The organism is Streptomyces sp. NPDC102360 (assembly GCF_044766085.1).
Taxonomy (GTDB): domain Bacteria; phylum Actinomycetota; class Actinomycetes; order Streptomycetales; family Streptomycetaceae; genus Streptomyces.
On sequence record NZ_JBIWLG010000001.1, the window covers coordinates 1422531 to 1475721 of the forward strand.

Consider the following 53191-nt stretch of genomic DNA (forward strand, 5'->3'; position numbering starts at 1 on the left):
GCGATCCTCGTTCCGTCGGCGGAGACGACGTGGGCCTGGCGGGGAGTTGCGGCAGTCATGATCTTCTTCCTCAGGTCCTGGGGTCATGCTGGAACTCGCGATACTCGGCTTCCTCGCCGAAGGCCCCCTGCCCGGTCACGAGCTGCGACGCCGCATCACGGACCTGACCGGCTACAGCCGTCCGGTCAGCGACGGCACCCTCTACCCGGCGCTCAACCGGCTGACCAAGGCCGGGCTGATCGAACGGCGCCCGGCACCCGAGGCGGGCGGCGGCCGGTACGTGCTGAACCTGACCGCGGCAGGACGCGAGGACATGCTGCGACGGCTGCGGGAACCGGCCGAGCACGAGATCACCGACTTCTCCCGCTGGTTCGTGATCCTGGCGTTCCTCTCGCTGCTGCCCGACCCCGCCGAGCAGCACGCCGTGCTGCGCCGCCGCCTGGACTTCCTTCAGGTTCCCGCCGGCTTCTTCTACGACGGCGACACACCGTTGCGCGCCGAGCAGGTCGCCGACCCTTACCGGCGCGGCATGATGCTCACCGCCCGCGCCACCAGCCGCGCCGAACGCGCCTGGCTCCACGAGGTCCTGGCCGGCGACGCCATCCCAGGGGCGGACGAGCAGCCCCGCCCCCAGACCCACACTCGTGATGGGAAGGACTGAACATGCTTGCGTCCTGGTACGACCAGCAGGGCCCTGCCGCCGAGGTGCTCCAATACGGAGAGGCACCCGACCCCACCCCCGGCCCCGGTGAGGTACGTGTCCGCGTCACCGTCTCCGGCGCCAACCCCGGCGACACCAAGAAGCGGCGCGGCTGGACCGGCTCGGCCATGCCCTATCAGCGGGTGATCCCGCACAGCGACGCCGCCGGCATCATCGACACCGTCGGCGACGGCATCGACGCGCGCCGCGTCGGGCAGCGCGTGTGGGTGTACGGCGCCCAGTCCTACCGTCCCTTCGGCACCGCCGCCCAGTACACCGTCGTCCCCGACGACCTCGCCGTCCCGCTGCCCGACCACCTGTCCGACGACCTCGGGGCGAGCCTGGGCATCCCCGGCATCACCGCGCACCGCACCGTCTTCGCCGACGGCCCCGTCGACGGCCAACTCGTGCTCGTCAACGGCGTTCTGGGCGGGGTCGGCTCCCTGGCCGCCCAGCTCGCCCGCTGGGGCGGGGCCACGGTCATCGGCACCGTGCGACGCGGCACCGACCTGGACCGGATCGATCCCGCGGTCGTCGCCCACGCCGTCGCCCTCGACTCGGGCGATCCGGCCGCCGCGATCCGCGCCCACGCACCCGGCGGCGTGGACCGGATCATCGAGGTCGCCCTGTCCGACAACGCCGACCTGGACGACGCCGTCGCCGCGAACGGCGCCACCATCGCCGCGTACGCCACCCGCGAGGGCCGCACCGAGATCCCGTTCTGGACCCTGCTGTTCAACAACGTCACCCTGCGCCTGCTCGGCAGCGACGACTTCCCCGACCAGGCCAGACGCCAGGCCGCCCGGGATCTCACCGCCGCGGCCGCCGTCGGCGCCCTCACCGTCGATGTCGGCGACCGCTTCCCGCTCGCCGACATCGCCAAGGCCCACGACCGTATCGACGCCGGTGGCCGGGGCCGCGTCCTGATCGACGTCGCCCAGTAGAGAAACCCGACGGCACCTCCCCGCTCCTCCCCACGGTCGTTGCCCCGTCATCGGCCCGGGGCTCCACGCTGCCGTTACGGCAACAACCAGGTCGTTTACCCAGGCCAGGGTGGCGAGAGCACCCCTTTCCCCGCCGGGGAGGGTGGAGCGCATGTGCACTGCGGTCCTCTCGCCTCCGTCGGCCCACTAAGAGGTGCTGACAAAGGCGTCGGACGTGACGGTAGGTGATCGGGCAGGTGGCGAGGCTGAGGAACGCTTCGTGGATGTCGTCGCGTCGTTCCCGGCGGATGCGTAGGCGGCGGAAGCCGTGCAGCCAGGCGATGGTGCGCTCGACCACGTAGCGGAAGGTTCCCAAGCCGGTGCCGTGCGGCTGTCCGCGTTCGGCGATCACGGGACGGATGCCACGTTGTCGCACCAGGCGGCGGTACTTGTCGTGGTCGTCACCGCGGTCGGCGAACAGCAAGGTGGGCTTCTCGCGGGGGCGCCCGACCACACCCGCCACGGCCGGCACCGGGCGCGATCGACCGGGCTCGGCCCGCTTTATGGGCCCCTGCGGGCCGCCCGCACATACGAAGCGTCGATCACCGCCCGCGACCAGTCCTGCTCGCCCGCCGGACGCAGCCGGGTCAGCAGCACCAGGTGCAGCTTCTCCCACACGCCGGCCTCGTTCCACGCGGCCAGGCGACGCCAGCACGCCATCCACGAGCCGAAACCCAACTCCTGCGGCAGGTACTCCCATTGAATGCCGGTATGCAGCACGAACAGGATCCCGCACAACGCCTGCCGGTCCGGCACCCGCGGCCTACCCTCGGCCTTCTTCGGACCCGGCACCGGCAGCAACGGCTCGATCAGCGACCACAGCTCATCCGACACGATCCATGGCCGCGACTGACGGTTTCCCGTAACCAGACCTACGAGTAGACCGGCCGACACACTCATGATCAGCAGCTTTGTTACGACCTCTTAGGCTGCTCGTTGAGGACGATCGCGCGGGCGTCCAGGTTTGTACCTAACGGCGGTTGCTGGAGACGTACCGCGGTTGAGGACAAACGGCGTGGACCGCATCACGTAGACCACATCACCGGGCAACGAAGCTCCTGGTTCAGGTGCTGGGAGACGCTCTTGCGTAATCCCAGGTCAACTCGGGCTTACCGCAGCCGACTACACGGCCTCCCGCTCCCCGGCCCCGCTTCGTGTCTCGCCGCGTCTCCTGGTTAGCCTGGCATCTCCGACCAGCAATTACGGCGTGGGCTCGCCAATCGGTGCTGCCGTGCGCCCGTCGAGAGGAGACCCGTCGGTGAAGTTCGGGATCAATGTGCTCAATTACGGGCCGGGCACCACCCCCGCGTCCATGGAGGACTGGGTTCTCCGCGCCGAGGGGCTGGGGTTCCACCTGGCGATGATCTCGGACCACGTGACGCTTCCTCAGGAGGCTCTGCCGGTCTTCCCGCCACCGTTCTACGACCCGTTCACCACCCTCGCCTACCTCGCCGGCCGCACCACGACCATCGAGCTGGGCACCACGGTCATCGTCCTCCCGTACCGACACCCGCTGCAGACGGCCCGGGTCGCGGCCAACATCGACCAGATGTGCAACGGGCGGTTCGTGTTCGGCGTGGGCGTCGGCTGGTCGGAGCAGGAATTCCAGGCGCTGGGTATCGACTTCGCGGCCCGCGGCAGGATCACCGACGAGTACCTGACGTCCATCAAGGACCACTGGACCAAGCCGCTGATCTCTTTCCACGGCGAGCACCTGGACTACACCGACATCACCACCGGCCCCGCCCCGGCCCGTGACCCGCACCCGCCCGTGTGGGTCGGCGGCCTCAGCGGCCCCGCGATGCGGCGGGCGGCGCGCTTCGGCGACGCCTGGCACCCGTTCGGTCTCGGCCCGGCCGAAATCCGGGAGCGGCTGCCCAAGCTCAAGGCCGCCGCCGAGGAGGCCGGGCGTCCCACGCCCGCCCTCGCGCCCCGCATCCCGTTGCACATCACCGAGCAGCCGGTTCCCGAGGAGGGGCGGCTCACCGGGCACGGCACGGTCGCTCAGATCCGGCGCGACCTCGAGGAACTGGCCGAGCTCGAGCCCGACTGGATCGTCCTCGACACCTTCCTCACCTTCTACCTCGGTGCCGTCTCGGCGGAGGAGGTACCTCGCCACGACCCGGCCCAGCTGGAGATCGCCGCGGCGGAGCTGCTCGACCTGAAGGGCGAGACCCTGCGCTGACGTCACGTCAAGTCGTGTTACGTCAGGCCCGGACCGGCAGCGGCGACCTCACAACGCTCGGACAGAGGTCCGCTCAGGGGCTCGCCGAAGAACTGCTCGAGCGAGGTGAAGTCCTCCACCCACTCGTCGCCACCCGCCACCTTCAGGCCGGCGTCAGCGGAGGTCGCCGAGGAGCGCGGGGCGGCACTCGGCGGCGATGCCTTTGCCGGGGCGAAGGCATCGGCGGAGGGGCACGCCTCGGTGGCTGGTGTCGGCGTCGGTGGCATGGCTGAGAGCTGGGCCGGCGCCGGCGTCTCGGCACATGTCGACGCGGGGATGGAGGACGGCAAGCTGGTGATCGGCGGGGACGTGGGTGCCGGGCTCGGCTTGGGCGGCAAGCTGGGCGGGCAGGTCGAGGTGGACCCGGGCAAGGTCGTGGACGCTGTGGGTGACGGAGTGGATGCGGTCAAGGACTGGGGTGGGGGCGTGACCGATACGGTCGACTCGTGGTTCTAGCGCACCGGCATCAGATCGGCGCACCCCGCCACTCGCCGCGACGAGGGCCCTCGCTTCACGTACCTGTATATCCATAGGAGTTGATCCACCATGCCGGGAACGCTTCCGGTACCGCTGACCTGTGAGGTCCCCGAGGGTTGGCAGGCGGCGCCGCCCGATGAGGTCGGTGCGCCGCAAGCCGCCTTTGTGGCGCTGCATGTCGCGTCGCGTGGCTCGGGGTTCACGCCGAACATCACCGTGACCGGGACGGTTCGTGAAGACGGCGCAAGTCTGCACCGCGTCGCTGACGAGTCGGTGCAGCGGCTACAGGAGACGGTCGGTCCGGTCACCCTCGTCAAGCGCACCGATGTGGGGACTCACTTCAAGCCGAGCCTGTTCGAGGCACCGGGTGTCGTGCAGAACCTCCGGATCGATGCCAACGTCAACGGTCGGTCAGAGAATCTCGCCCAGAGCCAGCTGATTCTGCTCCTTGAGGACCCGAAGCAGCCGCGCCGGCTGGCGGAGATCGAGATTGCGCTCACTGCGCGTTTCGATCAGCTGCCGAGTGTGCTTGATGACTTCCAGGACTTTCTGCGTACCGTCGGCCCTGCCGGGCGGAGCGGCGCTGCGCACGGGGAGGGATGACGCAGTGTCCGAAGGCGTGCAGGAGTTCATGGTCACGGCGGTCCTCGTCGTGCTGCTCGGTGTCGTCTCCTCGCTCTGGCGGCGCCGGAAGCGGCGCGGGGAGCTGGGCAAGTATGGCCAGTTCACGAAGCGGCTCGGCTGGCAGCTCAACGAGCGCCCCCGGAACGGGGACGTCGCCAGGCTGATGCGTGACGAGCCGTTCCCGCCCGGCGGGACCCCGGAACGACTTGCCTCCGACTACTGCTACGGCACCTACCGCGGCCGCCCTGCCTGCTCCTTCGAGGCCTCCGTGCCGCGTTTGTCGTTCCCTGGAGCGGGCGACGATGACAATGGGAAACCGATCGTCGTCGCCGCGTGGGCCACACAACTTCCCTACTCTGTCGGCGACTTCTCCGTACGCCGGACAAGCCGTGTCTCGCGTGCCTTCGGTGGCCCTGACGACCTACGCATCGGACACCCCGAGTTCGACGAGCAGTTCACGGTCCGCGGACTACAGGAAGGCGCCGCTGTCGCCGCCTTGCAGGGTCCGCTCGCCGCATTCCTGCTCGCCGACCCGCGCAGCAAGGACTTCGGGCTGCGGTTCATCGGCGACGAGGTGATGGCGTGGGAGAAGGGCGAGCAGTCTCCCGACAAGATCGAAGCCGCGCTGCAGTTCCTGTGCGAGATCGCGGACCGTCTTCCCGTACCCGCCGTGGTCCCGCCTCAGGCAGGCGGTACCGCGGGCGACGCGCTGATCTGGCATGCACGCGCGGAACTGGCCGCCGCCAGAGCCCCCTACCGGATCGAGGTCACCCAGTCGCGTCTGGACGTCGTACCCGATCTGGCAGACCCGCGCTGGCAGCAGGTGCTGGGCGACGGCGGGCAGGACAGGGTCTACCTGTGGAAAGTCACCTGCAACCCGCAAACGAAGAGCACCGTCAGCAGCTTGCGGCACCACCGAGTGATCGTGACGGACAGTGGACATGCGGCCCAGGGCCCCACCCTGAGCCTGGGCGGCGAGTTCGCACAAGGCGGCTTCCGCAGCAGCACGCCCCACACGGACCCGATGTCGGACCCGAACTTCGGGTCCGCCCTCATCGGCCGGGCCGCCGCGAAGGCGGGGTGGCGGTCGTAGAGCGAGGGCGGCCGGTGAGGACGGTCGGCCGCCGCGGTCCCGGTCGTCCCAGGTCTTCCGCACGCGCGTAGACCCTGGCACGATCTGTGCCGATCCACCTGCGTCACAGCTGTCACACCCCGTTCAGGCACTGGCAGGAAGGGCCGCGATTCCCATGCGTATCCGCTCCGCGCTCACCGCGCTCGCCCTCACCACGGGCGCTCTCGTCGCCCCCGGGTTCGGCGTGCTGGCGACCTCGACCGACGCGTTCGCCGCCACGAAGATCTCGCATGCGACGGCGACGTCGATGTTCAGGTCGGTCGGGATCACCTGGTCGTCGTCCGGCGGCTGTTCCGACCGGAACGTGTCCACGTGCACGTCGTTCGACCAGCTCAATCTCGCCACCGCCCAAGGTGCCCAGACGCTGAAGTCGGCCAGCGGGTGCGCGCTCAACATCACGGGTGGCACCGAGACCGGCCACGCGAGCGGCACGTACTCGCACTGGAACGGCTACAAGCTGGACTTCGGCAAGAACACCTGCGTCACGAGCTACGTCAAGAACCACTTCACCTACATCGGTCTGCGCGGCGACGGCGCCCCGCAGTACAAGGCCGCGTCCGGCAACGTGTACGCGGACGAGGGAAACCACTGGGACGTGACGTTCTACAACTGCGGGGGCTGCTGACCACGGGACCGCGAGCCCCAACTTCGTTTGTTCGCCGCACCGTTGAAGAAGGTGGAGTCATGAGCCGCGAGTCGGCAAGCTCTTCGTTCCCGCCCGCCAGACGTGCCGTCCTCGGTGGGACGCTCGCTCTCGCCGCCGCGGCCCTGACGCCCGGCGCTGCCCTCGCCTCGGAGTGGGGGCGGCCCGGCCGCGGCGCACACACGCCCACCGCCACCGATGCCACGTACGCCAACGACGCGACGACGTCCGGCGGCGACCCCTACGTACTCTTCGACGAGCCCAGCGGCTACTACTACGCGTACTGCACGGGCGGTTCGGACGACGGCTACTACTTCGGCGTGCACCGCTCGCCCGACCTGTCGACGTGGGCGCGGCTACCCGGCGGCGCGTTGCGCGCCGACGACCCGAAGCAGTGGGGCAAGGACTGGTTCTGGGCGCCGGAGGTCTGCCGCAACGCCGACACCGGCCTCTACTACCTGTTCTACGCGGCCCGCATGGGCAGCGCGCTGGGCGAACAGTACTTCGGCTACGCGGACTTCGAGGAGCCTTGCTCGATCGGGGTCGCCGTCTCCCGCACGCCCGAGGGCCCGTTCCGCAACATCGACGACCGGCCGCTGGACTATCACCCGTACAAACCGGACTACCACGACGTCAACCTGATCATGGGCGCCGACCAGCTCACCCCGCCGGCCACCGAGGAGGAGGGGCGCACCGCGCCGCTGGGCTCCTACATCCCGATGATCGACCCGAACCTGCTCTTCGACGAAGGGCGGATCTACCTCTACTTCTCCAGCAACGCCTACCGCAACTGGGTGTGGGACACCCGGCTCGGCAAGTACGTCGAGGAGTCCAATATCGCTGCCGTCGAGCTGACGACGGACTGGTGGCGGGACCCCGAGGGCGCCACCATGCCCACCATCCACCCCCGTTACGTCGACGCCAACGCGGGGGCCGGAGCCGAGGCGCGGCGCCGGGACGGGTTCGTACCCGTCCTCACCTACGCGGCCGAACCCCAGTCATGGGAGGACGCACACGTCAACGACCATGCGACGTCCGGCGGTTCGAAGAAGGACCGCCGCTGGGAAGAGGGCTCCACGGCCTGGCGGCACACCTACGTCCACGCCGGCGAGCGGCGCACCGTGTACTACCTGACCTACTCGGCCAACAACTTCGAGAACCAGTACTACGGGGTGGGCTACGCCGTCGCGGAGCATCCGCTGGGCCCGTGGCGCAAATACGCGAACAATCCTGTGCTCTCGCAGGATCCCGGCGTCGGGATGTACTCCACCGGCCACGGCAGCCTGACCTCGTCACCGGACGGCCGCGAGCTGTACTACGTGCATCACGGCCGGACCTCGCCCACGTCGCCGGACCGCGTCGTCTACACCGAGCGGCTGCGCATCGACGATCACCACATGGACGCCGCGGGGCACCCGCTGCTCACCATCGATCAGTCCACCGGCGACGAACCCGTACCCGCCGGAACCGCGCCGTTCACGGTCACCGCCCGGCCGGCCGCGGTGAGCGTGGGTGGGGCGGCCGAGGTCGCCTGCACGGTGCGCAGTGCCGCGGGCGCCGCGTTCGACCTGTCGGCACCGGAGAACCGGGTGCGGGCCGAACTGCGCCCGGCCGGCCTGGCGTCGGTACGCGTCGAGGACGGCACGGTGACGCTCCGCGGGCTCCGCAGGGGCGCGGCACGGCTGACGCTCGTGTACCAGCGACGCCGGGCGGACGGCTCGTACCGCGACGTGCACCAGGCGCGTCCCGGAGCGCGACCGGAGACGGTGATGGTGACCGTGCCCGTCGTGGTGCGGTGAGATCGGGCCCCTTCTGAGGGTGAGTACTCCAATCTGAGGGTGAGTACTCCAACGAGTACTCCAGCCGTGGATCGCTGGTGCGACGTCCGGCCGATCGCGCCTACGGGTGCGTGTCCGAGATCGCGATGACCTCGTCGAGGCGGTCCAGGGCGGCCTGCAGGACGTCGGCCTTGGCCTGGATGCGGTCGCGCTCGGCGCGCAGCATGGCCCGCTGCTCGGCATCGGTGTGCCCGGAGTCCCAGCACGGGAGGAGTTCCGTGATCCTTCGGCTGGTCAGGCCGGCGGCGTACATCTGCTGGAAGAAGCGGACCAGGGGGATGGCGTCCTGCCGGTAGAGGCGCTGGCCGGAGGGGCTGCGCTCCGCGACGAGCAGTCCCTGCTGCTCGTAGTAGCGCACGGCGCGTACCGAGACGCCGGCACCTCGTGCCACCTCGCCGATGCGGATCAGCCGCTCGGTCGCTCGCTCGGTCGCGGCCTCTGTGACGGTCATAGTGATTCCTCTCACCCCGGCCCCGACGGTCGGCGCTTGCCTCTGACGTCAGCGTCAGGTTTTAGCGTACCGGGCATGGACATCAACAACTCAGTCGCCCTTGTCACCGGAGCCAACCGCGGCCTGGGCCGCGCCTTCGCCCAGCGCCTGCTCGAACGCGGCGCCCGTAAGGTCTACGCGACCGCTCGCCGGCCCGAGACCGTGGACCTGCCCGGGGTCGAGGTGCTGCCCCTCGACATCACCGATCCCGCGTCCGTGAGGGCCGCGGCCGAGGCCGCCACGGACGTCTCGCTGCTCGTCAACAACGCGGGGATCCAGACGGGCACCGACCTGGTGACCGGTTCGCTGGACGCGGTGCGGTACGAGCTGGAGACCAACGTGTTCGGCCACCTGGGAATGATCCGGGAGCTCGCGCCCGCGCTCGCCGGGAACGGCGGGGGCGCGATCGTCAACGTCCTCTCCGCCATGTCGTGGTTCGGCGGCGCGGGCGCCAATGCCTACCACCTGACCAAGGCCGCCGCCTGGGCCATGACCAACGGCGTCCGCCTGGAGCTCGCCGAGCAGGGCACGCTCGTGACGGCGGTGCACCTCGGCCTGGCCGACACCGACATGGCCGCGGGTTGGCCCGTGGCCAAGATCGCGCCGTCGGACCTGGCCGACGCGGCGCTCGACGGTGTGGAGGCGGGCTCCGCCGAGGTCCTCGCCGACCAGTGGAGCCGGGACGTCAAGTCCCGGCTGTCGCTGACGCCGGAAGAGTTCAACGCCGCGATGGACCGCGCCCTGGCGTCGCTGACGGCGGCCTGAGGAACCCTCCGGCCGACAGTGCATGGGTGAACCATGCGACAGGGGTACGTTCCTGGGGCGGCACCCCACATCCGCCGGCGGCAGCGCGCAACGACAGAGAAGGACCCAGGATGAGCGCACGTTTCGAGGAGATCGACTGGCGTCCTACGCCCATGGGCGAGATCAGCCTGCGACGGCGGCGGGACCCGGTGTCGGGCCAGGACGTCTACGAGGTGAAGCTCGGTGACGAGTATCTGATGTCAAGCCTCTTCACCATGGGGGAAGTCGAACTCACCCGCCTCGGCCTGGCCGAGGCGGGTGACGGGCCGCTCGATGTCGTCGTGGGCGGACTCGGCCTCGGGTACACGGCCCGTACGGCGCTGGACGATCCGCGGGTGCGCTCGCTGATCGTCGTCGACGCTCTCGCGGAGGTGATCGACTGGCACCGGCGAGGGCTCGTACCCCTGGGCGAGGCCATCGCATCGGACGCCCGGTGCCGGCTGGTGCGCGGGGACTTCTTCGCGATGGCGGCGGGGAGCACGGACGACGGCGCCGGTGCGGCGCCGCGCGGGCTGGACCCCGAGACCCCCGGTCGGCGCTTTCACGCGATCCTGCTGGATGTCGACCACTCGCCGCGGCACGTGCTGCACCCCAGCCATGCCGCGCTCTACCGCCGGGACGGTCTGACCGCACTGGCCGAACTGCTGCTGCCCGGTGGGGTGTTCGCGCTGTGGTCGAACGATCCGCCGGACGACGAGTTCGGCTCGGTGCTCGCGGAGGCGTTCGCGGAGACCTCCGCACACGTCGTCGAGTTCGACAATCCGCTCCAGGGCGGGGCCTCGACCAACACCGTCTACGTTGCTCGCAAAACGGTGGCGTGACGTGGCAGGAGGCAGCGGAGTCGGTCAGTGTGTCGAGGACTGTTCCTTGGCGTACCGGTACAGGTCCTGGGATGTGTCGATGAGTTCCTTCTGTTCCGCTGCCGAGCCGACCATCGGCTGGGAGCCGTTGAGGGGCAGCTGAGCGCTCTCCGGCAGGAACTTGACCGTGATCAGGCCGATGACACCGGCAGCCATCAGGTAGTAGGCGGGCATCAGCTTGTTGCCGGTCGCGTTGACCAGTGCCTCCGTCACCAGAGGGGTGGTGCCTCCGAACGCCGCCACGGCGAAGTTGAAGCCGATGCCCATCGCCCCGTACCGCACCGCGGTCGGGAACAGCGCGGGCAGCGTGGCGGCGCTCGGCGCGGCGAAACACGCGAGGAGCGTGGACAGGATCAGCACGCCGAAGATGGGTGGCCACGTGCCCTCCGCCTTGATGAGGAGGAAGGCCGGGATGGCGAGGAAGATCATGGCGATCGCCGCGCCCGCGTACAGGGGACGCCTGCCGATGTGGTCGCTGAGGCGCCCGAGGAAGGTGATGAGGATGACGATCCACACCATGCCGATGAGCACCAGGATGTCCGCCGAGCCGCTGGAGCGGTCGAGCGTTTCCGTCTGGTAGGTCGGTAGGTAGCCCGTGACCATGTAGTTCGTGACGTTGTAGAGCAGGACCAGGCCCATGCACACCAACAGGGGGCGCCAGTGTGCGCGGACGATGGTCTTGAACTCACTGCCGACCGAGTCCTGGGCGAGGTTCTTCTCGTGTTCGTCGAGCTGCTGCTGGAAGGCGGGGGACTCCTCCAGCTTCATCCGCATGTACAGGCCGATGATGCCCAGCGGCCCCGCGATCAGGAACGGCAGGCGCCAGCCCCAGGACAGCATCTGGTCGTCCGTGAGAGCCGCGTTCAACACGGTGACCAGCGCGGAACCCAGGGCGTACCCGACGAAGGTGCCGAAGTCGAGCCAACTGGAGAGGAAACCGCGCCGGCGGTCGGGCGAGTACTCGGCGACGAAGGTGGTGGCGCCGCCGTATTCGCCACCGGTCGAGAAGCCCTGCACCATTCGGGCGACCAGCAGAAGAATCGGAGCGGCCATGCCGATCGACGCGTAGCTCGGGATGAGGCCGATCGAGAACGTTCCGGCCGCCATCATGATCATGGTGGTGGCGAGCACCTTCTGCCGCCCGATGCGGTCACCGAGCGGGCCGAACACCAGGCCGCCGAGCGGTCGCACCACGAATGCGGCAGCAAATGTCGCGAAGGACGAGATCAGCTGGGCGCCGGGGGAGGCGCCGGGGAAGAACACCTTGCCGATGGTCGCGGCGAGATAGCTGTAGACGCCGAAGTCGAACCACTCCATGCAGTTGCCGAGCGCCGAGGCGCCGACAGCCCGCTTGAGCAGTGGTTTCTCGACGACCTGGACATCCTGCTTGCGGTAGGCCCGCTTGGTGCGCCGCAGCCGGCGGGCCAGTTCCTCCCGCACATGCTGGGGCATGCCCGCGACTGTCTCCGGCATACGCTTGCGGCCTCTGGCCGCCGGGCCGCCGGTCGGGCCGTCAGAAGGTGTGTGGGCCACGTGCCGATGCCGCCTCTCCCTGTCGTCCTCATCTCTTCTCGTCAGGGCCGAGTCTCCGCACATTGATCACTCGGCGCACTTCGGGACGGCTTCCCGGCAAGCGCTTCGGCACACCATTCCGTCGCGCGGTCCACGACGCGGCGAGGCAAGCGCGCCCGCGGCGGTGGTTCCGCCACGGGCACGCGACGCCGTCCCACCGACGGCGGTGTCTCCGGTTCGGCAGCTCAGATTCAGCAGCTCCGGTTCAGCAGCTCAGGTTCGCGCCCGGATCGACACCGAGTACCTGGCTGAACTTCTTGTAGTTGTCGATACGGCTCTGGACCTGTCCGGGGTTCGCCCCGTTGCATTCCAGGGTGCCGTTGATGCTGCGGATGGTCTCGCCGAATCCGGCTCCGCCGACCATGGCGTTGTGCGGGGTCATGGTGCCGGGGCCGGTCTGCGTGTTCCAGTACCAGAGGCCGGTCTTCCAGGCGACGGCCGCGTCGTTCTGTACGAGGTCGGGGTTGTGGAGCAGGTCGATGCCGAGCGCGTCGCCCGCGGACTTGTAGTTGAAGTTCCAGCTGAGCTGGATCGGGCCGCGTCCGTAGTACTTGTCGGTGCCCGCCGGGCAGCCGTACGGCTGTGAACTGTCGCAGTAGTGAGGGTAGTTGGCGGTGTTCTGCTCGACGACGTGGACCAGGCCGCCGGTTTCGTGGCTCACGTTGGCGAGGAAGGCCGCGGCCTCCTGCTTGCGCACGGTGTCGCTGCCCGTCCCGGTGAATCCCGGGTAGGCGCTGAGGGCGGCGGTCAGGCCCTCGTACGTGTAGAAGGAGTTCCGGCCAGGGAACATCTGGTCGAACTGGCTCTGGCTGACCACGAAGTCGGCCTGTGCGTCGACCTTTTCGGCGGACGCGGGGCCGGCCAGGGTCAGTGCTCCGAGGGTGGCGGCGGATGCGGTCGCGGTCAGCAGAGTGAGCATGCGGAAGCGCATGGCGAAGCACTCCGATCGAGGGAGAAGTGGTGGGGGGTGGAGGTGGTGGTGGGTGCGGCGCCGCGGACTGTGACGGTCCCGCGAGGGTCCGCCGTGGGGGAAGACCCGCGGCGCCGCCGTACCGAGGTGCTCGTTCAGCCGCCCACGTTCACGTCGATGCAGGCGTAGAAGGCGTTCGCCGTGTCGGCGATGTTCCAGACGGCCAGGACTTTTTGATGCCCTGTCAGGGAACCGAAGTCCACCTCGTGGGTGACCGTGGCGCCGGGCTTCGCGCCGTTGTCGTTGAACTCGGCGATCTCCTGGCCACCGGCGAAGTACTGCCAGGTGCTGGTGGCGTGCTGCGCCGTCAGCTTCCATTCGAAGGTGGCGTTGCGGGAGACCGGAGTGGCCTTCCAGCCCTTGGAGTCGTCGTCGAGCTCGGCGAACCGGCTGTTGCCGCCGCTGCAGCTCGTCAGCCCCTTGGGGCCCTCCACGCTCTGCGGTTCGTGGGTGATCTCACCGCAGGACACGGTGCCTGCCGCGCACTGCGCCTGCCGGCTGGGCGGGGTGGAGATGTAGCCGTGGGCGCTCGCCGAACCGGCGGGGAGGCTGACGGCGATGACCGGGGCCAGGGCCGCGCCGATGAGCGCGGCGGTCTTCCTTCTGGCGTTCATGTTCCTGGCGTTCATGCGTACTCCTTCACTTCAGGTCTTCCCAGGGCGTGCGTGAAGTGGGGGCGCACGCTCGGGTCGGCCTCTCGAGGGTGGGGCCAAGAGGCGCGAAGGGTGGGGGCAGGAGGGAGTTCACCCGGCGGGTGGCGCGGGTGAACTCCGAACTCCCTTGAGCTGAACGGCCGTTGCTTGGACTAGACCATACAAGTGGTCGTGAGCGTGTCAAGGCTGTGCGAGGTCTTCGCCGGGAACCAGGGCCCGCGTGTGCGGCGCCAACTTCGTGGTAACCGGCGGTACATGGAATTCGAATCCCGTACGCGGCGGTACTCGTGGGGCCGGCAACTGGTCCGCGCCTTGGCCATGGCGGTCGGCTTCGTCTGCATGGTCGCCTTCGCCGTCGCCCTGGCGAAGGCCACGCTCGTACCTTCACCCGGATCGGAAGCGCTGACGCACACCAACCTGCATCCGGGCAGTTCGATCCGCCTGTACTTCGACCAGCCCGTCTGGCGCGACACGATCAAGCAGGTCGGCGGGAACGTGCTCCTCGGGCTGCCGTTCGGAGTGCTGCTGCCGGTGCTCTTCCCGCGCACCCGGGGCTTCGTCCGGGTGGTGCTCATGACGGCGTTCGTGATGCTGGCCGTCGAGACCGCTCAGGGGCTGCTGGTCGCCGGCCGGGCGTTCGACATCGACGACGTGATCCTCAACGCGGCGGGCGCTTTCCTCGGGTACCTCGTCATCGGCCGCCGGCTCGGCAGGGCGCTGCACCCGCGCCGCAACCACTGGTGGCGCCCGCGTGCCCAGGCGGCCGGCGCCGGGCGAGCGGGGCCAGGAGCCCGCTGAGCCGCTTACGCGGCCGGCCGCGACACACCAGCCGTACACACCCGTGCCCCCGGGCCGGCTGGTCCGGGGGCACAAGTGGTGGCGCGGGTCAGGGGTCAGAGACCCATGGAGGCGCGGAACTCCTCGAAGGAGACCTGACGGTCACCGTCGGTGTCGATGGTGTCGATGAGGGCCTGCGCGGCCTCCGTGGTGACACCCGTGTCGCCGAGCTCCGCGACGACCTGCCGGTACTCTTCGGCAGTCAACTGTCCGTCCCCGTCGACGTCGTACCGGTCGAAGACCTTCTGCGCCGCGGCTGCCATGTCGACCACGTGTGCCCCATTTCCTTGCTGTTTCAAGACCGCCCCCACTCTAGGACCTCTGCGGATCGACTCTTGACCGCCCCACGGGATGCGGGAAATCCCCGACCCCGCACCGGGATTCCCGGGATGGCCGGGCAAGTTGGGCGTGGTTAGCCTCTGAACCTCTTGATCCGGTTCAACTCGTCGCACCTAGACCCGATGAGGCGCCGTCCCATGACCGAGCAGTCGCAGCTGTCCGAAATCGACTTCGAACCCGCACCTCGCATGTCCGAGCGGTACAAGAATTACATCGTCGGCATCTGTACGGCCGCCTACGTCCTGTCCTTCGTGGACCGTCAGGCCCTGTCGCTGATGATCGAGCCCATCAAGCGCGATCTCAGCCTCACGGACACCCAGTTCAGCCTCCTGAGCGGGCTCGCCTTCTCCGTCCTGTACTCGGTGATGGGGCTGCCCATCGCGGCGCTCGCCGACCGCCGTTCGCGCCCCGTGATCATCTCCATCGGCATTGCGCTGTGGAGCCTGGCCACCGCGCTCTCCGGGCTGAGCAAGGGGTTCGCCCACATGTTCCTGGCCCGGGTCGGGGTGGGCGTGGGCGAGGCGTCGCTGACCCCGTCCGCGTACTCGATGTTCGCCGACATGTTTCCAAAGAGCCGGCTGGGCCGGGCGGCCGGAATCTACTCGCTCGGCTCGTTCATCGGAGGCAGCGCCGCGTTCGTCATCGGCGGGTACGTCATCGGGCTGCTCAAGGACGTCGACCAGGTGACCCTGCCGCTCGTCGGCGACGTACGCGCCTGGCAGTTGACGTTCTTCATCATCGGGATGCCCGGACTGCTCGTCGCGCTCGTGTTCCTGCTGACGGTCCGCGACCCGGTGCGGAGCGGCCTCGCACGGGACTCCGCGGGGGCCGTGCGGAAGGTGGCCATGCGCGATGTGTTCACCTTCCTGCGCAGCCATGCCCGGACGTTCATCTGTCACTACGCCGGTTTCTCCTGCTACGCGATGGTGCTGCTCGGCCTGATGGCATGGGTACCGGCCTTCTACATGCGCGCGTTCGGACTGAGCGCGACCGAGGTCGGCTACGTGCTGGGCGGTGTCGTCCTGCTGGCCAACGGTTCAGGAGTGCTCTTCGGCGGATGGCTGGTCGACCGGCTCACCAAGCTCGGTCACCCGGACGGTGCGATGCGCGCCGGTGTCATCGGCGCGATCGGCATGCTCGTCCCGGTCATCGTCTTCCCGCACGTCAGACCCCTGTGGCTGTCGCTGGCACTGCTCGCGGTCACGATGTTCTTCGCCTCGTTCCCGATGCCCGCGTCCACCGCCGCGATGCAGGTGCTCAGCCCGAACCAGATGCGCGCCCAGGTGTCCGCGGTCTTCCTGCTCATCTCGAACCTGTCCGCCGTGGGCCTCGGCACGACGCTCGTCGCGCTGGTCACCGACGAACTGCTCGGATCGAGTCGGCGCATCGGCACATCCTTGTCTCTCGTGTACGGCGTCGCGTCGGTCGGCAGCATCGTGCTGCTGTGGCGCGGCTGCGCACACTTCCGCCGCAGCCTCGCCCGTGAGGAGCGGCTCGCCGCCCGGACACCGGATTCCACGCTTCGTACGCTCAACTGAAGGGAACGGAAGCACACATGGACATCACCATCCTCGGCGGCGGGCACGGATGCTTCGCCGCGGCGGCGGAACTCGCGGAGAACGGGCACACCGTGTGCTGGTGGCGGCGGGACACCAAGGCACTGGACGCCTTGCGCGAACTCGGCGCCCTCGGCGTCCGCGACCACCGCGGCAGCAGGAACGTACCGGTGAGCGACACGGCCGGCGCCGGGGCCATCCGTCCGGTCGCGGACCTCGCGGAGGCCGTACGCGGCGCGCGACTCGTCGTCGTACCGCTGCCGGCCACCGTGCACGAGGACCTGGCGGCCCGGGTGGCACCGCTGCTCCGGGACGGGCAGGTGGTGTTCCTGCCGCCGGGCACGTTCGGAACGGTGGTCTTCGCGAAGGCAATGGCCGAGGCGGGCAACACGGCGGACGTCGCGTTCGCCGAGACCGGCACGCTGCCCTATCTGGCGCGTACGCACGGACCGTCCGATGTGGTCGTGAGCGGGTACGCGACGCGGCTGCCCACCGGCGTCCTCCCCGCTCGCTCGTCCGACGCCGCGTTCCGCGTGCTGCGGGAGGCCTATCCGTCCGTCGAGCCGGTCGAGGACAGCCTCAGCGGCGCGCTCATGAACGCAGGGCCTGTGATCCATCCCCCGCTCATCCTCATGAACGCCGGTCCGCTGGAGCACAGTTCGTCCTGGGACATCCACAACGAGGGGACCCAGCCGGCCATCCGCCGGGTGACCGACGCCCTGGACGCCGAACGGATCGCGGTCCGCGAGGCGCTCGGCTACGCGCCCCCGCACTTCCCGCTCGCCGACCACTACGCGGCGGACGGCGACGAGTGGATGTACGGCCGCGCGGCCCACGAACGTCTCACGGACAGCGGCGACTGGCGGGAGCGGATCGACCTGCTCGGCCACCGCTACATGCTGGAGGACACCCGCCTCGGCCTGTCGTTCCTCGTGTCGGTGGGGCGATGGGCCGACGTCCCCACCCCCGTCGCGCAGGGCCTGTTGAGCGTCGCGTCCGCCGTCACCGGCAGGGACCTGTACGCCGACGGCCGCACGCTGGAGTCCCTCGGCCTGGACCGGCTCTCCCGTCCCGAACTGACCAAGCTGCTTCACGAAGGGGTGCCGGCATGACGGACACGGAGCAACGCATCGACGTGGTGGTGGTCGGGGCCGGGCGCATGGGGCAGGGCATCGCGCGCGCCGTCCTGGCCGCGGGTCTCGATGTCACTCTCGCGGACGTCAAGGAGACGGACGAGGACCGGACGCGCTACCGGAAGGCGGCCGGGCAACAGGTGCGGGAGCACCTGCGGTCCGGGGTCGGCTCCGGGCGGCCGGCGACACTCAACGTGTGCGACCGTGAAGCGGCACAGGCCCGACTCGCCGACGCGGACGTCGTGTTCGAGGCCGTCCCCGAGGTCATCGAGGTCAAGCGGGACATCATGTCGTGGGTCGACGCACATGTGTCGGGCGACGCACTCATCGCCTCGACGACCTCGACCTTCCTCGTCACCGAGATCGCCGACCTGGTCGGCGACGCGAGCCGCGTCCTGAACGCGCACTGGCTGAACCCCGCCGACCTCATGCCCCTCGTCGAGGTCAGCCGCAGCGACCGTACCGACCCCGCGCAGGTGGAGCGGATGACCGCACTGCTGCGCCGGATCGGGAAGATCCCCGTCGTCTGCGGTCCCGCGGCCGGCTACATCGTCCCCCGGCTCCAGGCCCTCGTCATGAACGAGGCCGCCCGCATGGTCGAGGAGGGTGTCGCGACCGCGACCGACATCGACCTGGCGGTCCGCGCGGGCCTCGGAACGCGCTTCTCCGTGCTGGGCCCGCTCGAGTTCATCGACTGGGGCGGCGGAGACATCCTGTACTACGCCTCCCGGTACCTGACCGCCCGGCTCGGCGACCGGTTCCGCGCGCCGGCCGTGGTCGAGGAGAACATGACGAGCCGTCGCCGCGGCCTCCAGGACCACGACGGTTTCTACGTGTACGAGCCGGAGAGCATCGCCGCGTACCAGGCGGGCCGCATGCGGGAGTTCGAGGAGCTGCTGAGGCTGCGCGGGCCCGAACTCCGCGCGGCGTCCCCGCTGTCGGAGCGACCGGAGCGACCGGAGCGACCGTAGCCGCCGGAGCGGTCAGCGCATCCTGTCCCGCGTCGATCGGTCAACCACTCTGTGAACCCCTGGAGTTGACAGCCAGAGCATGTCGCCCGCCGGTCGGCGCCAGTTCAAGCGGTGACGGCGTGTTCGGTGAACTGGCCGCAGGAGCGGAACCCCAGACGCCGGTAGACGGGCTCGCCGTCGTCGGACGCTTGCAGGACCGCGACGCGGTGGTTCCTTTCGCGCGCCGTGTGGAGCGCGGCGAGGGTGATGGCGCCGCCGTAGCCGCGCCGGCGGTGGGCCGACAGGGTGCTGATGTTGTAGATCCCGGCGACCCCCGCGTGCTGGAACACCTCGGCCGAGCAGACCGGACGGCCGTCCACGTAGCCGAGCAGGTAGTGGGCCGGGCAGCGCGGGTCGAGGGCTCTCGGAGCGGCTCGGGCGAAGAAGCGGCGGACCGTGTCTGCGGGCGGGGTCCAGTTCGCGGCGAGCACCGCGGCGTAGTCGGCGAGCTGTTCCGGCGTGGCCACCGCCTGGATGTCCAGGCCTGGGGCGGCGGGCGATGGCAGGGTGTCGTCCAGTTCGGCCCACATCGCCGTCTCGCGTTCGGCGGCGGGCAGGCCGGCCGCCGTCAGCCGGGCGCTGAGGTCGGGTGGCGTCGAGGCGGGCCCGACCCACCAGGAGAACGGGCGCCCGGTGGGAGCCAGCGCCCGTAGCGTCTCGCCGATACGCGCCGTCGCGGTGCTGTCGGTGAAGCGGGCGGCGGCAACGATGTTGAAGGTGTCGTCGTCCAGGCCGCTGTCGGAGACAAGGAGGTCGGCAGTCTCAGTGACGCTCGCGCCGCCCATGGTGCGATGCAGGTGGCAGGCGTGCTCCGCCAGGTTCCGCTCCATGCTGTCCGCCAGGTCCGGGTCGCTGAGGGAGTCGTCGTTCACGATGACTGATCCGAACACTGACCGGCGGCTCCGTGAAGTCCCTCAGCGTTGCTCATTGCCCGGCTCCAACGCCGGTGCGGAGACGCCGAGATGGGACCGGCACTGCGGGCGGGGCGCGTCCTCCAGGCGCGGGCGTACCGCGCGTGGCCGGATGAACAGGGCGGCCGTGGCGGCGCCCAGCACGAACAGCACGGCGCAGCCGGCCGCCGCCCGGTGGAACGACGTGTCCACGGCCTCGGGCCGCGTATAGGCATCGCCCGACAGGCCGACGGCCAGTGGCAGCGCGGCGACCACCAGCAGCTGCGCGACCCGCGCCGCCGTGTTGTTGACGCCGCTGGCGAGTCCGGCGTGCTCCGGTTCGACCGACGCGAGGACCGTCGTCGTCAGCGGCGCCACGAAGAGGCTCATGCCGAGCCCGAGAACGGCGACCGCGGGCAGCACATCGGCCGCGTACGGCGACCCCGGACCGATCCGCAGCATCAGCAGCACCCCGGCCGCGGCGATGACGGGCCCCACGACCAGCGGCGGCGTCGGGCCCACCCGGCGTGCCAGATCGCCGGCCCTCGGCGACAGCAACAGCATCAGCGCGGTCACCGGCAAGGTGGCCACCCCGGCCTCCAACGCGTCGTATCCCAGGGCGACTTGAAGCTGGACGGGCAGCATGAACAGGATGCCGCCGATCCCCGCGTAGAGGCACAGTGTCATCGCGTTCGCGGCGCTGAACAGCCGCGAGCGGAACAGTGACGGCGGCAGCATCGGCGCTGCCCGCCGCCGCTCCACGGCCACGAAGGCGACACCGGCGAGGACGCCGACGAGCGCGGCGAGGCCGGTCGTCACGGAGAACGCGCCGCCCGACGACCCGATCAGCGCGAAGCTCACCCCGGCCAGACACACCGCCGCGAGCACGGCGCCGACCTGGTCGAACGGGGCGTCCGCGGCCGCGGCGTCCCGGCTCTCCGGCACGTAACGCACCGCGATGACCAGCACGACGACGGCGATCGGCACATTGATGAGGAAGATCCACCGCCACCCGGGCCCATCGATCAGCCATCCACCGAGAAACGGCCCGAGTGCCCCTGCCACACCGGTCAGCCCCGACCAAGCGCCCACCGCCCGCGCCTGGTCGTCGGGATGGAACACCGACCGCACCAACGCCAGCGACCCGGGCGTCAGCAGCGCCCCGCCGACGCCTTGCAGCGCCCGCGCCGCGATCAACGTGCCCTCGTTCGGCGCGAGTCCGCACGCCGCGGAGGCGACCGCGAACCAGGCAACGCCCAGGACGAGCGCCCGCCGGCGCCCGATCCGGTCGCCCATCGCGCCGCCCCACAGGAGTAGCGCGGACAGCGTCAGCATGTAGGCATTGACGACCCACTGCAGCGCGGAGAGCGAGGCGCCGAGGTCCCGCCCCATGGTCGGGAGGGCGACATTGACGACCGTCCCGTCGAGCATGGCCATGCCGGACGCCAGCACCACACACGCGAGGATCCACCGCCCGCGCGCCGACGAGAGCCGGACTCCGGGGGCGGCGTCGGGAGTGGGTCCGGCCGTCGCAGTCATCGGGCACATTCTGGCGGAGCCCCGGTGTGTACGCGACCGTCGGTGCCGGATCGGGGGTGGCCGGCCTGCTCAGGCGCGGCGACGAAGCCGCTGTTAGTTTTGTCCTGAAATGCGGTATCCGTGTGCGTTGCTGTATACCGCTGGGACCGTGGAAACAGGAGGGTGACGGAACCCATGGCGAGGACCCGTCGACTGATCCTGAGCTCACCCTCCGAGGTCTGGGCGCTGCTCTCGGACGGCTACCGCTACGGGGAGTGGGTGACGGGAACCCGGCAGGTGCTGGACGTCGACCCCGCCTGGCCGGCCGTGGGCTCCGCCTTGAAGGTGCGCGTCGGCCTCGGCCCGCTGACCCTCGACGACACCAGCACGGTCCGGATCTGTGAGCCGGAGCAGCGACTCGAACTCGAGGCGAAGGCGGACCCGTTCGGGGCCGCCCGCATCGCGATGAACCTCGTCCCGTGGGCCGAGCACACCCTTTTCGTCCTCGACTGGCACCCGCTCAGGGGTCCGGGGACGCGGATGCACGGGCTTCCGGTGGACTACCTGGTCGCGGTCCGCAACGGCATGATGCTGACGAAGCTGGCGCGGATCGCGGTCGAGGAACACGCGAACGCACCGCGCGCCGCCTTCTAGACGGCGGCTCGCGGGCGGCTTTGGGCTGGGGGTTCTGGCCCGGCTCAGGTCGCGACGGGGCGGCAGGCCGCCCACGCGGCGTCGATCATCCGGAAGGTCTCGTCGAGCGCGGAGTCCGGATCGGCCGCCTCGCGGGCCAGCGCGAACGCGTCGATCACGAATCTCGCGATCGTCCGGCAGGCCGTGGTGCTGTACGGCAGTTCGGGGTCGTCGGCGATGGCCGCGGCGATCGACTCCGCGTGCCGCAGCCGCATCGACTCCTCGTACTTCCGCAGGGCCGGCGACGACTCGATCATCTGCCAGATCGGTGCGGCGCTGTCCGCTGTGCAGTGCCGGACCAGGGCCTCGATCTCGTGACGCAGGGCGGGGACGAGCGGCTCGTGCGGTGCCCGGTCGGTGACCGCCCGTGTCAGGCGCTGCTCGAAGTCCTGGTCCTGCTCGAACACCAGGGCCTCTTTCGAGGCGAAGTGGGAGAAGACCGTGGTGACGGCCACGTCGGCCTCGGCGGCCACGTCGCGGATGCCCACCGCGTCGTACCCGCGATCCAGGAAGAGCCGCAGGGCGGTCTCGGCGATGTTCTGGCGGGTCGCGGCCTTCTTGCGCTCGCGACGTCCGGACTGCGGCTCGGTCATGCCCGCACGCTAGCAGATGCGAAAGACGTACAACTTCAAAAACCTATCCGTCATGAAAGACTAACGGTTAGTGCTACGGTCGGCGGCATGAGAAAAGTGAGCTTCGCCGAGTTCGGCGGCCCGGATGTGCTGCGTCTGATCGATGCCGAGGAGCCCCACGCGGGGCCGGGCCGGATACGTATCGCCGTGCGTGCGGCCGGTGTGAACCCTGTCGACTGGAGGATCCGCGAGGGCCAGGTCCTGGGGGCCCACCCCATCGAACTGCCCTCCGGGGTCGGGCAGGACGCCGCGGGGGTGGTGGACGAGGTCGGCGAGGGCGTCGAAGGGGTCGAGGTCGGGGACCGCGTGTTCGGCGAAGGCGTCGACACCTACGCCGAGTTCGCGGTGCTCACGGCCTGGGCCCGGATGCCCGAGGGGCTGACGTTCGAAGAGGCCGCGGGCTACCCCTCCGTGGTGGAGACCGCGCTGCGCCTCATCCGTGAGGTCGGTGTCCGGCCGGGGCAGACGCTGCTCGTCAGCGGCGCGTCCGGGGGAGTGGGGTCGGCGGTGTCGCAGATCGCCCGCGACCGCGACATCAAGGTGATCGGTACGGCCGGGGCCGCGAACCAGGACTACCTGCGTGGCCTGGGCGCCCACGCCACCACGTACGGAGAGGGCTGGGTGGAGCGGGTGCGCGAGCTCGGCCGGGTCGACGCGGCGCTCGACCTGGCCGGCTCGGGGGTGATCCGCGAACTCGTCGAGCTGACCGGGGACCCGCAGAAGGTGATCTCCATCGCCGACCTCGGTGCGCCCGAGTTCGGAGTCCGGTTCTCCGGCGCGGCCGGGAGCGTGCCGGAAGCCCTCGCCGAGGCGGTGGCCCTCATCTCGCGCGGGAAGCTGCACATCCCGGTCGAGAAGTCGTACGCGCTGGCCGAGGCCGCCACGGCCCACGCCGACAGCCGTGCCGGGCACGCGCGCGGACGCCGGGTCCTGGTCGTCTGAGCTGGTTCTTGTCCGATGCCGTCCTAGTGCTGCTGCGGCTTCTGCGGGGTCGCCTCGCTGGGGCGGACGACCACGAACCCCTCGCCCTCCAGCATGAGTTGAACCGCTTCACCGGAGCCGCCGCGGATCATCGAGCCGAGTGACTGCGAACGGTGCAGTGACGTACGCAGGCCCGCGGTCCACCCGACGACCGCGTCCGTGTCCACGTACACGGGCTGCTGCGGCGACACCGGGAGCACCAGCGGATTGCCCTCACAGACGAGTCCGAGCCGGCCGTGCCCGGTGAAGACGCTGTTGAACAGCCCGCCGCCGCTGATCCCGGCGCCCTTCACCGTCTTGATGTCGTACGTCAGCGTGGGGTCGAAACAGAGCACGTTGCGGCCATTGACGGTGAACACGTCGCCGGGCTCGATGTCCACGACGAACACGTTCTGCGCCTCTTGCGCGAACCACGCCTCGCCCTGCCCACGCACCTTCATCACGGGAAGCCCCTCCCCGGTGACAGCGCGCTTCAGCATGCCGCCGACGCCTTGCCCCTTCCGCTCGAACGTCAAATTCCCCCGGTACGCGACCATCGCCCCCTGCCGGGCCATCATCTCGCCGTCGATCACATACCGGATCGACTTGGCGTTCTGAACGGTCATGCCCGGCGCGACGGCGGGCTGCACCATGTACTCACTCGCGAAAAGATCACTCTTCATCCGGGCATCGTGACCCGGAGCGCTTCGTTCCTACAAGGCTTGGGGCGCCGGGCGTTCGGGGTGATCGGGGCGGGCCGGGCGGACGATCACCTCGCTTCCGAGCGGAGTGAAGCCGCAAGCCAAGAAGGCCCGGAGGGAGCGCGCGTTGCCAGGGGACACCGCGGCGAAGACCGCTTCGCCCTCGTGGACCAGGGAGAGGGCGTCGGTGAGGAGGGCGCGGCCGTGTCCTCGGCTGCCGTCGCGGGATGCGTGGAGTTCGATGCTCAGCTCGCGTCGTCCCGCGAGGCCGTCGGCGAGGGTGACGAGGCCGCGCTCGTCGCCGTGGACCTCGACATGTGTCCGCAGCTCGCGGGCGTGGCGCACCCGTGGGTGGTCGGTCACCTCGTGTGTCAGATCCGCCAGGCGCGGGGTCCCTCCGGTGCCGCGCGCGGCGAGGATCGCGTCGGTGCAGCCGATCCATCCCGCGGGTCCGGCGAGGCGGCGCAGGAAGTCGGGGGCCAGGGAGGCGCCGAAGCCGTCGGGGGCGTGGGCTCGTACATCGGCGGTGGGCAGGGCCGTGGCGATGACCGCGTGTCCGGTGAAGGCGACGGAGCATTCCAGGCCACTGGAGAGTGGCGGCAGCACCGTCACGCCGCCGTCGCAGGGCGGGAACCGGGCGTCGGACGCGCGGGTGAAGTACGCCAGGAGCGGGTGCGGTTCAGTCATGGGACCGCATTGTGCAGTGTTCTTGCCGGTGGCGGTATCGGACGGGCGGGCCTGGGCCACGGATGCCTACCGGCGGCCGCGGGGCTCGCGTTTGACCGCCTTGAGGATGACGAACTTCGCGTTGCTGGCGACCAGTTGGCTGTTGCCGAAGAGGCGGCGAAGTTTTACGTGGTAGCCGAGGTGGCGGTTGCCGACCACCCACAGTTCGCCGCCGGGGCGGAGGGCCGCGCGGGCCTGGGTGAACATGCGGTGGGCTGTCGCGTCCGTGGTGGCCTGGTGGGTGTGGAACGGGGGGTTGTTGAGGATCAGGTCCGCGGAGGCGGGAGGTGTGTCGGCGAGGCCGTCGGCGACGCGGAAGTCGGCTTTGCCGGGGCGGTCGCCGACGTTCTCGGAGTATGTGGCCTGCGCCGAAGCCACTGCCTGGTGGGACTCGTCCGTGAAGAGGACGTCCGCGTTCGGGTGGGTGAGGGCGGCGCTCGTGCCCACCACTCCGTTGCCGCAGCCCAGGTCCACGATCGTGCGCGCGTCCGTGCCCTGCGGGAGGTGCTGGAGGAGGAAGCGCGTGCCGATGTCGAGGTGCTCCGCGCAGAACACGCCCGCGTGGTTGACGACCGGACGGGACGACAACGGTCCGATGTCGGCCGGGAGTTGATAGGTGTGCGGCCACGGATTCGGAGCCGGCGTGAGGGACGGGTCCGGCTCGGTGAAGATGAGGCGGGCCTTCTTCTCCGCCAGCGACGTCCGCGTCGGGCCGATGATCCGCTCGAACAGATTCAGCGTCGAGGTGTGGATCTCCTTCACCATGCCGGTGCCGATCACCACCGTGTTCGCGTGCACGGCGGGGCGCAGCCGGTGCAGCTGGTCCTCGAGCAGGGCGAGGCTCTTCGGGACGCGGACCAGGAGGACGTCGATGCTCTGGGGCCGGGTGTCCTGCGTGGTGAGAAGACGGGCGGCGCCCGTGTGCTCGTTCCGCGCCAGGTTCGCGTACGTCGCCTGCTGGCCGAGGTACGAGTCCGAGATCAGGGTCGGCGTGCAGCCAGGGTCCCCCGCGAGTGCCGTGGCCAGGGCGCCCCAACGGTCGCCCACCACCGTCACCGCCCCGGTCAGATCCGTCTCCGTCTCGGCGAGGTGCCGCAGCAGATACGTGTCCGCGGCGTCCCACGCGCGCAACAAGTCGCGGGGGTTCTCCGGGAAACGGCCGAGGCCGACGTCTCCCCAGGGAGTGGTCAGTCGGGGGTCCGGCGCGGGCTGGGCGGTCTGATCTGTGCGGTTCATCGTCCAGTAAGGCTAGCCGAGTCACAGGCCAGGGGGGTGCGGCCGGGCCTCGTAATGGCTTGTGGGGCTCGCTCGCACGCACGCGCAAGCTTTTGTCAGTCGACCTTCGCACCTTGTGGGGCGCAGGGTCGATACTTTCGGACGACAAGTCCGCCGTCCCCGTATACCGATGACCGATAACGGCCCCGAGCAGGGATTCCTACGGTTCAGGGCATGAAGGGCATCCTCGGTTTCATCAGCTTCACGCTCATCCTCGGCGGAGTGCAGGGCATCGTCCACGAAGCCTTCGGCACGTGGATCCCGCTCATGGGCTTCATGAGGCACGTGTACGTCGACGGCTACGAGATCTACATCAGCATCGCGCTGATCGTCCTGGGCGTCGCGGTGGGCACCGCCGCCGGGAAGGTGCCGCAGGAGTAGGGGGTCTGAAGCATTCGACGTCAGCGGGTCCTGCCCAGAGGGCAGGACCCGCGTGTGCTGTGCCGGCGTACGGCGCGACTAGTCGAACTCGCCCGCGAGGGCCGACGCCATCCGCAGGTGCGGTCCCGCCTCGGCGTCCCGGCCCTGGCGCTCCAGCGTGCGGCCGAGCATCAGGCGGGCGTAGTGCTCCACCGGGTCGCGCTCCACGATGGTGCGCAACTCGCTCTCGGCGCGGCCGAGTTGAGCCGAGTGGTAGTACGAACGGGCCAGGAGGAGGCGGGGGCCGGTCTGCTCGGGAACCTCCTCGACGAGACCGTCGAGGATCCGGGCGGCGTTCGCGTACTCCTTCGCGTCGAAGAACATCTGGGCACGGTCCCAGCGCTCCGCGGCCGTCCCGTGCGTGTAGTACTTCTGCTCCACTGTTTCCTCCTTGCTCGACGCCTTCAACGGAGGTACGGGGTGGGGTATTCCCCGGCTTCCGTGTGTCCGTCGACCGGTTCGCGGCGTCGGCCATGTTGACTCACTGCGGGTGACACGTATGTTGCTGTGCGTCCCTTCTCCGACTCGCGCACAGCTCGGTCCCGCAAGGCCCACGGGCCACTCGGCCCCGTGGGTCCACACGCCCTCCGTGCAATGGGAGTCTCATGGACACCACCCGCGACACCACCCCCGTCTCCTCCGGTCCCTCCTTCACCCGCCGCCGCTTCCTGCAGACCACCACCGCGACGGCCGGCGCCGTCGCCGCGGGCGCAGGCGCACTTCTCGAGCCGGCGACGGCTGCCTCCGCCGCGGCTGCCGCCCCCGCGTCCCTCTCCTTCACCGCCGCCACCAACGGCGCCGCCACCCTCGCCCCGTCCGGCGACCGCTTCGTCGCCGAGATCCAGAACATCCTGTGGTCGATCCCGCGCGAGGGCGGCACCGCGAGACCGCTCACCACCCCCGAACTAGAGCCCACCCGCCCCCAGTTCGCCCCCGACGGGAAGCGGCTCGTCGTCTGCGGCTACCAGGGCGGCGGCTTCCACCTGTGGCTCCTGGACGCAGACGGCGGCACCCCGGAGCAGCTCACCGACGGGCCCTGGGACGACCGCGGCCCGGCCTGGTCCCCGGACGGCCGCCGCATCGCCTTCGCCTCCGAGCGCGGCGGCGACCCCGAGCACGCCGCCCCGTACCGCATCTGGACCATCGACGTACGCGACGGAACTCTCACCCGCCTCACCGGCGCTCCCGGTCAGGAAGGCCCCGGGCAGGGCGGCGCCTGGGAGGACTTCGACCCGACGTGGTCCGCCGACGGCACCCGCGTGCTCTTCGTACGAGCAGTGGTCACCGCCGCCGGAACCCTCCAGGCGTCCACCCTCGCCTCGGTCGCCGCCGACGGCGCCGGAGCCGTCACCACCGAACACGCCGACGACTCCGGCGCCCAGGTCATGACCCCCGCCGTCGCCCCGCGCGCGAAGGGGCCACTGGCCTACCTGCGGACCACCGCCGCCATCAATGGAACCGCCACCTGCAGCCTCGTCGTCGATGGGAAACCGGTCGACGTGCCCGGCGACGTCGCCCCCGTGCCGCCACGCTGGACCGGACCCGACACCCTGCTCCTCACCGTCGACGGCCGCTTCCGCCTCGTGCGCCCCGCCGCCCCGAGCGAGGGCGAGCGGGTCGCGTTCACCGCGAAGCTCCCGGTCGACCGCCCGCGCTACCGCGTCAAGCGGTACGACTTCGAGGGCGGGGGAGTCCGGCAGGTCCGCTCCCCGCACCTGCCGGCCCTGTCGCCCGACGGCGAGCAGGTGGCCTTCGCCGCCATCAACTCCCTCTGGATCGGCGCCACTTCGGGTGGCCGTGCCCCGCGCAAGGTCGTCCAGGCCCCGCAGACCCGCTACGTACTCGCCCCGACCTGGACGCCCGACGGCAAGGCGCTGGTCTACGCCGACGACCGGGCGGGCCTGTTCTCCGTACGCCGTCATGATCTGGAGAGCGGCAAGGAGACCGTGCTCGCCGAGGGCGGGCGCGTGTTCCCCGCGCTCTCGCCCGACGGGCAGCGCCTGGCGTGCATCGACATGTCCGGCAACCTTGTTCTGCGTGACCTCGGCGCGGGCACCGAACGCGTCCTCGCCGCACCGATGGGCAGCGGCGGACTGCCGGGCAGACCCTGTTGGTCGCCCGACGGGAGATACGTGGCGCTGTGCGACCGAGGCCGCCTCAACCAGCGCTTCCGCGAGGGCTACAACCTCATCCGCGTCGTCGACACCAAGAGCGGGAAGGCCGTCGTCCACCAGGTCGCCCCGCATGTCTCGATCGCCGACCGCTACGACTCCGGGCCCGCCTGGTCGCCCGACGGCCGCACCATGGCCGTGGTCGTGGAGTCCGCGCTGTGGTTGCTGCCCGTACGCGCCGACGGCACCCCGGACGGCGAACCCCGCCAGGTCACGGACGAGGCCGCCGACCACCCGAGCTGGTCCGCCGACAGCCGGCGGATCCTCTACCTGAGCGCGGGCCGACTCCGCCTCCTCGACGTGGCGAAGGGCACCGCCCGCACGGTCAGGATCCCGCTCGACCACCGCCGCCCCCGCCCCGCCGACACCGTCGTGCACGCGGGCCGGTTCTGGGACGGCACCGGATCCGAGGTCCGCGACGACGTCGACCTCACCATCGAGGGCGGCCGCATCGCCGCCGTCACCCCGCACCGCGCCGGCAACCGGACGTCCGTCAAGCGCATCGACGCCTCCGACAGGACCGTGATCCCGGGCCTCTTCGATGCCCACACCCACCCCTGGCAGTCCACCTACGGCGGCCGCCAGACCGCGCTCCAACTCGCCTACGGCATCACCACCGCGGTCTCCCTCGGCGGCTTCGCCTACGAGCAGGCGCGTATCCGCGAGGCCGTGTACGCGGGGGCGCTCGCGGGGCCGAGGCTCCTCGCCACCGGCGAACTGCTCGACGGGCCGCGCGTCGCCTACAGCATGGGCCGCGCCCACCGCACCCGCGCGGGCCTGCGCCGCTCGCTCGACCGGGCCGCCGCGCTCGACTGGGACTTCGTCAAGACCTATGTGCGGGCACCGGGTTGGCTGATGAAGGAGGCCGCATCCTTCGCCCACGAGCGGCTCGGTGTGCGCAGCGGCAGCCACCTGTGCACACCGGGGATCCAGCTCGGCCAGGACCTGACGACCCATCTCCAGGCCACGCAGCGCCTGGAGTTCGGGCACGCGACGACGGCTACCGGGCACGCCGGCCAGGACGTCGAGGAGATCTATTCGAGGACCGGCGACTTCCATCTCATCGCCACCCCGTTCACCGCGCAGCCGCTGATCGGCGCCGATCCGGCGCTCGCGGACGACCTGCGCGTCACGCGGCTCATGCCGCCGTGGGACACCGCCGCCGTGGAGAAGCTGGCCGAGGCCGCGCCCACCGGGGCCCAACTCGCCACTCTGGACCGGGAGATCGCGGTCTACCGTCGTGTTCTCGCGGCGGGCGGGAACATCGCGCTCGGCACCGACCAGCCGCTCGTCCCCGTCGGCCTGCACCTCCACCTCGCGCTGCGCGCCCTGCACCGCGGCGGACTGTCCCCGGCCCAGGCCCTGCACACCGCGACGCTGATGCCCGCCCGGGTCTTCGGGGCGGACGCGGACCTGGGCACCCTGGAGGAGGGCAAGCTCGCCGACCTCGCGATCGTCGACGGCGACCCGTTCACCGACTTCGATGACCTGATCCGCACGACGGCGGTGCTGCGCGGCGGCGTCCCCTTCCAGCAGGCCGACCTGGTCGGCTCCTTCGAACCGGTGGCCGCCGGAACACTGAGGGCCACCGGTGACGACTGGCTGGAAGTGGGCCGCCTCATGCGCCGCGAGGGCTGCTGCGACGCGGGGATCTAAGCGGGTCGGGGGATGTGCCTCTATTTCCCCCGACCCGCTTAGACGGCCGTTCTAGACGCGCGTCCCACGCGGCGCGAGCCGGTTGCCGACGGCCCCGAACAGGCCGTCGGCGACCAGTGCGAGCACCGCCACCCACAGCGCCGCCGCGATGACACCGGACAGTCCGTACGACACCTGGTTGAGGATGATGTCGCCGAGCCCGCCGCCGCCCGCGACGGCGGCGAGGGTCGCGCTGGAGATCACGTACACGACGGCGATCCGGATGCCGGTGAACAACACCGGGAGCGCGAGCGGCAGTTCGACGCGCCACAGGATCTGCCACTGTGTGAGCCCCATGCCGCGCGCGGCCCGCACCAGGTCCGCGTCGACCTGCTCCACACCCAGGTACGCATGGGTGAGCACCGGCGGGATCGCCATGATGACCAGCGCCGTCATGACGTTCACGAAGCCGATGCCGAGCAGCCCCAGGAAGATCGCGATGAGGGCCAGGGAAGGCAGCGCACGGCCGATGTTGGAGATGCTCACGGTCAGGAACGAGCCCTTGCCGCGGTGCCCGAGCCACACACCGAGCGGCACCCCGATCACCAGGGCAACGGCGACGGCCACCGCCGAGAGCAGCAGATGGTCGACCGTACGGTCCAGGAGCAGGCCGAGGTGGTCGGCCATGAACGTGAAACTCGCGAGGAAGGTGTGCATCAGACAGTCCTCCGCGTCCTGGCCCACGGTGTGAGCGCCCGGCCGAGCAGCACGAGCAGTCCGTCGGCGGCGAGCGCGAGCGCCACGGCGAGCAGGCCTGCCCCGATGAACTGTGTGTTGAACGGCGACTGGAGGCCCTGGATGATCGGCGATCCGAGGCCCTGGTCGATGATGAACGCGGCGATCTCGACCACGCTGATCGTGGTCACGGTCGCCACCCGAAGGCCGCTGATCACGGCGGGCAGCGCGAGCGGCAGCTCGATGCGCCACAGGACTTCGCGCCGGGTCAGCCCCATGCCGACACCGGCCCGGCGGACGTCCTCGGGCACCTCGCCGAGCCCGGTGACCGTCGACTTGAACAGCACCATCAGCGTGTACGAGACCAGGGCGATCTCGGCGGTGAGCACGGAAAGGCCCGAGACCGGGACGAGCAGCGTGAACAGTGCCATCGGCGGAATCGTGTAGAGGAAGGAGGTGAGTCCGCCGAGCGGTCTGACCAGCCACTTCCGGAAGTGCGCGAGCAGCGCCAGCGGGAACGCGATCAGGAAACCGATCCCGACCGCGATCACCGTGAGGCGCACATGCTGGACGAGGGCGGGACCGAACACGCTGGAGAAGTTCGCGGTGAACCAGTCGACGCAGAACACACCGTTGTCGCGCACACACGAACTGACCGTGCCGAAGTCGGGGATGACGGGGCCACTGGCCAGCGAGATCACGCCGCCTCCCGTATCAGCTCGACGGTGACAAAGCCGACCGGCTTGCCGGTCTCGTCCGTGACGGGCAGCCGCTCGGCGCCGCCGGCCATCAGCGCCGACAGGGCGGTGCGCAGTGTGTCGCCGGTGCGCAGCGCACCGTCGTCCGAAGCCTTGTCCGCCGGCTCCAGCTTCAGGTCGCCGAGGGTGCGCAGCGTCAGCGCCTTCAGCCCCCGGTCCGTGCCGACGAAGCGGGCCACGTAGTCGTCGGCCGGCTCGCGCAGGATCCGCTCCGGGGTGTCGTACTGGAGCAGCCTGCCGCCCTTGGCGAGGATCGCGATGCGGTCGCCCATGCGGACGGCCTCGTCGATGTCGTGGCTGACGAACAGCGTCGTCTTCTGCACCTGCTCCTGCAGCTTCAGGAACTCGTCCTGCACGTGTTCGCGCGTCACCGGGTCGAGCGCGCCGAACGGCTCGTCCATCAGCATGATGGGCGGATCGGCCGCCAACGCCCTTGCGATGCCGACGCGTTGGCGCTGGCCGCCGGAGAGCTGGGAGGGGTAGCGGTGGGCGTACTCCTTGTGCGGGAGGCCGACCAGTTCGAGCAGCTCGCGCGAACGCTCCGCGATCCGCGGCTTCTTCCAGCCGAGCACCTGCGGCACCGTCGCGACGTTCTCCTCGATCGTCAAGTGCGGGAAGAGACCGGCCTGTTGGATGACGTAGCCGATGCCGCGCCGCAGTTCGATGACGTCCTGCTCGCGGATGCTGCTGCCGCCGATCCGGATGTCCCCGCTCGTCAGCTCGGTGAGCCGGTTGACGAGGGTGAGCGCAGTCGTCTTGCCGCACCCTGAGGCGCCGAGCAGGACACAGATCTCGCCCGCGGGAACCGTCAGGGACAGTGCGTCGACGGCCGCCTCGGCCGTGCCGTCGTACGTCTTGGTGGCCGCGTCGAAGACGATGTCTGCTGCGGCGCCGGCGGTCTGCATCGTGGAATGCTCCTCGGTCACGGTCATATCAACTTGTTCGCTCTCAGGAACCGGTCGGCGACCTTCGCCGGGCTCAGCCGCATCATCGCGGCGGCCTCGTTCAGGGCCTGCATGGCTTCCTCCGTGAGCAGTTCGTCGACGGCGTTCAGCGGTTCGGTGAGCCGCTCGCCGTACCTTTCGACGAGAGACGTCCGCACGACGGGGGAGACGTTCTGGAACCCGAAGATGGCCTGGTCGTCGTCGAGGATGGTGAAGTCGTAGCGGCGCAGCTGCGGGTCGGTGGTGAACACGTCGGCCGCGTCCACGTCCCCGTTCTTCAGCGCCGGGTACTGGAGGCCGATGTTGAGCGGCCGCACCTTCATGTCGTGCAGCCCGTACGCCTTGACGATGGCGTCGAAGCCGAGCGGGCCCGTGATGTTGTCGGGGTACTCGGCGTACGAGATCTTCCCCAGGCGTTTGAGGTCGCCGACCGTCTTCAGCCCGTGCTTGCGGGCGTCGGTGGTGCGCACGGCGACGGCGTTGCGGTTCTGGAACGGGGTCGGCGGCAGCAGCGAAATCCCGCGCCCCGCCTCGAACTTCTTCGCGGCCACGTAGGTGTCACGCGCCGTCGTCGGCATGTGCTTGGGCATCGCGAACGTCTGAAGGATGACGCCCGTGTACTCCGGATAGAGATCGATCTGCCCGTTGCGCAGCGCGCGGTCGATGAGGTCGGCGCTGCCCACGTTGGACTTGAGGACGACGTCGAAACCGCGCTTGCGGAGGATCTGGGCGTACAGCTCTCCCATCACCCACGACTCGGTGAACTGCTTGGAGCCGACCGTGATCACGGGCCCCGTGCCGGCGGCGGACCCGGTGGCCGTGGCCACCCCTGCGGCCGCGACGACACCGAGCGAACCGGTCAGGAACGTGCGTCTGCGCATGCTCAGACTCCCTGCCGGGGAATCACGGCGTCCGTGGTGCGATGGAAGACGCGGGTGTCCCCCTCGTAGGCGGTGAGGGTGTTGACGACGGTGAACGAGGTGCTGTCGGAGGTCATCCGGCTGTGTGTGACGACCTTCCAGTGCCAGTCGTCGCCGCGCCCGCCCTCCTCGGTGCGCTCGCACTCCACGACGGCGGAGGACGGGTCGCCCTCGGTGAGCGAGAAGCGGTCGACGGCGTCGCCGCGCTTCCACAGGCCGTCGGTGAGGTCCTTGAACTCCCCGTCGTCGACGACGAGTTCGACGACCGTGCGGCCGGAGACCGGGTCGTGCTCGATCCGCCGCGACGAGCCGTCGCCCGACGTGGAGAGCTCGACCGGCAGGTCGGGCTGCGGCTTCCCGTAGGCGCGCAGCTCGTCGTCCGCGTCCGTCGGCGGCCGTACGGGCAGGTGGAGTGCGGCGGAGGGGGAGGCGTGCAGGGTGACCGTGACCGGCTCGGGGGACGGCCAGGCCAGCGGAAAGTACGAGGACGAGACCGCGATCCGGATGCGGTGTCCGGGCGCGAAGGCGTGCGCGGTCCCCACCAGCGGCACGGTCACGTCGTAGGGCCGACCGGGCTCCAGCGGCAGTGTCTCCGCGTGGCCCTCGCGGTGCGTGAGGTTGAGCAGGCCGCGGGTGACGAGCCGTGAACTGCCGTCCGGGGCAACGTCGTTGAGGCGCACCGCGAGCTGCGCGGCCGGCCTGTCGGCACTCACCCGCAGCGTCACGGACGGCGCGCCGAGGATCTCGGCGCGCTCGTCGAGCGGCGTCGTGGTGAAGCAGTGCGCGAGCCCGTCGTCCCCGCCCTGCGGGCCGAACTGCCCGGCCGCGTCGCCGAACTGGAGCCAGCTGCCGCCCGCCGTGCCGAGCACGCGCGTGCTGTCGAGGTGTGCGTCGCGAAAGCGCAGCGGGTCGTGCCCGACGGCCTCGCCCGCCGACTCGCCTGCCAGGGCGAACTCCTGCCGCTCGATCCGCTCCGAGGGCCACCGCCGCTCGGCCACCCATCGGCCGGACCGCTGCTCCCTGTCGCCGCCGGGCGCCGCCCATTCGGGCAGCCACGCGCGCAGCGCCGGATCGTCCAGGGCCCCGGTGTCCTCGCCGCGCAGGAACTGGTCGAACCAGCGCACCACTTCACCGTGGAAGTCGATCGCGGGCCCGGGAGCCGCCTGGTGCGGGTACGTGTGCGCCCACGGCCCGACAAGCGCCCGCACGGGAGCGTTGCCGACACCCTCAAGGAGCCGAAGCACGGCGCCGCAGTACGGGTCGTACCAGCCGCCCACCGCGAGTACCGCCGCCTCGATCGCGCCGAAGTCCTCGCACACCGAGCCGTGCTTCCAGAAGGCGTCGCGGGTCTGGTGCCGCAGCCACTCCTCGACGTACACCGGGGTGTCCGCCATCCGCTCGAGCCACCGCTCGCGCCAGTCGTCGCCGACCACGGCCGGGTCGGCGGGCCGCGCGTTGTAGGCGAGCATCGTCGAGGCCCACGGCAGCATCTCCGAGGCGATCAGTGAACCGCCCGTGTAGTGCACGTCGTCGGCGTACCGGTCGTCCGTCGAGCAGACCGTCACGATCGCCTTCAGGGCCGGTGGGCGCAGGGCCGCGATCTGGAGGCCGTTGAAGCCGCCCCACGACTTGCCGATCATGCCGACGGTGCCGTCGCACCACTCCTGCTCGGCGAGCCATGCGATGACCTCGACGCCGTCGTCCAGCTCCTGCTGCGCGTACTCGTCGAGCATCAGACCGTCGGAGTCGCCGCTGCCGCGCAGGTCGACGCGGACGGCGGCGTAGCCGGACGCGGCGAAGCGTGCGTGCAGGCTGTTGTCGCGGTCGGCCGTCCCGTCGTTCTTGCGGTACGGGATGTACTCGAGGATCGCGGGCGCCGGGCGTGCGGTGCCTTCCGGGAGCCAGACGCGGGCGGCGAGGCGCGTGCCGTCGGCGAGCGGAATCCACAGGTGACGCACGAGTTCTGAAGGTGCTTCGGGCAAGGTGAGGTACTCCTGTCGCGCTCCAGCTACTCACTGTCCATTCAGTAGTAGCGATCGGGCTCCCTACCCCGCGCCCACACCTCGAAACCACCTGTCCCAGAGCGTGGACGGGGTGGGAGAGTGGAAGTCATGGAAACGTACCGGCTGCACCCCGGCGACCCGTCCTCCCCGGTGCTCCTGCACGTACCGCACGCCTCCCGCGAGATCCCGGCGCGCGTACGCGAGGGCCTGCTGTTTCAAGGAGAGGCCCTGGAACGGGAACTGGACCTCATCACCGACGCGCACACCGACGTCGTCGCGGAACGCGCCGCGCGGGCGGCGTGCGTCACACCCTGGCGGTTCGTCAACGAACGCTCGCGCCTGGTCGTCGACCCGGAGCGGTTCCCCGACGCACGCGAGGAGATGCGGGCCGTCGGCATGGGCGCGGTCTACACACGCACCACACACCGCCAGCCCCTGCGCCCCGAACCCCCGGCGGACGAGCACGCCTTGCTGGACACGTACTTCCACCCGTACGCGCAGGCCATGACACGGGCCGTGGCCGACCGGCTGGCCGCGACCGGCCGGGCGGTCGTCATCGACGTCCACTCCTACCCGAGCCACGCCCTGCCCTACGAACTGCACGGAACGGACCGGCGCCCACCGGTCTGCCTGGGCACCGACCCGTTCCACACTCCGGACACCCTCCTCGCCGCGGCCCGCGAGGCCTTCGCGGCGTACGGGGACACGGCGGAGAACACCCCCTTCGCGGGCGCGTACGTCCCGTTGGCGCACTACGGCAGGGAGCCGCGCGTGAGCGCCCTCATGCTGGAACTGCGCCGCGACGGCTACCTCGACGAACCGGTCACCCCGCACGACGGACTGGCGAAGGCCGCGAGTGCGCTCGCGAACCTGGTCGACGCGGTGTCCCGCGACGGCGGGCCCGGCCCGGCGTGACCGGTGGCTCAGCCCAGCGTGACCAGTGACTCCGGCGTGAGATCCGCGAGCGTCGGATAGCCGTCCACCGCCATGATCAGGTCGGCCTCGGCGAGCAGCGAGCGCAGCACATGGACGAGACCGTCCTCGCCGCCGACCGCGAGTCCGTACGCGTACGGGCGGCCGACGCCCACCGCCGTCGCACCGAGCGCCAGAGCCTTGATGACATCGGCGCCCGAGCGGACCCCGGAGTCGAAGAGCACCGGCATGCCGTCCGCCGCCTCGACGACGCCGGGCAGCGCGGCGAGTGCGGGAAGCCCGCCGTTGGCCTGGCGGCCGCCGTGGTTGGAGCAGTAGATGCCGTCCACGCCGCCGTCCCTGGCGCGGCGCACGTCCTCGGGGTGGCAGATGCCCTTGAGGATCAGCGGCAGATCGGTGAGCGAGCGCAGCCACGGCAGGTCGTCCCAGGTGAGCGGGTTGCCGAAGAGGCCGACCCAGGAACGGACGAGGTCCGTGGGGTCGGTGCTCGCGGCGATCTCCTGGAAGCGCGGGTCCGACATGTAGTTGGCGAGGCAGTGGCCGCGCAGCTGCGGGAAGTTGGACGTCGACAGGTCGCGCGGGCGCCAGCCGGTGACCCACGTGTCGAGCGTGACCACGATGCCCTTGTAGCCGGCCGCCTCCGCCCGCTTGACGAGACTCTCGGCGAGCGCCCGGTCGGTGGGTGTGTAGAGCTGGAAGAAGCCCGGTGTCTCGCCGAACTCCGCCGCGACGTCCTCCATCGGGTCGACCGTCAGCGTCGATGCCACCATGGGAACGCCGGTGCGCGCCGCGGCCCGCGCCGTCGCCAGGTCCCCGTGTCCGTCCTGCGCGCACAGCCCGATCACGCCGACCGGCGCCATGAACAGCGGCGAGGCGAGCCGCGTCCCGAACAGGTCCACGGACATGTCGCGCTGCGTGGCGCCCACCATCATCCGGGGCACGAGTCCGTACCGCTCGAAGGCCCGCACATTGGCGCGCTGCGTGTGCTCGTCGCCCGCGCCCCCGGCCACGTAGGACCAGACGGAGGGGGAGAGGGCGGCCTGCGCCCGCTGTTCGAGGGTGGCGTAGTCCATCGGCTGCGTGGGTGTGACGCCGCGCAGGCCGTCGAGGTAGATCTCGAATTGGTAGTCACCGAACTGCGGGCTCATCACGCACCTCTTCGCCAGGGAGCAGGGGCACACCAATCTGCCAGGTCAAGGGTGCGGGGCAAAGGGGTGGTCAGGTCCGCCGCCGTACGAAGTCCAGGGAGGCGGTGAAGATCCGCCGGACCTCGGCCTCGTCCGCGCCGTGCCAGCCGTGGTCGGCCCCCGGCACCGTCCACAGCTCGACCGGCGCTCCGGCCGCCCGCAGCGCGTCCGCCAGATCGCGGCCGTGCGAGCACGACACCATCGAGTCGGCCCAGCCGTGGACGACGAGGAACGGTGGTGCGTCCGCGTGCACCCGCTTCAACGGGCTTGCGGCGTCCGCCAGTTCCGGAACGGATGCGGGTGCGGCGCCAAGGAGCAGCGCCTCGGGAGTGGCCGGGTTCTCCGGGTCGAACGGCTCGCGCCGCGTTGTCAGGTCCGCAGGGCCGTACCAGATCACGGCCCCCGCGAGCCGCGGCTCGTCGTGCGTGAGCGCGAGCAGCGAGGCCAGGTGGCCGCCCGCCGACTCGCCCCAGACGACGGCGCGCTCGGGGTCGATGCCCAACTCTCCCGCGCGCAGGCCCAGCCAGCGAAGCGCCGACCGCAGATCGTCCAGCGGCGCCGGGAACGTCGCCTCGCCGCTGAGCCGGTAGTCCACGCAGGCCACCGCGAGTCCCGCCGCCGCGAGCTGCTCGAACGGTCCGGGGGCCCACTCCCGCGTACGCACACCCATGTCGTCACGCCGGCCGCGCCGCCACGCCCCGCCGTGCACGAACAGCACCAGCGGGGCCGGGCCCGCAGAGGCGGGCAGCCACACGTCGAGTTCCAGCGGGCGGGCGCCCTCCACGTCCGCGTACGGGACGCCGCGCAGCGCGCGCACGCCGCCCGCGCACTCGGTCGCCCGGGGCAGCGGCGCGACATCCGGGTGCGGCGCGGCGATCAACTTCCGCAGCTCGCCCGGCGTCACGAGGTCCGCCACTGGTGGTCGGGCAGGAAGCGCACGTCGTACTCCTGCGGCACGGTGCCGAACTTGTGCGGCTCGGGGACGAACGGCTGGGCCGGCAGGCCCATGCCCTCCGCCGGTGTGCCCAGCGTCTCGAAGAACCGCTCGAAAGTTCCGCCGGGACCCGCGGCGACGCCGACGACCTGGGAGTGGTGGCGCTCCATGCGATAGGCGTGCGCGCAGTTCTTCGGCACGAAGCCGAAGTCGCCCGGCGTGAGCAGCCGCTCCAGCTGCTCGCCCTCGGGGTCCTCGGCGAAGAGCCGGACCGCGCCCTGCGTCACGTAGAACACCTCGTGGGTGTCCGCGTGCACATGGGCCGGGATGATGTCGCCCTTCGGGCCCTCGACGGTGAAGAAGTTGAAGGTGTTGTCGGTCTGCTCGCCGCCCGCGTAGACGGTGACGAGATCGCCGAAGAGGTGGGCCCGGTCGCCCTCGCCCTTCTCGATCACGTACGGCTTCGAAGGGTCGGCCGGTATGCGGGAGGCGCTGCGATAGCGCGTCGCGAATTCCATGGTCATGATGTCGTCCTCGCTCGTGTCAGGGTGCCTGACGATCCATGTCAGGTAGCCTGACACGCGAGGCGGTCCACGGGCAAGAGGCCGTGACGAGGTCCACCCGGAAGGACGGAAGGCATGACGAGCGAGCCCCGACGTGATCTGCCGCAGCTGCTGGGCGAGGCCAGGCGCTGGTTCGAGGACGGGCTGCTCGCGACCCTCCGGGCGCAGGGGGAGGCGCCGATAACGCCCACCCAGATGCAGCTCTTCGCGATGCTCGACGCGGACGGCACCACCGTCGCCGAGCTGGCCCGCCGCATGGGCGTGACCCGGCAGACCGTCCATCAGGCGGTGTGGGCGCTGATCGAGGACGGGTTCCTGGAGCAGGTGCCGGACCCCGCCTCGGCCCGTCAGCGTCTGGTGCGGCGCACGGTCCGCGGGCGGCGCGCGCACGAGCGGGCGCGCCGCGCCCTCGACGGTCTTGAGGCGAGACTGGGCGAGCGCATCGGTGAGGAGGCGCTCGGTGCGCTGCGTGCGGCGCTGGAGGCGCCGTGGGGCGGGCCGTTCGACCAGGGCCCTTCTTGAGAGGCGCTTCTTGAAAGGACCCTGACGGCCCGCCGGGGCCGTCAGTCGTCGACGGCGTCCGTGACCGCGCCGAGGTCCACGAACTTGAAGTTGGTGGACGGGCGGTCCGGATCGCCCGGCGCGTCGTGGCCGTCCTGCACGACCAGGAGGCCGTTCGGGAAGCGCCGGCCCAGCGGCTCGTTCAGCGCGGCGGCGCCATCGCACTCCTCGGAGCCGTCGAGCCCGGGCGAGGCAGGTGTGACGCGGAAGCCGCCCTCGTACTCGTTGGCGTCGGACACCTCGCGGTCGTAGGCGGCGAAGGTGTTGTCGCCCTGGTGGAGGCGAGCAGCAGGCCGTCGCCGTCCTCCTCGTCGACCAGGGTCAGGCCCTCGACGTCCGCGGTGATGCGCTTGCCGCCGAAGCCCGGGTCGGCGCCCGCGACACACTCCTCGCTCGCCTCGTCGTAGGTGCCGGGAACCCCGTACTCCTTCACCTTGTCGATCAGCTTCGGCGTGCCGCCGAGGTCGGCGCGCAGCCGCCAGATGCCGACGTCCTCCTGGCCGGCGTAGAGCGTGCCGGTCGCCGGGTCCACCACCATGCCCTCGACCTGCGGCAGTTCGCCGGGCTCGCCGCACGGTGACCACGAGGCGCCGTTCGGGAGGCGGAAAGCGGAGGGCAGGTCGAGGGTGCGGACCTTGGTGTAGCCGACCGTGCCGTCGGCGTTGGCCTTGAGTTCAAGGAGCGCGAGGCGGGTGCGTTCGCGCCGGCTGACCAGCGCGTACGAGCGGCCGCTCGTACGGTCCGTCCAGGTGGCCAGGCCGTACGCCGTGCGCTGCTCGTTGATCTCGTCCTGGGAGCCGGAGAAGACCGGGGCCGCCTTCGGGTCGGTGACGTCGGTGAGCGGGCCGCCGGACCGGTCGCGGTCGATGCGGTACAGACGCAGGCGGTCGTTGCCCCGGTCCGAGGTCACGGCCAGGTCGCCGAGGCCGGAGCTGTGGACCAGGTCGACGTTGTTGAAGCGGCCCGGCGTGTCGTCGGCGCCGGGTCCCGCGGGGGCCGGGAGCGACTGCACCTCGCGCGCGTCGAGGTCGTAGACACGCAGGCCACCCTGTTTGGCGGTGGCGACGACGAGGCTCCGGTCGGGGTCCGCGGGGTTGCGCCAGATCGCCGGGTCGTCGGCGTCCGCGTCGCCGCCCGCCGCGTCGTCGTGCAGGGCGGCTGTCTCGGCGCGCGGGGCTACGGCGGGCAGCGCCCGGGAAGCGGCCTGCGCCGGGCCCGTCGTAGTCACGGCGAGCGTGGCGGCGGTGGCGAGGACCAGCAGGGACATCCGTGGAGTGATCACGTGAAAGCTCCTTCATGTCGCGTACATGGCGGAAGCATCCTGTGATCTTGGCGTGAGGGGGAAGGGGGCAGCACCCCAAGAGGGCGCGTACGCGGGGTGAACGCGCGGTGCGGACCCGCCCTCCTGTGAGCTGCGTATGAGTTGCGAACAAAATCGTTGACAATTCTGTTCGCCTAGATTTAGCGTCGACACGCACTCACTCAGGGAGGGCACATGCCGGAGGAAGCCCGTCCGGGCTCCGGAGAGCAGGCCAAGCAGTACGCGCTCGATCAACTGCGGACGGCGATCCTGCGCGGCGAGATGTCACCGGCCCAGCGGCTGGTGGAGAACGAACTCGCCGAGCAGTACGGCGTGACGCGGGCGAGCATCCGTGCCGCGCTGCTCGAGCTGGCCGCGGAGGGCCTGGTCGAGCGGATCCGCAATCGCGGCTCGCGGGTGCGGGTCGTCACGGTCGAGGAGGCCGTGGAGATCACCGAGTGCCGGATGGCACTCGAAGGGCTGTGCGCGGCCAAGGCGGCGAAGGAGGCCACCGACGCGCAGCTCGACGAGCTCACCGCGCTCGGCGACGCCATGTCCAAGGCGGTCGGAGACGGTGACCCGCTCACCTACTCCGACCTCAACCACGAGCTGCACGCCCGCATCCGGGAGATCTCCGGCCAGCGGACGGCCGTGACCCTCCTGGAGCGGCTCAACGCCCAACTGGTGCGTCACCGCTTCCAGTTGGCGCTGCGTCCGGGGCGTTCGCAGCAGTCCCTGGGCGAGCATCTGGCGATGATCGAGGCGATCCGCGCCAGGGAACCGCAGGCGGCCGAGACGGCCGTCCGCGCCCACCTCCGCAGTGTGATCGACGTGTTGCGCGCCGACTGACGCTGCACCGGGGGACGGGCGCACACCTGTCACCAAGGAGATGCAGCAATGAGCAACGGCCACGAGCCTGCTACCCCGCCACGATCGACCCTGGTCGTCACCGCGCACGCCGGGGACTTCGTGTGGCGGGCCGGCGGTGCCATCGCGCTCGCCGCCGCCCGCGGCGAGAAGGTGAGCATCGCGTGCCTGACGTTCGGGGAGCGCGGCGAGTCCGCCAAGGCCTGGCGGGAGGGCAAGAAGCTCGACGAGATCAAGGCGCTGCGCCGCGACGAGGCGGAGCGGGCCGCCGCCGCGCTCGGCGCCGACGTGCACTTCTTCGACGCCGGTGACTACCCCCTCGTCGAGAGCGCCGAGCTGACCGACCGGCTGGTCACCGTCTACCGCGACACCCAGCCCGACGTCGTCCTCACACACCCCGTCGATGACCCGTACAACGGCGACCACCCGGCCGCCAACCGCATGGCGCTGCAGGCCCGTGTCCTCGCGCAGGCCATCGGCTACCCCGGCGAGGGCGAGGTCATCGGCGCCCCGCCCGTCTTCTACTTCGAGCCGCACCAGCCCGAGATGAGCGGATTCAAGCCTGAGGTCCTCCTCGACATCACCGAGGTGTGGGACACCAAGCGCAGGGCCATGGAGTGCCTGGGCGCCCAGCAGCACCTGTGGGAGTACTACACCGACCTGGCCGTACGCCGGGGTGTTCAGCTCAAGCGCAACGCCGGGCCCAACCTGGGCCTGGCCCACACGACCATGGCCGAGGCGTACATGCGCCCGTACCCGCAGATCGCGAAGGAGCTCGCCTGATGCCCGGCGTCATCGTCACCAACCCGCCCAGGGCCGAGGCCAAGGACGTCGAGGCGCTCGCCGGATACGGAGTCGCCACCGTCCACGAGGCGATGGGCCGCACCGGCCTCCTCGGCCACCATCTGCGCCCCAACCAGCAGGACACCCGCATCGCGGGGACCGCGGTGACCGTGCTGTCGTGGCCCGGCGACAACCTCATGATCCATGCGGCCGTGGAGCAGTGCGGCGAGGGCGACATCCTCGTCGTCACCACCACCTCGCCGTCCACCGACGGCATGTTCGGCGAACTGTTCGCGACCGCACTGCAAAAGCGCGGTGTGCGCGGCATCGTCACCAACGCCGGTATCCGGGACACCTCCGAGCTGCGCGACATGGGCTTCCACGCCTGGTCGGCGGCCGTGTCCGCGCAGGGCACCGTGAAGGCGACCGGCGGCAGCGTCAACGTACCGGTCGTCATCGGGAGCGAGACGATCCGTCCCGGTGATGTCATCGTCGCCGACGACGACGGTGTGGTGGTCGTGCCGCGCGAGCTCGCCCGCGAGGCCGCCGGGAAGTCGCAGGCCCGCGAGGAGAAGGAGGCCGCCACCCGCGCCGCCTTCCTGGAGGGGCAACTGGGCCTGGACCGCTACGGGTTGCGCGACACCCTCAAGCGGCTCGGCGTGGAGTACCGCACGTACGAGGAGCACACCGGAGCCGGGTCGTGACCGGGCCCGAGGAACCGCGCTGCATGGTGATGCGCGGTGGTACCTCCAAAGGTGCCTACTTCCTCGCCGAGGACCTGCCCGCCGAACCGGCCGCCCGCGACGACCTGCTGCTGCGGGTGATGGGCAGCCCCGACCCCCGCCAGATCGACGGCATCGGCGGCGCCCACCCGCTCACCAGCAAGGTGGCCGTGGTGTCCCCTTCGCAGGACCCGGGCGCCGACGTCGACTACCTGTTTCTCCAAGTGGGCGTCGGAGAACCAGTGGTGTCGGACCGTCAGAACTGCGGCAACATCCTCGCCGGCATCGGCCCGTTCGCGGTCGAGCGGGGCCTGGTGCCGGCGGGGGAGGCGGAGGCCTCGGTCCGTATCCGCATGGTGAACTCCGGTGACCGGGCGACCGCCACGTTCTCGGGAAGGCCTGCGGCCGGGGTCGACGTCGTCATCGAATTCCCGCCGGGGGAGGGGCGGTTGCTGCCCACCGGACACCTCCGGGACACCGTCGCAGGCGTCGAGGTGACGTGCGTCGACAACGGCATGCCGACTGTGCTCGTCCCCGCCGATTCCCTCAAGGTCACCGGATACGAGGAGCCGGAGGAGTTGGAGACGGATGCCGAACTGGCGTCGCGGGTGCGTGACATCCGGCTCGCGGCAGGGGAGTTGATGGGCCTCGGTGACGTGTCCGACACCACCGTCCCCAAAGTGACCCTGCTCGCCCCACCCCGCCACGGCGGCGCCGTCACCACCCGCACCTTCATCCCGGTGCGCTGCCACACCGCCATCGGGGTGCTCGGCGCCGCGAGCGTCGCGGCAGGGCTGCGTATCGAGGGCAGCGTGGCGGACGGCATCGCCCAACCGCCCACGGACGGCGACCGGTTGCGCATCGAGCACCCCACCGGCTCCACCGACATCGAAAGCAGCCTCACCACCGGCCCGGGCGGTGTTCCCGCGGCCCGCAGGACCGCCGTCGTCCGCACGGCCCGCAAACTCTTCGACGGCACGGTCTTCCCGCGCCCCGCACGCACGTCAGGAGAATCCCGATGACCCCGCCCCTCGGCGACATCGCGCACATCGGCCACGCCCAGCTGTTCACCCCGGACCTGGACGCCAGCGTCGCCTTCTTCTCGGAATTCCTCGGCCTGACCGTCTGCGGCCAGGACGGCGACGACACCGTCTACCTGCGCACCTTCGACGACTACGAGCACCACAGCCTCGTCCTCACCGCCCGCGACCAGCCGGGCCTCGGCCGGATCGCGCTGCGCACCTCCAGCGAGGAAGCGCTGCAACGCCGCGTCAAGGCGGTCGAGGAGTCCGGCGGCACCGGCCACTGGACCGAGGACGAGCCCGGCATCGGCAAGCTGTTCGTCACCACCGACCCGGACGGCCACGAACTCGCCCTCTACTGGGACAGCGAGCACTACCGGGCGCCCGACGAGCTCAAGCCGGCCCTGAAGAACCAGCCGCAGGCCAAGCCCAACCGCGGCGTCGGCGTCCGCCGCCTCGACCACGTGAACTTCCTGGCCTCGGACGTCGCCCTCAACGCCGACTTCCAGTCCGACGTCCTCGGCGCGCGCCCCACCGAGCAGATCCGGCTCGACACCGGCCGCATCGCGGGCAAATGGCTGACCTTCACCAACAAGTCGTACGACGTCGTCTACACCGAGGACTGGACCGGCGCCAACGGCCGCCTGCACCACATCGCCTTCGCGACCGACAACCGCGAGGACATCCTGCGCGCCGCCGATCTCGCCATCGACACCGGCGTGTTCATCGAGACCGGCCCGCACAAGCACGCCATCCAGCAGACCTTCTTCCTCTACGTCTACGAGCCCGGCGGCAACCGCATCGAGCTGTGCAACCCGCTCACCCGTCTCGTGCTCGCGCCGGACTGGCCGCTGATCACGTGGACCGAGGAAGAGCGCAAGAAGGGCCAGGCCTGGGGCCTGAAGACCATCGAGTCCTTCCACACCCATGGGACTCCGCCGATCCAGCCCTGACCCGCACGTCCCCGTAAATCCCCACCCACCATTACCGGGCCGCCACCGGACAGCCCGGACGAGAGGAACAACGATGTCCTCGCGTTACCGCTCCGCCCTGCCCGAAAACGCGGCCTCCGCGCCCGCCGCGGATCCCTCCCGCCGCAGCCGCGCCATCGTCATCGCCCTGTGCTGGGCGCTGGTGTTCATCGACGGCATCGACACGTTCATCTACGGCTCCGCGCTGCCGCACATGCTCGGGTCGAAGGCGCTCGGCCTGACCGACGCCACCGCCGGTGACATCGGCAGCTACACCACCTTCGGCATGCTGGTCGGCACCATCCTGTCCGGCACCGTCAGCAACTGGGTGGGCCGCCGCAAGACCGTCTTCACCTCGGTCGTCGTCTTCACCGTCGCCACCGTCGGCTGCGGATTCGCGCAGAGCGCCGGGGTGTTCGGCTTCTTCCGCCTGGTGTGCGGCTTCGGCCTCGGCGCGCTGCTGCCGATCGCCATCTCGTACGGCATGGAGTTCACGACCGGCGCCCGCAAGGCGCTCGCGACCGGTGTCATCATGACCGCCCACCAGACCGGCGGCGCCGTCGCCCCGCTGCTCGCGCTGTGGCTGATCGACGACTTCGGCTGGCGCTCCGCGTTCCTCGTCGGCGCGATACCCGCGCTGATCTTCCTGCCGCTCGCCCTGAAGCTGCTGCCCGAGTCGCCGACCAACCTGCTCACCCGCGGCCGCACCACGGACGCGCAGGCCCTCGCGGGAACGTACGGTCTCGAACTGCCCGAGCCCAAGGGCCACGCCACCGACAAACTGCAAAGCATCAAGGCCCTGTTCCGCGGCCGCCAGTGGCTGACGACGCTGTGCTTCTGGCTGACGTCCTTCGCCGGCCTGCTGCTCGTCTACGGGGTCGGCCAGTGGCTGCCGAAGATCATGGGCGACCTCGGCTACGAGACCGGTGACTCGCTGCTCTTCTCGACGTTCCTCAACGTCGGCGGCATCGTCGGCATGCTGGTCGCGGGCCGCCTCGCCGACCGCGTGGGACCGCGCCGCATCGTCATCATCTGGTTCGCGCTGACCGCGGTCTTCGTCTACCTCATGGGCGTGCACATGTCGGTGGCTGTGCTGTACGGCGTCGTCTTCCTCGCCGGGCTGCTCCTGTTCAGCGGCCAGACGATGGTGTACGCGACGGTCGGCTCCCACCACCTGGAGGAGGACCGGCCCACCGCGCTCAGCTGGGTCTCGGGCATGGGCCGCTTCGGCGCCGTCTTCGGCCCGTGGATGGGCGGCCAGCTGCTCGCGGCGGGCCACGCGGACCTGGGCTTCTCGATGTTCTCTGTGGCCGCCGTCTTCGGTGCGGTGATGATGGCACTGGCCGCACTCACCATCCGGGTCGGGCTGAAGCGGGGGAACGGGGACCGGAACGGGGCGCCGGTGCTGGCCGGTTGACCCGTGCGCGCAACCTGACCGCCGCCGAGAAGCGTCCCGCTCGGTCGCGTCGGTGCTCCTGCCGACATCGCCGAGGCCGTGGCGTTCCTCACGTCGGACGCCGTCGGTTGCATCACCGGCGAGAACCTCGCGGTCTCCGGCGGCATCGGCGTGCACGCGGGCGCCTGACGGGCCGTCCGTTTCTAGCGGGGGAGCGCCCCGGCGACGGCGGACGTGACGACGCGGCGGACGTCCGCCTCCGCGGGCGGGCCGTCCTCCCGGTTCGCGTACAGCAGGTGGCCCGAGCCGATCAGGGTGAGGCCCAGGGAGTCGATGTCGGTGTCGGGCGTCAACCGGCCGGCCCGCCGCTCCGCTTCGAGGTACGAGCGGACCATGGCGGTGGCGTCCGACAGGACCGTGACGCCGGGGCGTCCGGCCGCCCGCAGCCGCACGCGCAGGCCGTCGCGGAAGGTGAGCAGGCCGACCATGGCGACGACGACCGGGGTGAACAGGTCCGTCAGTGCCTCGGTGAGGAGGTCGACGACGGTACGGGTGCCGGCGGACGCGGCGAGCGCGGCGGCCCGTTCCTCCATGCGGCCCGCGCGGTCGATGACGAGGTCGGCCAGGAAGGCGTCGAAGTCGGCGAAGTGGCGGTGCAGCACGCCTTTCGCGCAGCCCGCCTCCGTGGTGACCGCCCGGCTGGTGAGCGCGGCGGCCCCGTCCCGCATGAGGACGCGCTCGGCCGCGTCGAAGAGCTGCTCGCGCACATCGCGTATGGCCACACCGGTCGGCACCTGCGCTTCTCCTTCATTCGGTTCGGGCCAGACTAGAAGAGTGGGCATGCGCCCACTATGGTGGGCGCATGCCCACTCGTGACGTGAAGCCCTCTGGGGCCGCTGCGAACCAACCGCACAAGGCGCGCGCCATGGCCGAGTCCTTCGGCGCCGACCCCGAGCGCTACGACCGCACCCGGCCACGCTACCCCGATGCCCTCGTCGCCCGGATCGCCGCCGCCGCGCCCGGCCACGACGTCCTCGACGTCGGCTGCGGCACGGGCATCGTGTCCCGGCAGTTCCGGGCGGCGGGCAGCACCGTCCTCGGCGTCGACGTCGACGCGCGCATGGCGGAGTACGCCCGCGGCCACGGGCTCGACGTGGAGATCGGCCGGTTCGAGACCTGGGACGCGGCGGGCCGCACCTTCGACGCGGTCGTCGCGGGACAGACCTGGCACTGGGTCGACCCGGTGGCCGGAGCCGCGAAGGCGGCCGAGGTGCTCCGGCCCGGCGGACGTCTCGCCCTCTTCTGGAACGTCTTCCGCCCCGGACCCGACCTCGCGGACGCCCTCGCCGCAGCCCACCGCGAAGCCCTGCCCGACTCGCCGCGCAACCCGTGGGCCCGCCCCACCCTCGACGCGTACGGGCCGATCTTCGCGAAGGTCGCCGACGGGCTGCGCGACACCGCCCTGTTCGGCGAACCCGAGGAGTGGCACTTCGGCTGGGAGGCCACGTACACGCGCGACGCGTGGCTGGAACAGATGCGCACCAGCGGGGAGGCGGGCACATACCGGCCGGAGCAGTTGGCGCAGTTGCTTGCGTGCACGGGCGCCGCGATCGACGCGATGGGCGGCGGGTTCACCCTGCCGTACACGGCGGTGGTGGTCACCGCGGAGCGTGCCGGCGCCTGATACCGGGACCGGCGGCGCTGCCTGACGGGGCCCGATTGTCAGTGGCGGATGCTTCTCTGGAGTCGGACGGAAAGGGGAAGCAGGAGCGATGAGTCAGGAAGCTCGGCGTGGGCAGCCCGGCCGGGACCTGTGTGTCCGGCGGCATCCGGACACACAGGTGGAGTGCGTGCTGCCCGACACGCACTATCCGCGCCCGCACCACGCGCTGGACGGGACGACGTGGCACGACGGGCTGTGCGCGGCCTGTCATGGGAGCGGGCGGAGTGAGGGGGAGGTGTGCGGTGGCTGCCGTGGCGGCGGGTTCTGTCTGCTGGAGGAGCAGGAGTGAGCGGTGGTGTTCGCCCAGGGCGCTACGCAGGGCCTGAGCAGCAGTCGTCCTCCTCCTCGGTGCCCGCAGCGTCCAAGCGGCAGTAGCACGACGAGCGGATCGGGACGTCCGCCACCGCGAGGGCCGTCGTCAGCTGCGGGGCGATGATCCGGGCCTCCGCGGTGCGGCCGAGCCGGAGCAGGCACTCGTGGTGGCCGTGCAGCGCCCAGACGTTGTTGGGGTGGCGCAGCGAGCGGGGGAGGGTGTCGTCGAGGCCCAGGTCGGCGGCGTAGACGGCGGCGGCCTCCGTGACCCTGCCCTGTTCCAGGAGTAGCGCCCCGTACGCGTGCCGGGTCGGCTGCATCCAGCCCCACGGCTCGTCGTAGGGGAGGGTGTCGTCGAGGTGGATGGCGCGGCGAAGGTCCGTGAACGCCTGGTCGCAGTCGCCCGTCCGGTAGGCGAGTTCACCGTCGAGCATCGCGGCGGCGATGGCGAGGAGGTCGAGGCATGTGTTGTTGAAGAGGGTGCGGGACTCCGGTACCCGCTCCACGGCCGCCGTGAAGTGCGCGCGTTCGGTCGCCGCCTCCTGTGTGCGGCCCGTCGCGGCGAGGGCGAGGCCCCGGCCGTAGTGGGTCATCGCCGTCGTCACGCAGTACAGCTCCGGGTCGTGGGGCAGCGGCAGGTCGATGAGGTCCTGCCAGCGGCCGAAGCGGACCAGGGCGTGCACCCGCATGCCCAGGAAGCCCTCCAGCCAGTCGGCCATGGGCGGGGAGCCGACGCGCAGCAGTTCCTCGGGGACCGCCGCCTCGAGCCGGTCCACGGAGTCGAACGCCACCTCCGCCTGACCCGCGAACATCGCGGCGTAGAGCCGGAAGTGGACGTTGTGGCAGCGGTAGAGCGTGTAGAAGTTCATCGCGCCGTCGCGGGCCAGTGTCAGCTCATCCGCCTCGATGGCGCGGGTGTTGGCCGCGATGGTGCGCCGGTAGTCGCCGCACAGCACGTCGATGTGCGAGGGCATGTGGTGCAGATGGCCCGAGTCGGGCACCAGGCCCCGGAGCCGGTCGGCAACCGGGAGCGCCAGCTCGGGCGTCGGTGACATCTCCATGAGGTGGATGTAGAGGTGCAGCAGGCCGGGATGGTCGCGGCCGTCGGGCTGTGCAAGCGCGCGTTCGAGCGCTTCTCGCGCCTCGACGGTGCGGGCGCCCTCGGCGGGGCGGCCGGTGGGCAGATCCCACAGCTGCCAGGGCGTGAGGTTCATCAGGGCGTCGGCGTACAGCGTCGCGACATCAGGGTCGTCCCGGTGGTCCGCGTAGACCTTGCCCATGGCCTGCGCGTACTCCTCGTTCCACACCGACTGATCGGGCACGGGACCGGCCGACGGGTAGCGGGACGCGAGGGCGTCGATCAGCGCCTGCTCGGCCGGTGTCGCGCGGGCGGCGGCGAGCGTGGCGCGCTGGACCGCGTGGTGCGTGCGCTCGACGCTCGACGTCAGATCACGCTCGTCGAACGCCTCCCAAGGCTTGTTGTAGTTCGGTCCCAGGGCGTAGGCGAGGCCCCAGTGGGCCATGGCGCACTGCTCGTCGGCCTCGATGGCCCGCTCGAAGCAGTCGGCGGCCGCCTCGTGATGGAAGCCGTACACCCACAACAGGCCCCGGTCGAACCACCGTTGGGCCTCGGGCGACCCGGTGGTGATCTCGCGGTGGAAGGATCCCAGGTCGTAATAGCCGTCGTCGTTCACGGGCGCCGCCTTCGACGAGTGTGCGGGGTCCGTCCCGACGAGGGGCGGATCGGGCACATTGTCCCGCCAAGGTCGGCGCCGCACCATGGGCGGCGCCGGAGGTGCAGCCTTGCGGCCGCGACCGCAGAAGCCGCTTCCCCGTCGGGTCAGGCTCGCGCGGCGTCGTGCCCCGTCTCCTTCTCGGCGACGACGGACTCACCGGCGACGGGCTCACCAGCGACCCTCTCACCGGCACCCGTGAAGAAGTCGACGAGCGAGTACGGCGCGCGGTCGCCGAGGCAGAGGTCCAAGATCTCACGCGCGTCCTCGTAGAAGCCGGAAGTGCGGGCGAACATCGCCTCTTCGAAGGCCGCGAGCGCCGCCTCGATGTCGCTGGGGTGCGCGGCGATCGCCCCGCCGAGTTCGGCGCCGTCGAACATCGCCAGGTTGGCGCCGTCGCCGGACGGCGGCATCAGGTGCGCGGCATCGCCCAGGAGCGTCACGCCCGGCACACGGTCCCAGCGGTGCCCGTCCGGCAACGTGTGGATCATGCGCGCGACCGGGGCGGACCCGCCGTCCGTGATCAGAGCCGTCAGCTCCGGGGCCCAGCCCTCGAACTCGGCGGCGATGCGGGCCTTCGCCGCGTCGGCGTTCGTGAAGTCGATGTCGGCGAACCAGGCAGCGGGGCGGGCCAGTTGGACGTACGTGTGGATGATGCCGCCGGCCTCGCGGTGCGCGCTGATGCCCTTGCCGGGAGAGGGGGCGAGCAGGGCGCCGGCGCCGACCGCCCCGGCGGCCGCCTCGTGCCGCGCATCGACGTCGTGCAGGTAGGTCTCGACGAACGTCGTGCTGGTGTAGGCGGGCGTGGCGTCCGAGACCAGAGGGCGGACCTTGGACCAGGCGCCGTCGGCGCCGACGAGGAGGCCGGTGGTGACGGTCGAACCGTCGGCGAAGGCCAGCTCGTGGCGGCCGTCACCGAGCGGCAGCACGCCGGTGATCTTGTGTCCCCACCGGACCGTGCCTTCGGGCAGTGAGTCGAGCAGGATCCGGCGCAGGTCGCCGCGGAGTACCTCGGGGCGCCTCGCGCTGCCGTCGTCGGGCTCGTCGAGCAGCACCTTGCCGTGCTGGTCGAGCACGCGCAGCGCCTCGGCGCCCTCGTGGATGATCGCGCGGAACTCCTCGGTGAGCCCGGCCGCCGCGAGGGCCGCCTGCCCGTCGGCCTCGTGTATGTCGAGCTGGCCGCCCTGGGTGCGGGAGTCCGGCGAGCGGTCGGCTTCGTAGACGGTCGCGGGGATGCCGTGGACGTGCAGGACGCGGGCGAGGACGAGGCCGCCGAGGCCCGCGCCGACGATGGTGATGGGTGTGGTGTGCGCATTCATGATCTTGCTCCATTTCGGGAGTGTCAGGAGAGCCGGAAGTGTCAGGAGAGCCGGAAGGGTCATAAGAGTCGGGAGAGCCGGGAGTTCACTGGAACGTTGTTCCAGTGCCAGTTTGGAACAACGTTCCAGTCGTGTCAAAATGTGACGCATGGCGACCAGGGCACAGCGGACAGAGCGGCGCACCGACGCGCTCTCCAAGGAGCGGATCGTCGACGCGGCGATCGGGATCCTCGACGCCGAGGGCGAGAAGGGGCTCACCTTCCGCGCGCTCGCGGCGCGCCTGGCGACCGGCGCCGGAGCGATCTACTGGCACGTCGCGAACAAGGACGAACTGCTCGCGGCGGCCACCGACGGAGTCGTCACGCGCGTCGTGACGGACGTGGGCCGCGGCGAGGGCCCGCGGGAGGGGATCCGGACCCTGGCGCTCGGCGTCTTCGACGCCATCGACGTGCACCCGTGGGTAGGCACTCAGCTCTCCCGTGAGCCGTGGGGGTCCGCGCTGCTGCAGATCTTCGAGGGCCTGGGAGGCCGGCTCCAGGAGCTCGGCGTTGCACGGGCCGACCAGCTCAACTCCGCGTCCGCGCTGCTGAATTACGTCCTCGGGGCCGCCGCCCAGAACGCCGCGAACGCCCGCCTCGCGCTCCCGGTGGGGGCCGACCGCTCCACGTTCCTCGGCGGGATCGCCGCTCGGTGGACGGAACTCGACGCCGCGCGCCACCCGTTCCTGCGGCAGGTGTCGGCGGAATTGCCCGAGCACGACGACCGGACGCAGTTCCTGGCCGGCATCGACCTCATACTGGCGGGTGTCGACACCGCGAGGAGGGCGCATGGCTGAGAGCGGGAACGGGGCCCGGCCCGAGGGCCGGGACGACGTGGACGCGGTGACCCGTGCGGTGCTCACCGCGTCGCGGCTGCTCGTCGCCGTGTCGGCCCGGTCCCTCGCGGAGGTCGAGGACCGGGTCACGCTGGCCCAGTTCCGGATGCTGGTGGTGCTCTCGACGCGCGGCGCCACCAAACTCGTCACGCTCGCGGAGCAGTT

The 53191-nt window shown here is 70.8% G+C and carries 55 protein-coding genes and 3 pseudogenes (2 of these 58 only partly in view); 31 read left to right on the forward strand and 27 right to left on the reverse strand.

Annotation, left to right across the window (positions count from 1 at the left end; genetic code table 11):
* Nucleotides 1-59, reverse strand: the beginning of a protein-coding gene (locus tag ACIRHA_RS06420) for an alpha/beta fold hydrolase (protein WP_403840538.1). Its footprint begins 763 nt before the window's first position; the window shows 59 of its 822 coding nt (coding positions 1-59); its start codon is at nt 57-59; its stop codon lies beyond the left edge, outside the window.
* 26 nt (nt 60-85) lie between these two features.
* Here ACIRHA_RS06420 and ACIRHA_RS06425 point away from each other — a divergent pair, with 26 nt between their 5' ends.
* Both ACIRHA_RS06425 and ACIRHA_RS06430 read left to right on the forward strand, forming a co-directional pair.
* Nucleotides 86-661 carry a PadR family transcriptional regulator gene (locus ACIRHA_RS06425; protein WP_403840541.1) on the forward strand — a complete coding sequence of 192 codons (576 nt, stop codon included), beginning with the start codon at nt 86-88 and terminating at the stop codon, nt 659-661.
* 2 nt (nt 662-663) lie between these two features.
* The gene (locus ACIRHA_RS06430; protein ID WP_403840543.1) at nt 664-1644 is read left to right on the forward strand and encodes an NADPH:quinone reductase; all 981 of its coding nucleotides are present in this window, start codon (nt 664-666) and stop codon (nt 1642-1644) included.
* A 205-nt stretch (nt 1645-1849) separates the two neighbouring features.
* On the opposite strand, the pseudogene ACIRHA_RS06435 reads toward ACIRHA_RS06430, so the two are convergent.
* Nucleotides 1850-2583, reverse strand: a pseudogene (locus tag ACIRHA_RS06435) (transposase); the annotation flags it as partial.
* 358 nt (nt 2584-2941) lie between these two features.
* Between ACIRHA_RS06435 and ACIRHA_RS06440 the strand changes: the two are divergent.
* Nucleotides 2942-3868 carry a TIGR03619 family F420-dependent LLM class oxidoreductase gene (locus ACIRHA_RS06440; protein ID WP_403840546.1) on the forward strand — a complete coding sequence of 309 codons (927 nt, stop codon included), beginning with the start codon at nt 2942-2944 and terminating at the stop codon, nt 3866-3868.
* A 17-nt stretch (nt 3869-3885) separates the two neighbouring features.
* Here the strand turns inward: ACIRHA_RS06440 and ACIRHA_RS06445 are convergent, their stop codons facing one another.
* The gene (locus ACIRHA_RS06445) at nt 3886-4134 is read right to left on the reverse strand and encodes a hypothetical protein (protein ID WP_403840548.1); all 249 of its coding nucleotides are present in this window, start codon (nt 4132-4134) and stop codon (nt 3886-3888) included.
* On the opposite strand from ACIRHA_RS06445, the gene ACIRHA_RS06450 reads away from it, so the two are divergent.
* The 5 genes from ACIRHA_RS06450 to ACIRHA_RS06470 all read left to right on the forward strand — a co-directional run bounded on the left by ACIRHA_RS06450 (nt 4133) and on the right by ACIRHA_RS06470 (nt 8582).
* A complete protein-coding gene (locus ACIRHA_RS06450; RefSeq protein WP_403840551.1) occupies nt 4133-4363 on the forward strand; it encodes a hypothetical protein in 231 nt (76 codons plus the stop codon). The genes ACIRHA_RS06445 and ACIRHA_RS06450 overlap by 2 nt on opposite strands.
* Nucleotides 4364-4453: 90 nt before the next feature.
* Entirely contained in the window at nt 4454-4987 is a 534-nt protein-coding gene (locus ACIRHA_RS06455; protein ID WP_403840553.1) for a hypothetical protein, read from the forward strand.
* Between the two features lie 4 nt (nt 4988-4991).
* Nucleotides 4992-6101 carry a hypothetical protein gene (locus ACIRHA_RS06460; RefSeq protein ID WP_403840555.1) on the forward strand — a complete coding sequence of 370 codons (1110 nt, stop codon included), beginning with the start codon at nt 4992-4994 and terminating at the stop codon, nt 6099-6101.
* A gap of 154 nt (nt 6102-6255) precedes the next feature.
* On the forward strand, nt 6256-6765 hold the full coding sequence (locus ACIRHA_RS06465) for a hypothetical protein (protein ID WP_403840558.1): 510 nt from the start codon (nt 6256-6258) through the stop codon (nt 6763-6765).
* A 59-nt stretch (nt 6766-6824) separates the two neighbouring features.
* Nucleotides 6825-8582: a family 43 glycosylhydrolase gene (locus ACIRHA_RS06470; RefSeq protein ID WP_403840560.1), complete on the forward strand. Its 1758-nt coding sequence runs from the start codon at nt 6825-6827 to the stop codon at nt 8580-8582.
* 100 nt (nt 8583-8682) lie between these two features.
* Here ACIRHA_RS06470 and ACIRHA_RS06475 read toward each other — a convergent pair whose 3' ends face one another.
* Entirely contained in the window at nt 8683-9072 is a 390-nt protein-coding gene (locus ACIRHA_RS06475) for a MerR family DNA-binding transcriptional regulator (protein ID WP_403840562.1), read from the reverse strand.
* Nucleotides 9073-9147: 75 nt separating this feature from the next.
* Between ACIRHA_RS06475 and ACIRHA_RS06480 the strand changes: the two genes are divergently transcribed.
* Both ACIRHA_RS06480 and ACIRHA_RS06485 read left to right on the forward strand, forming a co-directional pair.
* Nucleotides 9148-9876: an SDR family oxidoreductase gene (locus tag ACIRHA_RS06480; RefSeq protein ID WP_403840565.1), complete on the forward strand. Its 729-nt coding sequence runs from the start codon at nt 9148-9150 to the stop codon at nt 9874-9876.
* Nucleotides 9877-9986: 110 nt separating this feature from the next.
* A complete protein-coding gene (locus tag ACIRHA_RS06485) occupies nt 9987-10736 on the forward strand; it encodes a spermidine synthase (RefSeq protein ID WP_403840567.1) in 750 nt (249 codons plus the stop codon).
* 24 nt (nt 10737-10760) lie between these two features.
* Here the strand turns inward: ACIRHA_RS06485 and ACIRHA_RS06490 are convergent, their stop codons facing one another.
* The 3 genes from ACIRHA_RS06490 to ACIRHA_RS06500 form a co-directional block, all read right to left on the reverse strand.
* Nucleotides 10761-12227: an MFS transporter gene (locus ACIRHA_RS06490; RefSeq protein WP_403840570.1), complete on the reverse strand. Its 1467-nt coding sequence runs from the start codon at nt 12225-12227 to the stop codon at nt 10761-10763.
* 325 nt (nt 12228-12552) lie between these two features.
* Complete coding sequence (locus tag ACIRHA_RS06495) at nt 12553-13278, reverse strand: chitinase (protein WP_403840573.1); 726 nt, start codon at nt 13276-13278, stop codon at nt 12553-12555.
* Nucleotides 13279-13412: 134 nt separating this feature from the next.
* Entirely contained in the window at nt 13413-13931 is a 519-nt protein-coding gene (locus ACIRHA_RS06500; RefSeq protein ID WP_403842145.1) for a lytic polysaccharide monooxygenase auxiliary activity family 9 protein, read from the reverse strand.
* Between the two features lie 294 nt (nt 13932-14225).
* Here ACIRHA_RS06500 and ACIRHA_RS06505 point away from each other — a divergent pair, with 294 nt between their 5' ends.
* A complete protein-coding gene (locus tag ACIRHA_RS06505; RefSeq protein ID WP_403840576.1) occupies nt 14226-14768 on the forward strand; it encodes a VanZ family protein in 543 nt (180 codons plus the stop codon).
* A gap of 95 nt (nt 14769-14863) precedes the next feature.
* Here ACIRHA_RS06505 and ACIRHA_RS06510 read toward each other — a convergent pair whose 3' ends face one another.
* Nucleotides 14864-15070, reverse strand: coding sequence for an EF-hand domain-containing protein (locus ACIRHA_RS06510; protein WP_351330961.1), 207 nt, complete (start codon nt 15068-15070; stop codon nt 14864-14866).
* A gap of 213 nt (nt 15071-15283) precedes the next feature.
* Between ACIRHA_RS06510 and ACIRHA_RS06515 the strand changes: the two genes are divergently transcribed.
* Genes ACIRHA_RS06515 through ACIRHA_RS06525 form a run of 3 tightly spaced genes read left to right on the forward strand, consistent with a single transcriptional unit; the run spans nt 15284 to nt 18806 of the window.
* Nucleotides 15284-16684, forward strand: a complete 1401-nt coding sequence (locus ACIRHA_RS06515; protein WP_403840578.1) for a spinster family MFS transporter — start codon at nt 15284-15286, stop codon at nt 16682-16684.
* A 17-nt stretch (nt 16685-16701) separates the two neighbouring features.
* A complete protein-coding gene (locus ACIRHA_RS06520; protein ID WP_403840580.1) occupies nt 16702-17814 on the forward strand; it encodes an NAD/NADP octopine/nopaline dehydrogenase family protein in 1113 nt (370 codons plus the stop codon).
* Nucleotides 17811-18806, forward strand: coding sequence for a 3-hydroxyacyl-CoA dehydrogenase NAD-binding domain-containing protein (locus tag ACIRHA_RS06525; protein WP_403840582.1), 996 nt, complete (start codon nt 17811-17813; stop codon nt 18804-18806). Before ACIRHA_RS06520 ends, ACIRHA_RS06525 begins: the two co-directional genes overlap by 4 nt.
* 104 nt (nt 18807-18910) lie before the next feature.
* On the opposite strand, the gene ACIRHA_RS06530 is transcribed toward ACIRHA_RS06525, so the two are convergent.
* Both ACIRHA_RS06530 and ACIRHA_RS06535 read right to left on the reverse strand, forming a co-directional pair.
* On the reverse strand, nt 18911-19675 hold the full coding sequence (locus ACIRHA_RS06530; protein ID WP_403842148.1) for a GNAT family N-acetyltransferase: 765 nt from the start codon (nt 19673-19675) through the stop codon (nt 18911-18913).
* Nucleotides 19676-19759: 84 nt separating this feature from the next.
* Complete coding sequence (locus tag ACIRHA_RS06535) at nt 19760-21274, reverse strand: MFS transporter (RefSeq protein WP_403840585.1); 1515 nt, start codon at nt 21272-21274, stop codon at nt 19760-19762.
* A 174-nt stretch (nt 21275-21448) separates the two neighbouring features.
* On the opposite strand from ACIRHA_RS06535, the gene ACIRHA_RS06540 reads away from it, so the two are divergent.
* Nucleotides 21449-21907, forward strand: a complete 459-nt coding sequence (locus ACIRHA_RS06540; protein ID WP_403840588.1) for an SRPBCC family protein — start codon at nt 21449-21451, stop codon at nt 21905-21907.
* A gap of 44 nt (nt 21908-21951) precedes the next feature.
* Here ACIRHA_RS06540 and ACIRHA_RS06545 read toward each other — a convergent pair whose 3' ends face one another.
* Nucleotides 21952-22539 (reverse strand): TetR/AcrR family transcriptional regulator, encoded by a 588-nt coding sequence (locus ACIRHA_RS06545; protein WP_403840591.1) that lies wholly within the window; start codon nt 22537-22539, stop codon nt 21952-21954.
* An 87-nt stretch (nt 22540-22626) separates the two neighbouring features.
* On the opposite strand from ACIRHA_RS06545, the gene ACIRHA_RS06550 reads away from it, so the two are divergent.
* Nucleotides 22627-23520, forward strand: a complete 894-nt coding sequence (locus ACIRHA_RS06550; RefSeq protein ID WP_403840594.1) for an NADP-dependent oxidoreductase — start codon at nt 22627-22629, stop codon at nt 23518-23520.
* Between the two features lie 23 nt (nt 23521-23543).
* On the opposite strand, the gene ACIRHA_RS06555 is transcribed toward ACIRHA_RS06550, so the two are convergent.
* The 3 genes from ACIRHA_RS06555 to ACIRHA_RS06565 all read right to left on the reverse strand — a co-directional run bounded on the left by ACIRHA_RS06555 (nt 23544) and on the right by ACIRHA_RS06565 (nt 26201).
* The gene (locus tag ACIRHA_RS06555) at nt 23544-24221 is read right to left on the reverse strand and encodes an AIM24 family protein (RefSeq protein ID WP_403840597.1); all 678 of its coding nucleotides are present in this window, start codon (nt 24219-24221) and stop codon (nt 23544-23546) included.
* A 30-nt stretch (nt 24222-24251) separates the two neighbouring features.
* Nucleotides 24252-24926 (reverse strand): hypothetical protein, encoded by a 675-nt coding sequence (locus ACIRHA_RS06560; RefSeq protein WP_403840600.1) that lies wholly within the window; start codon nt 24924-24926, stop codon nt 24252-24254.
* Nucleotides 24927-24992: 66 nt separating this feature from the next.
* Nucleotides 24993-26201, reverse strand: coding sequence for a methyltransferase (locus ACIRHA_RS06565; protein ID WP_403840602.1), 1209 nt, complete (start codon nt 26199-26201; stop codon nt 24993-24995).
* 213 nt (nt 26202-26414) lie between these two features.
* On the opposite strand from ACIRHA_RS06565, the gene ACIRHA_RS06570 reads away from it, so the two are divergent.
* Nucleotides 26415-26621, forward strand: coding sequence for a hypothetical protein (locus ACIRHA_RS06570; RefSeq protein WP_403840605.1), 207 nt, complete (start codon nt 26415-26417; stop codon nt 26619-26621).
* Nucleotides 26622-26699: 78 nt separating this feature from the next.
* On the opposite strand, the gene ACIRHA_RS06575 is transcribed toward ACIRHA_RS06570, so the two are convergent.
* Nucleotides 26700-27041, reverse strand: coding sequence for a tetratricopeptide repeat protein (locus tag ACIRHA_RS06575; protein WP_403840608.1), 342 nt, complete (start codon nt 27039-27041; stop codon nt 26700-26702).
* A 224-nt stretch (nt 27042-27265) separates the two neighbouring features.
* Here ACIRHA_RS06575 and ACIRHA_RS06580 point away from each other — a divergent pair, with 224 nt between their 5' ends.
* Nucleotides 27266-30487, forward strand: a complete 3222-nt coding sequence (locus ACIRHA_RS06580; RefSeq protein WP_403840611.1) for an amidohydrolase family protein — start codon at nt 27266-27268, stop codon at nt 30485-30487.
* A gap of 51 nt (nt 30488-30538) precedes the next feature.
* On the opposite strand, the gene ACIRHA_RS06585 is transcribed toward ACIRHA_RS06580, so the two are convergent.
* Genes ACIRHA_RS06585 through ACIRHA_RS06605 form a run of 5 tightly spaced genes read right to left on the reverse strand, consistent with a single transcriptional unit; the run spans nt 30539 to nt 35805 of the window.
* The gene (locus tag ACIRHA_RS06585) at nt 30539-31183 is read right to left on the reverse strand and encodes an ABC transporter permease (protein ID WP_403840613.1); all 645 of its coding nucleotides are present in this window, start codon (nt 31181-31183) and stop codon (nt 30539-30541) included.
* Complete coding sequence (locus ACIRHA_RS06590) at nt 31183-31902, reverse strand: ABC transporter permease (RefSeq protein ID WP_403840615.1); 720 nt, start codon at nt 31900-31902, stop codon at nt 31183-31185. The genes ACIRHA_RS06585 and ACIRHA_RS06590 overlap by 1 nt, the downstream gene beginning before the upstream one ends.
* A complete protein-coding gene (locus ACIRHA_RS06595; RefSeq protein ID WP_403840618.1) occupies nt 31899-32864 on the reverse strand; it encodes an ABC transporter ATP-binding protein in 966 nt (321 codons plus the stop codon). The genes ACIRHA_RS06590 and ACIRHA_RS06595 overlap by 4 nt, the downstream gene beginning before the upstream one ends.
* A 23-nt stretch (nt 32865-32887) precedes the next feature.
* Nucleotides 32888-33784, reverse strand: coding sequence for a glycine betaine ABC transporter substrate-binding protein (locus tag ACIRHA_RS06600; RefSeq protein ID WP_403840620.1), 897 nt, complete (start codon nt 33782-33784; stop codon nt 32888-32890).
* Nucleotides 33785-33786: 2 nt separating this feature from the next.
* Nucleotides 33787-35805, reverse strand: a complete 2019-nt coding sequence (locus tag ACIRHA_RS06605; protein WP_403840622.1) for a CocE/NonD family hydrolase — start codon at nt 35803-35805, stop codon at nt 33787-33789.
* Between the two features lie 129 nt (nt 35806-35934).
* Here ACIRHA_RS06605 and ACIRHA_RS06610 point away from each other — a divergent pair, with 129 nt between their 5' ends.
* Nucleotides 35935-36741 carry an N-formylglutamate amidohydrolase gene (locus ACIRHA_RS06610; protein WP_403840625.1) on the forward strand — a complete coding sequence of 269 codons (807 nt, stop codon included), beginning with the start codon at nt 35935-35937 and terminating at the stop codon, nt 36739-36741.
* 8 nt (nt 36742-36749) lie between these two features.
* Here ACIRHA_RS06610 and ACIRHA_RS06615 read toward each other — a convergent pair whose 3' ends face one another.
* The 3 genes from ACIRHA_RS06615 to ACIRHA_RS06625 all read right to left on the reverse strand — a co-directional run bounded on the left by ACIRHA_RS06615 (nt 36750) and on the right by ACIRHA_RS06625 (nt 39404).
* On the reverse strand, nt 36750-37907 hold the full coding sequence (locus ACIRHA_RS06615; protein ID WP_403840627.1) for an alpha-hydroxy-acid oxidizing protein: 1158 nt from the start codon (nt 37905-37907) through the stop codon (nt 36750-36752).
* Nucleotides 37908-37977: 70 nt separating this feature from the next.
* Nucleotides 37978-38862, reverse strand: coding sequence for an alpha/beta hydrolase fold domain-containing protein (locus ACIRHA_RS06620; protein ID WP_403840630.1), 885 nt, complete (start codon nt 38860-38862; stop codon nt 37978-37980).
* Nucleotides 38847-39404 carry a quercetin 2,3-dioxygenase gene (locus tag ACIRHA_RS06625; RefSeq protein WP_403840633.1) on the reverse strand — a complete coding sequence of 186 codons (558 nt, stop codon included), beginning with the start codon at nt 39402-39404 and terminating at the stop codon, nt 38847-38849. Before ACIRHA_RS06625 ends, ACIRHA_RS06620 begins: the two co-directional genes overlap by 16 nt.
* 114 nt (nt 39405-39518) lie before the next feature.
* On the opposite strand from ACIRHA_RS06625, the gene ACIRHA_RS06630 reads away from it, so the two are divergent.
* Nucleotides 39519-39965, forward strand: coding sequence for a MarR family winged helix-turn-helix transcriptional regulator (locus ACIRHA_RS06630; protein WP_403840636.1), 447 nt, complete (start codon nt 39519-39521; stop codon nt 39963-39965).
* 41 nt (nt 39966-40006) lie between these two features.
* Here the strand turns inward: ACIRHA_RS06630 and ACIRHA_RS06635 are convergent.
* A pseudogene (locus ACIRHA_RS06635) lies at nt 40007-41271 on the reverse strand (phytase).
* Nucleotides 41272-41499: 228 nt separating this feature from the next.
* On the opposite strand from ACIRHA_RS06635, the gene ACIRHA_RS06640 reads away from it, so the two are divergent.
* From ACIRHA_RS06640 to ACIRHA_RS06670, 7 genes and pseudogenes are all read left to right on the forward strand, one after another.
* Entirely contained in the window at nt 41500-42153 is a 654-nt protein-coding gene (locus tag ACIRHA_RS06640; protein ID WP_403840639.1) for a GntR family transcriptional regulator, read from the forward strand.
* 48 nt (nt 42154-42201) lie between these two features.
* Nucleotides 42202-42954 carry a PIG-L deacetylase family protein gene (locus ACIRHA_RS06645; RefSeq protein ID WP_403840642.1) on the forward strand — a complete coding sequence of 251 codons (753 nt, stop codon included), beginning with the start codon at nt 42202-42204 and terminating at the stop codon, nt 42952-42954.
* On the forward strand, nt 42954-43658 hold the full coding sequence (locus tag ACIRHA_RS06650; RefSeq protein WP_403840645.1) for a 4-carboxy-4-hydroxy-2-oxoadipate aldolase/oxaloacetate decarboxylase: 705 nt from the start codon (nt 42954-42956) through the stop codon (nt 43656-43658). The genes ACIRHA_RS06645 and ACIRHA_RS06650 overlap by 1 nt, the downstream gene beginning before the upstream one ends.
* The gene (locus ACIRHA_RS06655; RefSeq protein WP_403840647.1) at nt 43655-44698 is read left to right on the forward strand and encodes a PrpF domain-containing protein; all 1044 of its coding nucleotides are present in this window, start codon (nt 43655-43657) and stop codon (nt 44696-44698) included. The genes ACIRHA_RS06650 and ACIRHA_RS06655 overlap by 4 nt, the downstream gene beginning before the upstream one ends.
* On the forward strand, nt 44695-45651 hold the full coding sequence (locus tag ACIRHA_RS06660) for a catechol 2,3-dioxygenase (RefSeq protein ID WP_403840650.1): 957 nt from the start codon (nt 44695-44697) through the stop codon (nt 45649-45651). Before ACIRHA_RS06655 ends, ACIRHA_RS06660 begins: the two co-directional genes overlap by 4 nt.
* Before the next feature lie 73 nt (nt 45652-45724).
* Nucleotides 45725-47086 carry an MFS transporter gene (locus ACIRHA_RS06665; RefSeq protein WP_403840653.1) on the forward strand — a complete coding sequence of 454 codons (1362 nt, stop codon included), beginning with the start codon at nt 45725-45727 and terminating at the stop codon, nt 47084-47086.
* Between the two features lie 42 nt (nt 47087-47128).
* A pseudogene (locus ACIRHA_RS06670) lies at nt 47129-47254 on the forward strand (SDR family oxidoreductase); the annotation flags it as partial.
* A 14-nt stretch (nt 47255-47268) separates the two neighbouring features.
* Here ACIRHA_RS06670 and ACIRHA_RS06675 read toward each other — a convergent pair.
* Nucleotides 47269-47859: a TetR family transcriptional regulator gene (locus tag ACIRHA_RS06675; protein ID WP_403842150.1), complete on the reverse strand. Its 591-nt coding sequence runs from the start codon at nt 47857-47859 to the stop codon at nt 47269-47271.
* Between the two features lie 68 nt (nt 47860-47927).
* On the opposite strand from ACIRHA_RS06675, the gene ACIRHA_RS06680 reads away from it, so the two are divergent.
* Both ACIRHA_RS06680 and ACIRHA_RS06685 read left to right on the forward strand, forming a co-directional pair.
* A complete protein-coding gene (locus tag ACIRHA_RS06680) occupies nt 47928-48749 on the forward strand; it encodes a class I SAM-dependent methyltransferase (RefSeq protein ID WP_403840656.1) in 822 nt (273 codons plus the stop codon).
* Nucleotides 48750-48837: 88 nt separating this feature from the next.
* A complete protein-coding gene (locus ACIRHA_RS06685) occupies nt 48838-49077 on the forward strand; it encodes a hypothetical protein (protein WP_403840658.1) in 240 nt (79 codons plus the stop codon).
* Between the two features lie 22 nt (nt 49078-49099).
* Here ACIRHA_RS06685 and ACIRHA_RS06690 read toward each other — a convergent pair whose 3' ends face one another.
* Nucleotides 49100-50881, reverse strand: a complete 1782-nt coding sequence (locus ACIRHA_RS06690; protein ID WP_403840659.1) for a tetratricopeptide repeat protein — start codon at nt 50879-50881, stop codon at nt 49100-49102.
* 59 nt (nt 50882-50940) lie between these two features.
* Nucleotides 50941-52152, reverse strand: coding sequence for an FAD-dependent oxidoreductase (locus ACIRHA_RS06695; protein ID WP_403840661.1), 1212 nt, complete (start codon nt 52150-52152; stop codon nt 50941-50943).
* A gap of 148 nt (nt 52153-52300) precedes the next feature.
* Here ACIRHA_RS06695 and ACIRHA_RS06700 point away from each other — a divergent pair, with 148 nt between their 5' ends.
* Together ACIRHA_RS06700 and ACIRHA_RS06705 are read left to right on the forward strand one after the other, a co-directional pair.
* Nucleotides 52301-52987: a TetR/AcrR family transcriptional regulator gene (locus tag ACIRHA_RS06700; RefSeq protein ID WP_403840663.1), complete on the forward strand. Its 687-nt coding sequence runs from the start codon at nt 52301-52303 to the stop codon at nt 52985-52987.
* On the forward strand, nt 52980-53191 hold the 5' end (the start) of the coding sequence (locus tag ACIRHA_RS06705) for a MarR family winged helix-turn-helix transcriptional regulator (RefSeq protein ID WP_403840665.1). The gene runs 328 nt beyond the window's last position; only the first 212 of its 540 coding nucleotides appear in the window; its start codon is at nt 52980-52982; its stop codon lies off the right edge, out of view. Before ACIRHA_RS06700 ends, ACIRHA_RS06705 begins: the two co-directional genes overlap by 8 nt.

What these genes read in the sequence shown, in the direction of transcription:
- ACIRHA_RS06500 (WP_403842145.1), bottom strand. Translation starts at nt 13,931, where the DNA reads ATGAACGCCAGAAGGAAGACCGCCGCGCTCATCGGCGCGGCCCTGGCC.
- ACIRHA_RS06600 (WP_403840620.1), bottom strand. Translation starts at nt 33,784, where the DNA reads ATGCGCAGACGCACGTTCCTGACCGGTTCGCTCGGTGTCGTCGCGGCC.
- ACIRHA_RS06570 (WP_403840605.1), top strand. Translation starts at nt 26,415, where the DNA reads ATGAAGGGCATCCTCGGTTTCATCAGCTTCACGCTCATCCTCGGCGGA.
- ACIRHA_RS06480 (WP_403840565.1), top strand. Translation starts at nt 9,148, where the DNA reads ATGGACATCAACAACTCAGTCGCCCTTGTCACCGGAGCCAACCGCGGC.
- ACIRHA_RS06525 (WP_403840582.1), top strand. Translation starts at nt 17,811, where the DNA reads ATGACGGACACGGAGCAACGCATCGACGTGGTGGTGGTCGGGGCCGGG.
- ACIRHA_RS06615 (WP_403840627.1), bottom strand. Translation starts at nt 37,907, where the DNA reads ATGAGCCCGCAGTTCGGTGACTACCAATTCGAGATCTACCTCGACGGC.
- ACIRHA_RS06660 (WP_403840650.1), top strand. Translation starts at nt 44,695, where the DNA reads ATGACCCCGCCCCTCGGCGACATCGCGCACATCGGCCACGCCCAGCTG.
- ACIRHA_RS06560 (WP_403840600.1), bottom strand. Translation starts at nt 24,926, where the DNA reads ATGACTGAACCGCACCCGCTCCTGGCGTACTTCACCCGCGCGTCCGAC.
- ACIRHA_RS06475 (WP_403840562.1), bottom strand. Translation starts at nt 9,072, where the DNA reads ATGACCGTCACAGAGGCCGCGACCGAGCGAGCGACCGAGCGGCTGATC.
- ACIRHA_RS06450 (WP_403840551.1), top strand. Translation starts at nt 4,133, where the DNA reads ATGGCTGAGAGCTGGGCCGGCGCCGGCGTCTCGGCACATGTCGACGCG.
- ACIRHA_RS06495 (WP_403840573.1), bottom strand. Translation starts at nt 13,278, where the DNA reads ATGCGCTTCCGCATGCTCACTCTGCTGACCGCGACCGCATCCGCCGCC.
- ACIRHA_RS06585 (WP_403840613.1), bottom strand. Translation starts at nt 31,183, where the DNA reads ATGCACACCTTCCTCGCGAGTTTCACGTTCATGGCCGACCACCTCGGC.
- ACIRHA_RS06430 (WP_403840543.1), top strand. Translation starts at nt 664, where the DNA reads ATGCTTGCGTCCTGGTACGACCAGCAGGGCCCTGCCGCCGAGGTGCTC.
- ACIRHA_RS06630 (WP_403840636.1), top strand. Translation starts at nt 39,519, where the DNA reads ATGACGAGCGAGCCCCGACGTGATCTGCCGCAGCTGCTGGGCGAGGCC.
- ACIRHA_RS06650 (WP_403840645.1), top strand. Translation starts at nt 42,954, where the DNA reads ATGCCCGGCGTCATCGTCACCAACCCGCCCAGGGCCGAGGCCAAGGAC.
- ACIRHA_RS06690 (WP_403840659.1), bottom strand. Translation starts at nt 50,881, where the DNA reads ATGGTGCGGCGCCGACCTTGGCGGGACAATGTGCCCGATCCGCCCCTC.
- ACIRHA_RS06515 (WP_403840578.1), top strand. Translation starts at nt 15,284, where the DNA reads ATGACCGAGCAGTCGCAGCTGTCCGAAATCGACTTCGAACCCGCACCT.
- ACIRHA_RS06445 (WP_403840548.1), bottom strand. Translation starts at nt 4,134, where the DNA reads ATGCCACCGACGCCGACACCAGCCACCGAGGCGTGCCCCTCCGCCGAT.
- ACIRHA_RS06625 (WP_403840633.1), bottom strand. Translation starts at nt 39,404, where the DNA reads ATGACCATGGAATTCGCGACGCGCTATCGCAGCGCCTCCCGCATACCG.
- ACIRHA_RS06565 (WP_403840602.1), bottom strand. Translation starts at nt 26,201, where the DNA reads ATGAACCGCACAGATCAGACCGCCCAGCCCGCGCCGGACCCCCGACTG.
- ACIRHA_RS06665 (WP_403840653.1), top strand. Translation starts at nt 45,725, where the DNA reads ATGTCCTCGCGTTACCGCTCCGCCCTGCCCGAAAACGCGGCCTCCGCG.
- ACIRHA_RS06580 (WP_403840611.1), top strand. Translation starts at nt 27,266, where the DNA reads ATGGACACCACCCGCGACACCACCCCCGTCTCCTCCGGTCCCTCCTTC.
- ACIRHA_RS06425 (WP_403840541.1), top strand. Translation starts at nt 86, where the DNA reads ATGCTGGAACTCGCGATACTCGGCTTCCTCGCCGAAGGCCCCCTGCCC.
- ACIRHA_RS06595 (WP_403840618.1), bottom strand. Translation starts at nt 32,864, where the DNA reads ATGCAGACCGCCGGCGCCGCAGCAGACATCGTCTTCGACGCGGCCACC.
- ACIRHA_RS06645 (WP_403840642.1), top strand. Translation starts at nt 42,202, where the DNA reads ATGAGCAACGGCCACGAGCCTGCTACCCCGCCACGATCGACCCTGGTC.
- ACIRHA_RS06520 (WP_403840580.1), top strand. Translation starts at nt 16,702, where the DNA reads ATGGACATCACCATCCTCGGCGGCGGGCACGGATGCTTCGCCGCGGCG.
- ACIRHA_RS06490 (WP_403840570.1), bottom strand. Translation starts at nt 12,227, where the DNA reads ATGCCCCAGCATGTGCGGGAGGAACTGGCCCGCCGGCTGCGGCGCACC.
- ACIRHA_RS06505 (WP_403840576.1), top strand. Translation starts at nt 14,226, where the DNA reads ATGGAATTCGAATCCCGTACGCGGCGGTACTCGTGGGGCCGGCAACTG.
- ACIRHA_RS06700 (WP_403840663.1), top strand. Translation starts at nt 52,301, where the DNA reads ATGGCGACCAGGGCACAGCGGACAGAGCGGCGCACCGACGCGCTCTCC.
- ACIRHA_RS06465 (WP_403840558.1), top strand. Translation starts at nt 6,256, where the DNA reads ATGCGTATCCGCTCCGCGCTCACCGCGCTCGCCCTCACCACGGGCGCT.
- ACIRHA_RS06555 (WP_403840597.1), bottom strand. Translation starts at nt 24,221, where the DNA reads ATGAAGAGTGATCTTTTCGCGAGTGAGTACATGGTGCAGCCCGCCGTC.
- ACIRHA_RS06685 (WP_403840658.1), top strand. Translation starts at nt 48,838, where the DNA reads ATGAGTCAGGAAGCTCGGCGTGGGCAGCCCGGCCGGGACCTGTGTGTC.
- ACIRHA_RS06640 (WP_403840639.1), top strand. Translation starts at nt 41,500, where the DNA reads ATGCCGGAGGAAGCCCGTCCGGGCTCCGGAGAGCAGGCCAAGCAGTAC.
- ACIRHA_RS06680 (WP_403840656.1), top strand. Translation starts at nt 47,928, where the DNA reads ATGCCCACTCGTGACGTGAAGCCCTCTGGGGCCGCTGCGAACCAACCG.
- ACIRHA_RS06540 (WP_403840588.1), top strand. Translation starts at nt 21,449, where the DNA reads ATGGCGAGGACCCGTCGACTGATCCTGAGCTCACCCTCCGAGGTCTGG.
- ACIRHA_RS06695 (WP_403840661.1), bottom strand. Translation starts at nt 52,152, where the DNA reads ATGAATGCGCACACCACACCCATCACCATCGTCGGCGCGGGCCTCGGC.
- ACIRHA_RS06510 (WP_351330961.1), bottom strand. Translation starts at nt 15,070, where the DNA reads ATGGCAGCCGCGGCGCAGAAGGTCTTCGACCGGTACGACGTCGACGGG.
- ACIRHA_RS06485 (WP_403840567.1), top strand. Translation starts at nt 9,987, where the DNA reads ATGAGCGCACGTTTCGAGGAGATCGACTGGCGTCCTACGCCCATGGGC.
- ACIRHA_RS06545 (WP_403840591.1), bottom strand. Translation starts at nt 22,539, where the DNA reads ATGACCGAGCCGCAGTCCGGACGTCGCGAGCGCAAGAAGGCCGCGACC.
- ACIRHA_RS06550 (WP_403840594.1), top strand. Translation starts at nt 22,627, where the DNA reads ATGAGAAAAGTGAGCTTCGCCGAGTTCGGCGGCCCGGATGTGCTGCGT.
- ACIRHA_RS06530 (WP_403842148.1), bottom strand. Translation starts at nt 19,675, where the DNA reads ATGGAGCGGAACCTGGCGGAGCACGCCTGCCACCTGCATCGCACCATG.
- ACIRHA_RS06455 (WP_403840553.1), top strand. Translation starts at nt 4,454, where the DNA reads ATGCCGGGAACGCTTCCGGTACCGCTGACCTGTGAGGTCCCCGAGGGT.
- ACIRHA_RS06470 (WP_403840560.1), top strand. Translation starts at nt 6,825, where the DNA reads ATGAGCCGCGAGTCGGCAAGCTCTTCGTTCCCGCCCGCCAGACGTGCC.
- ACIRHA_RS06610 (WP_403840625.1), top strand. Translation starts at nt 35,935, where the DNA reads ATGGAAACGTACCGGCTGCACCCCGGCGACCCGTCCTCCCCGGTGCTC.
- ACIRHA_RS06535 (WP_403840585.1), bottom strand. Translation starts at nt 21,274, where the DNA reads ATGACTGCGACGGCCGGACCCACTCCCGACGCCGCCCCCGGAGTCCGG.